Origin of the sequence: Paracoccus niistensis, assembly GCF_042432925.1 — a bacterium.
Classification (GTDB): Bacteria; Pseudomonadota; Alphaproteobacteria; order Rhodobacterales; family Rhodobacteraceae; genus Paracoccus; species Paracoccus niistensis.
In genome coordinates this window covers 1-54,258 of record NZ_JBHLWE010000009.1, presented here as the reverse complement: position 1 = coordinate 54,258, position 54,258 = coordinate 1, and the positions used below count along the sequence as shown (strand labels likewise).

Annotated in this window: 53 protein-coding genes (1 of these 53 only partly in view); 29 read left to right on the top strand and 24 right to left on the bottom strand. The window is 69.5% G+C overall.

The window, feature by feature from the left end:
• The 5 genes in view from ACFFII_RS02850 to ACFFII_RS02830 are tightly spaced (at most 55 nt apart) and all read right to left on the bottom strand, a layout consistent with a single transcriptional unit that may run on beyond the window.
• Positions 1-237 carry the beginning of a glycosyltransferase family 29 protein gene (locus ACFFII_RS02850; RefSeq protein WP_377697388.1) on the bottom strand. It extends 372 nt beyond the left edge of the window, so 237 of the gene's 609 nt are visible here — the first part of the coding sequence; the start codon lies at positions 235-237; the stop codon falls past the left edge of the window.
• Positions 234-1,283: a glycosyltransferase family 4 protein gene (locus tag ACFFII_RS02845; RefSeq protein ID WP_377697387.1), complete on the bottom strand. Its 1,050-nt coding sequence runs from the start codon at positions 1,281-1,283 to the stop codon at positions 234-236. The genes ACFFII_RS02850 and ACFFII_RS02845 overlap by 4 nt, the downstream gene beginning before the upstream one ends.
• Positions 1,276-2,466 (bottom strand): MFS transporter, encoded by a 1,191-nt coding sequence (locus ACFFII_RS02840; protein ID WP_377697386.1) that lies wholly within the window; start codon positions 2,464-2,466, stop codon positions 1,276-1,278. Before ACFFII_RS02840 ends, ACFFII_RS02845 begins: the two co-directional genes overlap by 8 nt.
• A gap of 55 nt (positions 2,467-2,521) precedes the next feature.
• On the bottom strand, positions 2,522-3,442 hold the full coding sequence (locus ACFFII_RS02835; RefSeq protein WP_377697385.1) for a glycosyltransferase family 2 protein: 921 nt from the start codon (positions 3,440-3,442) through the stop codon (positions 2,522-2,524).
• Positions 3,443-3,450: 8 nt separating this feature from the next.
• Positions 3,451-4,695 (bottom strand): MFS transporter, encoded by a 1,245-nt coding sequence (locus ACFFII_RS02830; protein ID WP_377697384.1) that lies wholly within the window; start codon positions 4,693-4,695, stop codon positions 3,451-3,453.
• A gap of 141 nt (positions 4,696-4,836) precedes the next feature.
• On the opposite strand from ACFFII_RS02830, the gene ACFFII_RS02825 reads away from it, so the two are divergent.
• Positions 4,837-5,424, top strand: coding sequence for a glutathione S-transferase family protein (locus tag ACFFII_RS02825; RefSeq protein WP_377697383.1), 588 nt, complete (start codon positions 4,837-4,839; stop codon positions 5,422-5,424).
• Here the strand turns inward: ACFFII_RS02825 and ACFFII_RS02820 are convergent.
• From ACFFII_RS02820 to ACFFII_RS02800, 5 genes are all read right to left on the bottom strand, one after another.
• On the bottom strand, positions 5,400-6,647 hold the full coding sequence (locus ACFFII_RS02820) for a BaiN/RdsA family NAD(P)/FAD-dependent oxidoreductase (protein ID WP_377697381.1): 1,248 nt from the start codon (positions 6,645-6,647) through the stop codon (positions 5,400-5,402). The genes ACFFII_RS02825 and ACFFII_RS02820 overlap by 25 nt on opposite strands.
• Positions 6,644-7,672 carry a DNA polymerase III subunit delta gene (gene holA, locus ACFFII_RS02815; RefSeq protein WP_377697380.1) on the bottom strand — a complete coding sequence of 343 codons (1,029 nt, stop codon included), beginning with the start codon at positions 7,670-7,672 and terminating at the stop codon, positions 6,644-6,646. Before holA ends, ACFFII_RS02820 begins: the two co-directional genes overlap by 4 nt.
• Before the next feature lie 5 nt (positions 7,673-7,677).
• Positions 7,678-8,160, bottom strand: a complete 483-nt coding sequence (gene lptE, locus ACFFII_RS02810) for an LPS assembly lipoprotein LptE (RefSeq protein ID WP_377697379.1) — start codon at positions 8,158-8,160, stop codon at positions 7,678-7,680.
• Positions 8,147-10,687 carry a leucine--tRNA ligase gene (gene leuS, locus ACFFII_RS02805; protein ID WP_377697378.1) on the bottom strand — a complete coding sequence of 847 codons (2,541 nt, stop codon included), beginning with the start codon at positions 10,685-10,687 and terminating at the stop codon, positions 8,147-8,149. Before leuS ends, lptE begins: the two co-directional genes overlap by 14 nt.
• 66 nt (positions 10,688-10,753) lie before the next feature.
• Positions 10,754-11,239 (bottom strand): DUF3576 domain-containing protein, encoded by a 486-nt coding sequence (locus ACFFII_RS02800; protein ID WP_245688875.1) that lies wholly within the window; start codon positions 11,237-11,239, stop codon positions 10,754-10,756.
• A 278-nt stretch (positions 11,240-11,517) separates the two neighbouring features.
• On the opposite strand from ACFFII_RS02800, the gene ACFFII_RS02795 reads away from it, so the two are divergent.
• Both ACFFII_RS02795 and ACFFII_RS02790 read left to right on the top strand, forming a co-directional pair.
• Positions 11,518-12,570, top strand: coding sequence for a porin (locus ACFFII_RS02795; RefSeq protein WP_377697376.1), 1,053 nt, complete (start codon positions 11,518-11,520; stop codon positions 12,568-12,570).
• An 89-nt stretch (positions 12,571-12,659) separates the two neighbouring features.
• On the top strand, positions 12,660-13,346 hold the full coding sequence (locus tag ACFFII_RS02790; protein WP_377697374.1) for a YggS family pyridoxal phosphate-dependent enzyme: 687 nt from the start codon (positions 12,660-12,662) through the stop codon (positions 13,344-13,346).
• A 548-nt stretch (positions 13,347-13,894) separates the two neighbouring features.
• Here ACFFII_RS02790 and ACFFII_RS02785 read toward each other — a convergent pair.
• Both ACFFII_RS02785 and ACFFII_RS02780 read right to left on the bottom strand, forming a co-directional pair.
• Positions 13,895-15,397, bottom strand: a complete 1,503-nt coding sequence (locus ACFFII_RS02785; RefSeq protein WP_377697373.1) for a PAS domain-containing protein — start codon at positions 15,395-15,397, stop codon at positions 13,895-13,897.
• A gap of 158 nt (positions 15,398-15,555) precedes the next feature.
• Positions 15,556-16,902, bottom strand: coding sequence for an ActS/PrrB/RegB family redox-sensitive histidine kinase (locus tag ACFFII_RS02780; RefSeq protein ID WP_377697371.1), 1,347 nt, complete (start codon positions 16,900-16,902; stop codon positions 15,556-15,558).
• Positions 16,903-16,977: 75 nt separating this feature from the next.
• Here ACFFII_RS02780 and ACFFII_RS02775 point away from each other — a divergent pair, with 75 nt between their 5' ends.
• From ACFFII_RS02775 to ACFFII_RS02765, 3 genes are all read left to right on the top strand, one after another.
• Positions 16,978-17,601: an SCO family protein gene (locus ACFFII_RS02775; protein WP_377697370.1), complete on the top strand. Its 624-nt coding sequence runs from the start codon at positions 16,978-16,980 to the stop codon at positions 17,599-17,601.
• Between the two features lie 65 nt (positions 17,602-17,666).
• Complete coding sequence (locus ACFFII_RS02770; protein ID WP_377697368.1) at positions 17,667-18,221, top strand: ActR/PrrA/RegA family redox response regulator transcription factor; 555 nt, start codon at positions 17,667-17,669, stop codon at positions 18,219-18,221.
• 82 nt (positions 18,222-18,303) lie between these two features.
• On the top strand, positions 18,304-18,615 hold the full coding sequence (locus tag ACFFII_RS02765; protein WP_377697367.1) for an H-NS histone family protein: 312 nt from the start codon (positions 18,304-18,306) through the stop codon (positions 18,613-18,615).
• A 19-nt stretch (positions 18,616-18,634) separates the two neighbouring features.
• Here ACFFII_RS02765 and ACFFII_RS02760 read toward each other — a convergent pair whose 3' ends face one another.
• From ACFFII_RS02760 to ACFFII_RS02750, 3 genes are all read right to left on the bottom strand, one after another.
• Positions 18,635-19,231: an HD domain-containing protein gene (locus ACFFII_RS02760; RefSeq protein ID WP_377697366.1), complete on the bottom strand. Its 597-nt coding sequence runs from the start codon at positions 19,229-19,231 to the stop codon at positions 18,635-18,637.
• Positions 19,232-19,307: 76 nt separating this feature from the next.
• Positions 19,308-19,853, bottom strand: a complete 546-nt coding sequence (gene secB, locus ACFFII_RS02755; protein WP_377697365.1) for a protein-export chaperone SecB — start codon at positions 19,851-19,853, stop codon at positions 19,308-19,310.
• Between the two features lie 55 nt (positions 19,854-19,908).
• Positions 19,909-20,415: an FxsA family protein gene (locus ACFFII_RS02750; RefSeq protein WP_377697364.1), complete on the bottom strand. Its 507-nt coding sequence runs from the start codon at positions 20,413-20,415 to the stop codon at positions 19,909-19,911.
• Between the two features lie 100 nt (positions 20,416-20,515).
• Between ACFFII_RS02750 and ACFFII_RS02745 the strand changes: the two genes are divergently transcribed.
• The 11 genes from ACFFII_RS02745 to ACFFII_RS02695 all read left to right on the top strand — a co-directional run bounded on the left by ACFFII_RS02745 (position 20,516) and on the right by ACFFII_RS02695 (position 34,490).
• Entirely contained in the window at positions 20,516-21,157 is a 642-nt protein-coding gene (locus tag ACFFII_RS02745) for a Tim44/TimA family putative adaptor protein (RefSeq protein WP_377697363.1), read from the top strand.
• 1 nt (position 21,158) lies between these two features.
• Positions 21,159-21,788 carry a Smr/MutS family protein gene (locus ACFFII_RS02740; RefSeq protein WP_377697362.1) on the top strand — a complete coding sequence of 210 codons (630 nt, stop codon included), beginning with the start codon at positions 21,159-21,161 and terminating at the stop codon, positions 21,786-21,788.
• Positions 21,789-21,882: 94 nt separating this feature from the next.
• Complete coding sequence (locus tag ACFFII_RS02735; protein WP_377697361.1) at positions 21,883-22,782, top strand: calcium-binding protein; 900 nt, start codon at positions 21,883-21,885, stop codon at positions 22,780-22,782.
• 131 nt (positions 22,783-22,913) lie between these two features.
• Positions 22,914-23,183, top strand: coding sequence for a 30S ribosomal protein S15 (gene rpsO / locus ACFFII_RS02730; RefSeq protein ID WP_090756507.1), 270 nt, complete (start codon positions 22,914-22,916; stop codon positions 23,181-23,183).
• Positions 23,184-23,830: 647 nt separating this feature from the next.
• A complete protein-coding gene (locus ACFFII_RS02725) occupies positions 23,831-24,022 on the top strand; it encodes a hypothetical protein (protein WP_377697360.1) in 192 nt (63 codons plus the stop codon).
• A 255-nt stretch (positions 24,023-24,277) separates the two neighbouring features.
• Positions 24,278-26,425: a polyribonucleotide nucleotidyltransferase gene (gene pnp, locus ACFFII_RS02720; protein WP_377697359.1), complete on the top strand. Its 2,148-nt coding sequence runs from the start codon at positions 24,278-24,280 to the stop codon at positions 26,423-26,425.
• A gap of 230 nt (positions 26,426-26,655) precedes the next feature.
• Positions 26,656-27,807 carry a hypothetical protein gene (locus tag ACFFII_RS02715; RefSeq protein WP_377697358.1) on the top strand — a complete coding sequence of 384 codons (1,152 nt, stop codon included), beginning with the start codon at positions 26,656-26,658 and terminating at the stop codon, positions 27,805-27,807.
• A 100-nt stretch (positions 27,808-27,907) separates the two neighbouring features.
• Positions 27,908-28,828: an ROK family protein gene (locus ACFFII_RS02710; protein WP_377697357.1), complete on the top strand. Its 921-nt coding sequence runs from the start codon at positions 27,908-27,910 to the stop codon at positions 28,826-28,828.
• On the top strand, positions 28,825-29,934 hold the full coding sequence (locus ACFFII_RS02705) for an N-acetylglucosamine-6-phosphate deacetylase (RefSeq protein ID WP_377697356.1): 1,110 nt from the start codon (positions 28,825-28,827) through the stop codon (positions 29,932-29,934). The genes ACFFII_RS02710 and ACFFII_RS02705 overlap by 4 nt, the downstream gene beginning before the upstream one ends.
• 48 nt (positions 29,935-29,982) lie before the next feature.
• The gene (locus ACFFII_RS02700) at positions 29,983-31,368 is read left to right on the top strand and encodes an efflux RND transporter periplasmic adaptor subunit (protein ID WP_377697355.1); all 1,386 of its coding nucleotides are present in this window, start codon (positions 29,983-29,985) and stop codon (positions 31,366-31,368) included.
• On the top strand, positions 31,368-34,490 hold the full coding sequence (locus ACFFII_RS02695) for an efflux RND transporter permease subunit (RefSeq protein WP_377697354.1): 3,123 nt from the start codon (positions 31,368-31,370) through the stop codon (positions 34,488-34,490). Before ACFFII_RS02700 ends, ACFFII_RS02695 begins: the two co-directional genes overlap by 1 nt.
• 49 nt (positions 34,491-34,539) lie before the next feature.
• Here the strand turns inward: ACFFII_RS02695 and ACFFII_RS02690 are convergent, their stop codons facing one another.
• Together ACFFII_RS02690 and ACFFII_RS02685 are read right to left on the bottom strand one after the other, a co-directional pair.
• Positions 34,540-35,484 carry a calcium-binding protein gene (locus ACFFII_RS02690; protein ID WP_377697353.1) on the bottom strand — a complete coding sequence of 315 codons (945 nt, stop codon included), beginning with the start codon at positions 35,482-35,484 and terminating at the stop codon, positions 34,540-34,542.
• Between the two features lie 297 nt (positions 35,485-35,781).
• Entirely contained in the window at positions 35,782-36,804 is a 1,023-nt protein-coding gene (locus ACFFII_RS02685) for an aspartate-semialdehyde dehydrogenase (protein ID WP_377697352.1), read from the bottom strand.
• A 154-nt stretch (positions 36,805-36,958) separates the two neighbouring features.
• Between ACFFII_RS02685 and ACFFII_RS02680 the strand changes: the two genes are divergently transcribed.
• The 5 genes from ACFFII_RS02680 (at position 36,959) to ACFFII_RS02660 (ending at position 42,816) form a co-directional block, all read left to right on the top strand.
• Entirely contained in the window at positions 36,959-38,353 is a 1,395-nt protein-coding gene (locus tag ACFFII_RS02680; RefSeq protein ID WP_377697351.1) for a leucyl aminopeptidase family protein, read from the top strand.
• Positions 38,353-39,183 (top strand): C40 family peptidase, encoded by an 831-nt coding sequence (locus ACFFII_RS02675; protein WP_377697350.1) that lies wholly within the window; start codon positions 38,353-38,355, stop codon positions 39,181-39,183. The genes ACFFII_RS02680 and ACFFII_RS02675 overlap by 1 nt, the downstream gene beginning before the upstream one ends.
• A 59-nt stretch (positions 39,184-39,242) precedes the next feature.
• Positions 39,243-40,304, top strand: a complete 1,062-nt coding sequence (locus tag ACFFII_RS02670) for a saccharopine dehydrogenase (RefSeq protein WP_377697349.1) — start codon at positions 39,243-39,245, stop codon at positions 40,302-40,304.
• Positions 40,301-41,440, top strand: coding sequence for a saccharopine dehydrogenase family protein (locus tag ACFFII_RS02665; protein WP_377697348.1), 1,140 nt, complete (start codon positions 40,301-40,303; stop codon positions 41,438-41,440). Before ACFFII_RS02670 ends, ACFFII_RS02665 begins: the two co-directional genes overlap by 4 nt.
• A gap of 188 nt (positions 41,441-41,628) precedes the next feature.
• The gene (locus ACFFII_RS02660) at positions 41,629-42,816 is read left to right on the top strand and encodes a PQQ-dependent sugar dehydrogenase (RefSeq protein ID WP_377697347.1); all 1,188 of its coding nucleotides are present in this window, start codon (positions 41,629-41,631) and stop codon (positions 42,814-42,816) included.
• 61 nt (positions 42,817-42,877) lie between these two features.
• Here ACFFII_RS02660 and ACFFII_RS02655 read toward each other — a convergent pair whose 3' ends face one another.
• Positions 42,878-43,225 (bottom strand): DUF3775 domain-containing protein, encoded by a 348-nt coding sequence (locus ACFFII_RS02655; protein WP_377697346.1) that lies wholly within the window; start codon positions 43,223-43,225, stop codon positions 42,878-42,880.
• 49 nt (positions 43,226-43,274) lie between these two features.
• Positions 43,275-45,104: a DNA mismatch repair endonuclease MutL gene (gene mutL / locus ACFFII_RS02650; RefSeq protein WP_377697345.1), complete on the bottom strand. Its 1,830-nt coding sequence runs from the start codon at positions 45,102-45,104 to the stop codon at positions 43,275-43,277.
• A gap of 143 nt (positions 45,105-45,247) precedes the next feature.
• On the opposite strand from mutL, the gene ACFFII_RS02645 reads away from it, so the two are divergent.
• A complete protein-coding gene (locus tag ACFFII_RS02645; protein WP_377697344.1) occupies positions 45,248-45,427 on the top strand; it encodes a hypothetical protein in 180 nt (59 codons plus the stop codon).
• Positions 45,428-45,502: 75 nt separating this feature from the next.
• Here ACFFII_RS02645 and ACFFII_RS02640 read toward each other — a convergent pair whose 3' ends face one another.
• From ACFFII_RS02640 to purH, 5 genes are all read right to left on the bottom strand, one after another.
• Positions 45,503-46,804 (bottom strand): M16 family metallopeptidase, encoded by a 1,302-nt coding sequence (locus ACFFII_RS02640; RefSeq protein ID WP_377697343.1) that lies wholly within the window; start codon positions 46,802-46,804, stop codon positions 45,503-45,505.
• Entirely contained in the window at positions 46,801-48,411 is a 1,611-nt protein-coding gene (locus tag ACFFII_RS02635) for a M16 family metallopeptidase (RefSeq protein ID WP_377697342.1), read from the bottom strand. Before ACFFII_RS02635 ends, ACFFII_RS02640 begins: the two co-directional genes overlap by 4 nt.
• 99 nt (positions 48,412-48,510) lie before the next feature.
• Positions 48,511-49,026, bottom strand: a complete 516-nt coding sequence (locus ACFFII_RS02630) for a DUF3035 domain-containing protein (protein WP_377697341.1) — start codon at positions 49,024-49,026, stop codon at positions 48,511-48,513.
• A gap of 32 nt (positions 49,027-49,058) precedes the next feature.
• Positions 49,059-49,646, bottom strand: coding sequence for a signal peptidase II (gene lspA / locus ACFFII_RS02625; RefSeq protein ID WP_377697511.1), 588 nt, complete (start codon positions 49,644-49,646; stop codon positions 49,059-49,061).
• An 86-nt stretch (positions 49,647-49,732) separates the two neighbouring features.
• Positions 49,733-51,316 (bottom strand): bifunctional phosphoribosylaminoimidazolecarboxamide formyltransferase/IMP cyclohydrolase, encoded by a 1,584-nt coding sequence (gene purH, locus ACFFII_RS02620; RefSeq protein ID WP_377697340.1) that lies wholly within the window; start codon positions 51,314-51,316, stop codon positions 49,733-49,735.
• Between the two features lie 116 nt (positions 51,317-51,432).
• On the opposite strand from purH, the gene msrC reads away from it, so the two are divergent.
• From msrC to ACFFII_RS02590, 6 genes are all read left to right on the top strand, one after another.
• Entirely contained in the window at positions 51,433-51,885 is a 453-nt protein-coding gene (msrC, locus tag ACFFII_RS02615; RefSeq protein ID WP_377697339.1) for a free L-methionine (R)-S-oxide reductase MsrC, read from the top strand.
• The gene (locus tag ACFFII_RS02610) at positions 51,866-52,258 is read left to right on the top strand and encodes a GFA family protein (RefSeq protein WP_377697338.1); all 393 of its coding nucleotides are present in this window, start codon (positions 51,866-51,868) and stop codon (positions 52,256-52,258) included. The genes msrC and ACFFII_RS02610 overlap by 20 nt, the downstream gene beginning before the upstream one ends.
• Positions 52,255-52,644, top strand: a complete 390-nt coding sequence (locus tag ACFFII_RS02605; RefSeq protein ID WP_377697337.1) for a GFA family protein — start codon at positions 52,255-52,257, stop codon at positions 52,642-52,644. The genes ACFFII_RS02610 and ACFFII_RS02605 overlap by 4 nt, the downstream gene beginning before the upstream one ends.
• On the top strand, positions 52,641-53,267 hold the full coding sequence (locus ACFFII_RS02600) for a LysE family translocator (protein ID WP_377697336.1): 627 nt from the start codon (positions 52,641-52,643) through the stop codon (positions 53,265-53,267). Before ACFFII_RS02605 ends, ACFFII_RS02600 begins: the two co-directional genes overlap by 4 nt.
• A gap of 9 nt (positions 53,268-53,276) precedes the next feature.
• Positions 53,277-53,924, top strand: a complete 648-nt coding sequence (locus tag ACFFII_RS02595) for an RluA family pseudouridine synthase (RefSeq protein WP_377697335.1) — start codon at positions 53,277-53,279, stop codon at positions 53,922-53,924.
• Positions 53,925-54,039: 115 nt separating this feature from the next.
• Positions 54,040-54,210, top strand: coding sequence for a hypothetical protein (locus tag ACFFII_RS02590; protein WP_377697334.1), 171 nt, complete (start codon positions 54,040-54,042; stop codon positions 54,208-54,210).
• The last annotated feature ends 48 nt before the right edge of the window (positions 54,211-54,258 follow it).

Below are 54,258 nucleotides of genomic sequence, written 5' to 3'. Positions count from 1 at the left end.
GGTGCGCGTCCCATGGCTTTCGGCCGAGGTCATGGGCGCGCGGTTGATCCGCACCACCAGATCGGCCGCGTCGATGGCGGCGCCATGCCGCTGATCCGACAGCGCGCGGGCGTTGCCGACCAGCGCGACCTGCTTGCCTGCGGCGGCGGTCAGCAGTTCGGCCTGTGGCACGGAAAGAGAGGCAATGGCGGCCTCGTTCCGCAGCGCCCGGGCAATGTGAAAGCCCAGCCGGTTCATCGCACCTGATCCAGCAGGCGGCGATAGACGGCGACGATTGCGCGGGCCTCCGACTCGATGGCGTGGTTTTCCTCGACATGGGCGCGGGCGGCGCGGCCTGCGGCCTCGCGGCCCGCGTCGTCGGACAGCCAGCGGTCGAGGGCTGTGGCGAGCGCATCCACATCCTCGCGCGGGACCAGTGTGCCGGTTTCGCCATCGCGGATCAGCGTCTCGTAGGCGCCCACGCGGGCGGCAACGACGGGAACGCCGCTGGCCATCGCCTCGAGCGGGGTCAGCCCGAAGCCCTCCCACCGGGCGGGGGCTGCAAACAGGTCGAGCGCGCGGTAAAGCCGCACGACCTCGCCCCAAGGGATTTCGCCCAGGAAGCGGATGCGGTCCCCCAGACCTGCCGCCTTCGCCTTTGCCATCAGCCCCTCCGCAAAGGTGCGGTTATCCGCCGTGATGCGCCCGCTGAAGACAAGCTGCGCCCGAGGGTGGCGAGGGAAGACGCGCAGCGCGGCCTCGGCCAGCAGGTCCACGCCCTTCTGCGCCCGCACCCGGCCGAAGCAGCCGACCAGCAGCGCGTCCGGGTCCAGCCCCAACTCGCGCCGCAGGGCCGACCGGTTCCCGGCAGGATGAAAGACTTGCGTGTCCACACCGTGCAGGATCACCGCCGCCGGCCGTTCCAGGTAGCTTGCTGCCTGGGGCGAGGTGGCGATCAGCGCGTCCTGCCTTCGGACCAGCCAGCGGGTGAAGCCCGTGTGCCGCCGCTGCGCCGCGCTGGTGAACAAAAGCTGATAGCGGCGGCGCAACAGGTGCCGCAGGATCAGCCCCAGTGCCATTTCCGTGTTCCGCCGCGCGTGCCAGACCCGCCAGCGGTGGCGCGGCAGGGTCGCGGCGCGGATCAGGGAGATATGCGGCAGGTTCGGCGGCAGCCCCGGCCCGGTCGCCACGATCCCGATCATCCGCGCCTGCACGGGGATCAGCCGCACCACCGTCGCCGTCACCCCGGACAACCGGCGCTTGAGGTTCGGGGCCACGACCTCGATCTGTTTCGCGTCAGGCATCGGCGGCCTCGGGCGTTCTGAGGTAAATGACCATGCCGATAACCACCGGCACCAGGAAGAACAGGAACAGCAGCGCATAGGATTGCGCCGGCGCGAACAGCGCGTCGGTTGCGTGGTGGACGGGGCGCGAGGCGAACTGCATCACCCCGACCCCGCCGACCGAGATCATGTTGAGGAAGGTCACGCCGCGCCCGACCAGATGCACCGGCAGAAGCCCGCGCGCATGGGCCATCAGCAGCGCATAGTTGGTCCCGCACATCCCCAGTGCCGCCAGCAGCGCGACCGACAGCCCCAGCGATAACGCGGGCAGCAGGCACAGCCCCGCCAAGGCGCCTATCGCCAGCACATGCCCCGCCGCCGCCGCACGGCGGGCCGAGCGGCACAGCCAGACGAAGCGCCCCGCCAGAAGGTTGCCCGCCACCATGGCGATGCCCATGACCATCGTGGCCTTGCCGATCGCCGCGTCGCCCGCGCCGAAGACGTCGCGCAGGTAGGGCGCGGCCCACAGCCCCCGGATCGCGGCCGAGACGGCATAGCTTCCGGCGATCAGCGGCAGCATCAGCCACAGCACGCGCAGCCGCAGCACGTCCGCGATCCGCCCGCGCGGCGCGCCCGCCGCATGAGCCGGGTCGCGCACCAGCCACATCTGCAGGCCCGCGACAAGCAGCGTGGCGCCTGTCAGCAGCCACAGCGCGTTCCGCCATCCCGCCGAGTGGATCAGCGCGACCAACGGCGCGGTGCCGAGGATGTCCCCCAGCGAGCCGAAGCCCACCACCAGCCCCGTCATGCCCGCGAAGACGGCCGGCGGAAACTCATGCGCGAGGATGTAGTAGGCCGCCATCAGCGCGGGCGCGCAGCCGATCCCGATCAGCGCCATCGCCAGATGCAGGTGCCAGACCTGCGTGGCCAACGCGAAGATCGCGGCGCCGCCGCCTCCGCCAAGGGCCAGCAGGACCGCCGCGGTCCGCTTCGGCCCGATGTTGTCCAGCGCCCAGCCCACGGGAACCTGCACCGCCGCGAAACTGATGAACCACATCCCCGACGAGATGGCGAGATCGCCCGCGCTCGCCCCCAGTTCAGCCTGCAGGGTCGAGCTCAGCACTGCCAGGAAGGCGCGGTAGAACTGGCTGAGGACATAGCCCAGTGTCAGGGCAACCAGGCCGGGGTGCAGGAACAGGCTCATGAAAACTCCGGGCGGGACGGCGCGAGGCTGGGACAGCGGGCGGGCGGTTGCAAGGTCAGACCCGCCCCAGCGCGGCGGCCAGCCACAGCGCGGCCTGCGACAGGTGCCCCTGCCGGTAGAAGCGCCCGCGCCGCAGCGCCTGCAGCCGTGCCAGCGCGTCGGGGCCGTTCAGCGCTGCAAAATCGTCCAGCAAGCGGCAGTTCTCGGGCGTTAGCCGGTCGCGCAGGCGCTGCATCTCGCGCAGGTTCGCGCGGCTCCAGTCCCGGTGGCGGCCCGTGAGCATCCGCTTCACGCTTGCCAGCCGCGCGCCCGCGCCGTCATTCGCGCCCACGACATTCGCGCCATGCTGGCGGTAAAGCAACGAGGGCCAGGGATCGTGGATCACCCGCCCCCCGGCGCCGCTCACCAATTGGTAGAGCCACCAGTCGTGCATCACGACCTTTCCCGCGCCCTGCGCCCCCCCGCGGGCCAGCGTGGCGGCGGCAGGGTTCAGGACGGCCGTGTTCCCCTGCACGAGGTTCTGCACCAGCGCGTGCCGGAACGAGGGGGGGCGGACCGGCAGGCGCGAAAGGCCTAGGGGCCGCAGGGCTTCGTCGCAGATCTGGACCCGGCTGCAATAGAGCGCCGGTTGATCGCCGCAGGATTCCAGGGCGGACAGCGCGCGCGACAGCTTGTCCGCGTGCCAGACGTCGTCCTGGTCGGCCAGCGCCACATAGCCCGGCGCCTCGGGCAGACCAGCCAGCAGCGCCATGAAATTGGCCGCAGCCCCTCGGCGCGGCCCGGCGCGCAGCTCGACGCGCCCCGACCGTTCGCGGGCGAACTCCTGCACAATGTGCGGCCCTGCATCACTCGAGCCGTCGTCGCCGACCACCAGCCTCCAGTCGGCGGTCTGGTCGGCAATGCTCTCCAGTTGCGGGCGCAGGTGGCGCGCGCCCTGGTAAAGCGCCATCAGCACCGTGACCTGCGGCTGGGGCAAACCTTGCCTCAGGCCGGCGTGGCGGCAAGGCTGCGGGAAGGCGCCTCGCGCACCGGCAGGTGGATCAGGGCCGAGAAGGCGCCCACGCCCACGCCGACCCACCACACCATCGTGTAGTCGCCGTAAACGTCATACAGCCGCCCGCCCAGCCAGACGCCCAGGAAGGACCCGATCTGGTGGGACAGGAAGACGAAGCCATACAGCGTCCCCATGTAGCGCAGCCCGTAGATATGGGCGACCAGCCCCGAGGTCAGCGGCACGGTGGCCAGCCACAGCGCGCCCATGGACAGCGAGAAGACCACCACCGTCGCGGGCGTGATCGGCGTCAGGATGAACCAGGCCGAAATCACCGTCCGCAGGGTATAGATCCCGGCCAGCAGGTACTTGCGGGTGTATTTCTTCCCCAGCCAGCCCGACAGGATCGAGCCCGCGATGTTGGCCAGCCCGATCAGCGAGATCGCGACCGCCCCGAGCGCCGAGGTCGTGGTGATCCCCAGCGCCGCAAGGCCGCCGTCAGGCGCGATGGGGCCGCACATCTCGGTGATCATGGCCGGGAAATGCGCGGTGATGAAGCCGAGCTGGTAGCCGCAGGAAAAGAAGCCCGCGAAGATCATCAGGTAGCTCGGGTCGGTGAAGGCGCGGCGCAGCACGGCCCCCATGCTTTCCTCAAGCTCATGCCGCGGCGCGGGCTTGGTGTTGCCCAGCATCGGCAGGAACAGCAGAACCGCTAGGATCAGGACGGCAAAGACCATGAAGACCTGCTGCCAGGGCAGGAACGCCAGCAGCCCCTGCGCCAGGGGCGCCCCCACGACCTGACCCGCCGAGCCCGCGGCCGTGGCGATCCCCAGCGCAAGGCTGCGGTTCTCGTCGCTGCTGGCGCGGCCGATCACCGCCAGCACTACCCCGAAGCCCGTGCCCGCGATGCCGAAGCCCACCGCGATCTCCCACAACTGCATCGCCTCGGGCGTGGTGGCGACGGCCGTCATCAGCAGCCCCAGCGAATAAAGCGCCGCGCCCAGGATGATGGCCCACCGGTCGCCCCAGCGTTCCGCCAAGGCGCCGAACAGCGGCTGGCCGAAGCCCCAGGCGAGGTTCTGGATGGCGATGGCAAGGCTGAACTCGGCCCGAGGCCAGCCGAAGGTGTCGGCCACGGGGATCTGGAACACGCCGAAGCTGGCGCGCAGGGCGAAGTTGATCAGCAGGATCAGGCACCCGCCGATCAGGATCGGGGTGAAGAGGCGGGACTGGGACATGGGCGCTCCTCGGGGACGGGATGCAGATGACACCGCGCCCGACGGGCCGTCAATGGGTCGGCGCAATGGGCCTGCCTTCACGCTTTGCTAACGCCGGCATGGCAGGATGCAGCGCTTGAGGCGTCGGACGGCGAGGAACGGATGTACAAGGTGATCGGCTACGGAGGGACGCGGGCCTTCCGCCTGCTGTGGATGCTGGAGGAACTGCACATCCCTCACCGGCACGACCGGGTCATGCCCTTTACCCAAGCCGCGCGCGATGCCGTGCCGGGCGGGCGCCTGCCCGCGCTGGAACTGCGCGACGGCACGATCCTGCAGGACTCGACGGCGATCCTGTCGTTCCTGGCGGACCGCTACGGCGCATTGACCCATCCGCCCGGCTCGGTCGAGCGGGCGGTGCAGGACGGCTGGACCCACCGCGTGGGCGAACGGATCGACGGCCCGCTGATGAACTGGACGACCTTCATGCAGGGCCACGGACCGCCTCCTGTCCCCGAGGTGCGCGCCTGGGTGGCGGACTGCCTGGCGGAAGGGTTCGCGGCCGTGGCCGAGTCCCTGCCCGACACTTCCTGGCTGACAGGAGAAGAATTCACCATCGCCGACATTGTGCTGGGCCATTGCCTGCACTGGGCCGAGCGCTATCAGGCGATGCCCGAGGATGCGCGGCTGCGGGCCTATCTCGCACGCGTGCGGCGGCGCCCGGCCTATCTGGCGGCCGACAGCTCCTGATCCAGGTGCCGGGCGGCGGCATGTCCCGCATGCCGCCCGGTGGCCATGCAGGTGGTCAGCAGATAGCCGCCCGTCGGCGCCTCCCAGTCCAGCATCTCGCCGACGGCAAAGACGCCCGGACGCGCCTTCAGTTCCAGGTCGGGCGAAAGCGCGCCGGCCGCGATGCCGCCGGCCGAGGAGATGGCCCGTTCAATCGGCATGGGTCCCGCGTGCCTTAAGGGCAGCGCCTTGATCCGGGCAGCCAGAGCGGCTGGGCCCTCGGGCAGCGGACGGCCCCATTCCAGCAGCAGCGCGACCCTGACCGGATCGCCCAAGACCCGCCTCAGCCAGTTGCCGACCGACAGCTTCCCGCGCGGCCGCGCCAGTCGCCCGGCCAGCGCCCCTGCATCCAGGTCAGGCGCCAGATCGACGAAGCCTTCTGCGCCATCCCTCAGCGCCGCCGAGATCTCGTAAACCGCGCCGCCCTCGATCCCCGCCGCCGTCAGCACCCATTCGCCCCGGCTTTCCAGCGCCCCCGCCGACAACCGCGTGCCCTTGACCGCCATACCATGCAGCGGTGCCATCGCCGCCGACCAGTCCACGCGGAACCCCATGTTCGCGGGCCTGAACGGTGCGACCGCCACGCCCTGATCACGAAGCCAAGGCACCCAGGCAGCATCCGAGCCCAGCCGTGGCCAGCTTGCCCCGCCCAAGGCCAGAACCGTAGCACCCGCCCTGAGAACACACGGCCCCTCGGGCGTGTCGAAGGTCAACCCCTCGGCTTCGAATCCCCGCCACCGCCAGCGCAGCCGCAGCTCGGCCCCTTGCGAAGCCAACCGCCCCAACCAGGCCCGCAGCAGGGGCGAGGCCTTCATGCCGACCGGGAACACCCGTCCGGTCGAGCCCGCGAACAGTTCGATCCTCAAGCCCTGCGCCCAGTTCATCACCTCCGCCGGGCCGAAGCCCGCGACGATGGCCTTCAGCTCTTCTTCGCCGAAATATCCCGGGGGAGCGTCCCGGAGGGACGCGGGGGCAGCGCCCCTCGCCACCCGTGCCGCGAACAGTTCGGCCGGCTCGTCCTTGGTCAGGTTCAGCCCCGACTTTCCCGCCATCAGGAACTTCCGCGCCGGCGAGGGCATGGCCTCCGCGATGACCACCCGGTGCCCGGCTGCGCCCAGAACCTCGGCCGCCATCAGCCCGGCGGGTCCTGCGCCGATCACCAGCGCCGGGACGTCCTCGGTCACCGTCGCCCCCTTGGCATCATCGCCAGCCGGATCAGCGCGCGTTCCATCACCGCCATGGCCGGCGCGCGCGAGGACGAGCGGAGCGTCAGGTCCGTGTCGATCAGCAGATGCAGCGCCTCCTCCAGCGCGCGCATCCCCCAGGCCTGCGCCTGCCGCGCCATGCGGTCGCGGCGCGGCCCGAAGACCGGGGGCCGCAGCCGCCCGATTCCTGCAGCCGCCCCGCCGGGGTCGGAGGCGGCCGCGTGCAGCGCCCGGAAATGGCGCAGCGCCGCGATGCAGATCGTGACGGGCAGGATGCCCTGCGTCTCGACCCGCCGCATCAGCGCGCCCAAGCTGTCCGAGCGGCCCTCGGCCACCGCCTCGACCAACTCGTCCACGTCGGTCTCGACGGTCGCAGGGGCCAGTGCGGCGATCTCGTCGGGGGTCAGGGGGCTGTCATCGCCGTATTTGTAAAGCCCGATCTTCTCGACCGTCTGGCGGAAGTCGCCGGGATCGAGCGCGCGCGCGAGCGCCGTCAGGTCGCGCATGGCGGCAGGTGGCACGGCGCGCAGCCCGGCTTCGGCCAGCCAGCGCGAAATTTCCTCCTCGCCCGGCGGATCGTCGTAGATAGGAGCCACCACAGCCGCCTTGTGCGGCTCGAACAGCTTGCGCAGCGCCGACGTCTTGCCCAGGCTCCCGGCTGTCACGACGATCACTGCGTCGCCATGAGCCCAGGCGTCCAGCGCCGCGGCAATGGCGGGGGCAGCGGCGTCGTTCGCCTCCTCGACCAGCACCACGCGGGGGCCAGGAAAGAAGCCCACGGCCTTGATCTCGTCCATGAGCGCGGCCGCGTCCCGGCGCAGGTCGCCGCCGGCAAGGCGCGTCAGGCGCATCTCGGCTTCGGCATCGGGGCCGGTCAGGGCCGCCACGGCCTCGGCCCGCTTCAGGGCCACGCGCATCGCGTCCTGCCCGTAGATCAGCAGCGCGGGCCGGGTCGGGTCGGGGCGCGCGAGATAGCGCGCGATCTCGGCGCCCTTGAGGATCATGGGGGTCAGGGCACCGTGGCCAGCAGCCGCGTCACCACCTGGTCGGCCAGCATCACGGCCAGCCGGCCCCGTGCGTCCTGTTCGGCCGCGTTGGTGGCGATCACCGTGCCCTCGGTCGAGTAGCTGGAAAAGTTGCTGACCTCGCCCTGCGCGACCACCGTGCCGCTCGCGGCCTCGGTCAGCCTGTAGGTGGCGGTGCCGTTCAGCGAATAGCGGGTCGTCACCTCGTCGGGCGTGATCGCCTGCCCGACCGAGGCGATCTGCAGCCGGTAGCCGAGGTCGTAGCGGACCACCTGCTCGGGGCCGAGCCGTTCCGTCAGGCGGCGCAGGAAGGCATAGTCGTCGGCGGTCTGCGGATCCGCGACACGGACCTGTCCCTGCAGCCGCGTACCCGCGCCCCCCGGCCCATGGACCGGCTGGAACCCGCAGGCGGCCAGCGCCAGCGCGGCCAGCAGCGCGGCCAGCAGCGCGGCCCTACGCGACCACATTGACGATCCGTCCCGGCACGACGATCAGCTTCTTCGGCGGCTGGCCGTTCAGGAACTTCTGCACCGTCTCGTCGGCCAGCACGGCCTGCTCGACCTCGACCTGGGCCATGTCGGCGGGCACGGTGATCTCGCCCCGGCGCTTGCCGTTGATCTGGATCGGCAGCGTGACCTGATTGCTGACCAGCAGGTTCGGGTCCGCCTTGGGCCAGGGCGCATCGACCAGCAGCCCCTGGCCACCCGTCAGCGCCCAGACATCCTCGGCCAGGTGCGGGACCATCGGCCCCATCAGCGCCGCCATGATCCGCAGGACGGCCCGGCGGGGCTCGCCCGAGGCGGAGGACTTCGACACCGCATTCGCCAGTTCGTAAAGCTTGGCCACCGCCTTGTTGAAGGCAAAGCCCTCGATGGCACGGGTCACCTCGTCGATGGCGCGATGGGCGGCGCGCAGGAGGTCGGCGTCCTCGCGGTCCTCGCTGCCCTTGTCCTCGGCCAGCCGGTGGACGCGAGACAGGAACTTGGCCGCAGCCTCGGCCCCGGCCGAGGTCCATTCCACGTCGCGCTCGGGCGGGCTGTCGGACAGCATGAACCAGCGCGCGGTGTCGGCCCCGAAGCCCTGCACGATGTTCACCGGGTCCACGACGTTCTTCTTGGACTTGGACATCTTGGCCGAGGGGATGATCTCGACCGGGGTGCCGTCCGAAAGCTTTCCGTCACTCACGTCCTCGGGCAGGTGATAGACCGGCCGGCCGCGCTCGTCGCGGGTCAGGTAGATCTCGTGCGTGACCATGCCCTGCGTGAACAGCGCGTCGAACGGCTCCTTCGCCGTCTCGGGCAGGTGCCCCGTCTTCACCATCGCACGGGCGAAGAAGCGGGAATAGAGCAGGTGCAGGATCGCGTGCTCGATGCCGCCGATATACTGGTCCACGTTCATCCAGTAGTCGGCGTCGGCCCGGTCGGTGGGCGTGGCCGCATGGGGCGCGGTGAAGCGTGCGTAATACCAGGACGAGTCGACAAATGTGTCCATGGTGTCGGTTTCGCGCCGGGCAGCAGCGCCGCATTTCGGGCAGGTCGCGCGCGCCCAGGCCGGATGGCGGTCCAGCGGGTTGCCGGGACGGTCGAAGCTGACGTCGCGCGGCAGCAGAACCGGCAGGTTCTTCTTGGCCTCGGGCACGGTGCCGCAGCTTTCGCAATGGACCACCGGGATCGGGCAGCCCCAGTAGCGCTGGCGCGAAATGCCCCAGTCGCGCAGGCGGAACTTGGTCACGCCCTCGCCATAGCCCTGCGCTTTGGCATGCTGGATGGCGGCGTCCACGGCGGCCTCTCCGGCCTGGTCGCGGCTGCCCGAGAATCCGCGGACATAGGTGACGGTCTCGGATTTCAGGGGCACATAGGGCTCGTCGGCCACCAGCGCGTCGGCTTCGGCTTCGGTCATGCCGGGCTTGCCGAAGGTCGCCCGGATCGGCAGCCCGTATTTGCAGGCGAAGTCATGGTCGCGCTGGTCATGCGCGGGCGAGCCGAAGATCGCCCCCGTGCCGTAGTCCATCAGCACGAAGTTCGCGATCCAGACCGGCAATTCCCAGTTCGGGTCCAGCGGATGGCGCACGCGGATGCCGGTGTCGATGCCGACCTTCTCGGCCTTCTCCAGCGCCTCCTCGGAGGTGCCGACCTTGCGGGCCTCGGCGGCGAAGGCGTCCAGCCGTTCGTCGCTCGCCTCAAGCGCCTTTGCCAGCGGATGATCCGGCGAAAGCGCCACGAAGGACGCCCCCATCAGCGTGTCGGGACGGGTGGTATAGACCTCGATCCGGTCGAAGCCCTCGGGCGCGTCCACCGTGTCGAAGCGGAACTGCAAGCCCCGCGAGCGCCCGATCCAGTTGGCCTGCATCAGCCGGACCTTCTCGGGCCAGCCCTTCAGCGTCTCCAGCGCCTCCAGCAGTTCCTCGGAGTAATCCGAGATGCGGAAGAACCATTGCGTCAGTTCCCGCCGTTCCACCGGCGCGTTCGAGCGCCAGCCCTTGCCGTCGATGACCTGCTCGTTGGCCAGAACCGTCATGTCCACCGGGTCCCAGTTGACCACGGCGTTCTTGCGATAGATCAGCCCGGCGTCGAGGAAATCGAGGAACAGCGCCTGCTGCTGGGCGACATAGTCGTCGTCGCAGGTGGCGAACTCGCGGCTCCAGTCGATCGACAGGCCCAAGGGCTTCAGCTGGTCGCGCATGGTGGCGATGTTGCCATAGGTCCAGTCGCGCGGATGGCCGCCCTGTTCCATCGCGGCGTTTTCCGCGGGCATCCCGAAGGCGTCCCAGCCCATCGGGTGCAGCACGCTGAACCCCTGCGCGCGCTTGTAGCGCGCCACCACGTCGCCCATCGTGTAGTTGCGGACATGCCCCATGTGGATGCGTCCCGAGGGATAGGGGAACATCTCAAGAACGTAATACTTGGGCCGCTCGTCCCGGACGGCGCGGAAGCTGCCGGCCTTTTCCCACGCCTCTTGCCAGCGCTTTTCGCTATGGGCGGGATCATAGGGCATGGCGGGACTCCGGGCGGTGAAATGGCCCGGCGGGTTTAGCCCTGCAAGGGGGACAGGTCCAGCGGCTTACAATTGCCCATCGCGGACGCGCAACTGCCGGGCGCGGGTCAGGATGGCGTCCTCGACCGCCCGCACCGTGTCGGGTGCGACGGCCGCGCCGCCCGCCCCCTGCAGCGACACCTTGAGGCTGCGCGCGTCAAGCGCCGGGTCCGACACCTTGATGGTGGCGCGATAGGCTCGCCCCCCGCCCGGCGGCGTGCCGTAGCCCGTGACGATCACGCCGGTGAAGGGATCGACCGTCTGGATGGGCAGGAAGTCCAGCACCTCGAGGCTCGCGTTCCACAGGTAGCGGTTCACGGCGACCATGCGCTGGGGATCGCCGCTGTTGGAAAACAGGTCCCAGATCGTGGAGCGGCGCGGCTGGGCGGCCTCGCGCGCCTCGTGCTGCGAGGCGGGAAGCCCGCCTTGGCCGCAGGCCGCAAGCGCGCAAAGCGACAGGACCGCGGCAAGGCGCATCGGATGGCGGATCGTCAGGGCGGCGCGAATGGTCATGGCAGGATCATCCCGAAGGCCCCGGCGTCAGGGCGTTGGGGCAGGCATAGCTTGTTTGCCCGCGGGACGACAAGCGCCCCTGCAGAAGACGTCCCGCAAGCAGGCCGGACAGGGGCGACGCCCTGCCGCAACGGACTGTGGCGCTTGTGCATCACGGTCTCGTCAAGTCGCAATGGCCCGGGCCAATTCGTTGCAATGTGGACCTTAAAGCGCGAGACCTGAAGCACACCCATTCTGCTCAATCGGATTGGGGACAGAGAGAGACAAGAGGGAAAGCCATGAAAAAGCTTCTGATCGCCACCAGCGCGCTGGTTGCCCTGACGGGTGCCGCGTCCGCTGAGGTCGCCCTGACCGGCGACGGCCGCATGGGTCTGGTGTGGGACGGTGAAAACGCGCAGTTCTCCAGCCGCGTCCGCGCCAAGTTCAATCTGTCGGGCGAAACCGACTCGGGTCTGTCGTTCGGTGGTTCGTTCCGCGTCGACCAGGAAAACTATCGCGCGGATCCGGAAGGCCGCTCGGCCGCGCACGGGACCGCCGGCTCGGTCTATGTCTCGGGCACCTTCGGCAAGCTGTCGATGGGCGACGTCGTCTCGGCTGCTGAAGCCGCGATCGGCGACCTGACCGAACTGGGCTACACCAGCGGCGAATTCGCGTCGAACCCGGAAGAAATCGACTTCCTGACCGGCGACGGCGAGAACGAAGAGCAGGGCCCGACCGCTCTGTACGAATACACCTTTAGCGGCGTGAACCTGTTCGCGTCGATGACCGACGGCTCGCGTCGCGACTGCTCGGCCAGCAACGTCATCGTCGGCGACCTCGAGTGCTATGACTTCGACGAAGACGACAGCACCGACGTCGCCTTCTCGCTGGCCGCCGGTTACGAGTTCGGCGCCTACAACGTCGCCCTGGCCTACTCGGAAAACGGTGACGGCCGCGAGATCGTCGTCGGTGGTACCGCCGCGATCAACGAGTTCAAGATCAAGGGCTTCTACGCCGACTACGACGATCGCGACCTCGCCCAGCTGGGTGACTTCGAATACGACTTCGACGACGACGAAAGCACCTTCGAAGTCGACTATGACCGCGCCTACGGTCTGTCGGTCGAGTACGCGATGGCCAACGGCGTCGGCATCCAGGGTCTGTGGATCCGCCGCGAAGTCGAGATCCTTGAAGGCTTCGGCGACGCAGCGGAAGACACCTACGACGCCTATGGCATCGGTGCGTCCTACGACCTGGGCGCTGGCGCGACCCTGGCCGGCGCGGTCATCAAGAATGAGCTGTTCGCCGACAACGAGACCCGCGCCGACGTGGGTATCAAGTTCCAGTTCTGATCCCTTCGATCAGGCTTGAAACGGATCGAGCGGGCCTTGTGCCCGCTCTTTTCATTTGCGATTCGCCGAACGTGAAAGGACGGCATGCCATGAGCCTTGACGAGATCCGGCAACGTATCGAGGCAGCGGCCCGAGCGGCAGGCCGCGACCCTGCAGACGTGACGCTGATCGCGGTCAGCAAGCTGCAGCCCAACACGCGGGTGATCGCCGCGCTGGAGGCAGGCCAGCGCGTGTTCGGCGAGAATTACGTGCAGGAGGCGCAGCGGAAATGGCCTGCGCTGCGCGAGGGCCGCGCGGGGGTCGAGCTGCACCTGATCGGCCCGCTGCAGTCCAACAAGGCGCGCGCCGCGGTCGAATTGTTCGATGCGATCCACAGTCTGGACCGCCCCTCGCTGGCGCAGCGGCTGGCGCGCAGCGTGCAGGACCTGGGACGCGCACCCCGGATGTTCGTGCAGGTCAACACCGGGGACGAGCCCCAGAAGGCGGGCATCCCGCCTGCCGAGGCGGACGGCTTCATCGCGCTCTGCCGCAGCCTCGATCTGCCGGTCGCAGGCTGCATGTGCATCCCGCCGGAGGGGGAAGACCCGCTGCCGCATTTCCGTCTGCTGCGCATGATCGCCGAACGGAACGGCCTGAACGGCCTGTCCATGGGCATGAGCGCGGATTTCGAGACCGCCATCGCCGAGGGTGCGACCCATGTGCGGGTGGGCAGCGCGATCTTCGGCGAACGACCCAAGCGGCAAGCGGAAGACGCGGACCCTGCGTCCTCGGACTAGGAGCTCCGGCAAGGGTGCCATGGTTGCCAAGGCAGGCCTGGGCCGCCAGCGCCCCTTCTGGCCTGATGCCCGATATTCTCGACCGGAAGGATGCAGCCGCGTCTTCCGGTCCAGCATGCAAGGGCTCGCAACTCGAAGAACGGCGTCCCGTCTTCCAATGCGGAACCGTCCGGGACCAGGGCCTACCCTTGTGGAGCGTTCCCTATGTCGGACGCGCTGTCCTGTTCCGCAGATATGGTTCGAGACCTTGAGGCAAGGCGCCGGAACGCTGAGCCGGATGCCCAAGGGGAACTGGTCGTGTCGCAGGCTGTCGCATGCCAAAGTCGGCGGCATGGCCGTTGATTACCCACTCGTGTCATATCTGAGGCACGCCAGAGACGTAATCCCAGGAACACAACACAGGCGGGATTGCAGCCGCAGTGTCCGGACCGGCAGGACGACTTTGGTTCACTTTCCGGCAGCCGTTCACCCGTCATTGCGGAACGCATGAACTGCCGCCAAACCCGCGCGCCCGGTCTGACCGGCAAGCCTCGGGTAGACAGAATTCCTCAGGCCGCTCCTGCCGTCGCCCGAGTTGCCGCGCTGCCCGAAGGCTCCCGCCCTGCAGGCGAAACCGCTCCGTCCGTGGTCAGCGTGGCCGTCATCGAGGGGGCGAACTGCACCATCCGGCGGCCCGCCGACAAGGGGCGCACCCGCCAGGACAGGATCGAGCGGTCGGGTCCCGCGATTGCGCCCTGCAGGGGAGCGTCGCCCCGGTCCGAGGCGAGCGCGCGACGCAGGCTCTGGTAGCCGGGGCTGTCCACCGCGATGCGCCGCCACAGGTCCAGGTAACCGCGCAGGCTTTCGGCGGCCCTGGCGCCCCAGATCGCCTCGAAGGCGCGGTTCGCGCTGAGCACGCGGCCGTCCGAATCGAAGATGGCGACCGCCGCGTCGATCCCGTCCAGGATCTCGGCGCCAAGGGACAGTTCCGCCTTGAAGCGGCGCGTCATGGCGATCTCGCCCGTGATGTCCTCGAACAGGAAGGCGATGGCTCCGTCGGGATGGGGACGCCCGGTCACCCGATAGGTCTGTCCGCCCGGCAGCGACCAGATCTCGACATGGCGGCCCGAGGCGGCCTCGGCCTCCAGCGTGGCGATGGTGTTGCGCCAGCTGGCATAATCCTTGGGCTCGGGCACCATGCGCAGCTCGCGTAAGCCATCCAGCAGCGCGTGCAGGGTGGGGCGGGCGGTCAGAAAGCCGATGGACAGGCCCGTGAGGTCCATCAGGGCCGGGTTGAACAGTTGAAGTCGCCGGTCACGGTCGAAGATCGCAAGCCCCGTCGGCAGGTCGGCGAAGGTCTTGGTCAGCGTCTGGACGAATTCGCGCAGGCTGCGCTCCGCCCGCACGGCGCTGTCGGCGGGCACCGCGAAGATCGTGCGGTGCCCCTCGCCCGGCTGCAGGTGACAGTCGAACCAGCGCAGCTGCTCGTCGCCCTCGATCTGGGCGCGGGTCGTGCCCTCGGCTTCGGGCGGCAGGGCGATCAGGCGCGGCAGGGGCCAGCGCGTTTCGTCCGTCAGCTGCGCCTCGACCGCGCAGAGATAGGCAGCATTCGCCCACACCACGGCGCCTGCGTCATTCTCGCGCCAGATCAGCACCGGGGCATGATCGACCGAATCCCGCAGGATCGACAGCTCATCTTCCAGCGCGGCAAGGGAGTGGGCGTTGACGGTGATCCCGGCATGTTCAAGCCGCGGGTCCACGACCTCGATCCGGACAAGCCCGCTGCCCAGGTCGTGCAGGTCCAGGCGCAGGCCGGAAAGGCCCCCCTGCGCCGCCAGCGTGGCTGTGCCGTCCTGCGCCGCCAGTTCCAGAAGGCGCTGAGGTTCATCGAACCGCTGGGAAAGCCAGGTCCAGAGCCGCGTCCATTCCCCTTCACCCCGAAGGGCCTCGATCAGCGCCTTGGCCGGGCCGGTTGCGTCGATCAGGCGGCGGTCGCGGAACAGGAAGGCGACCGGCTCGGCGGCGGGGCGCGCCGCAGGGGTCCGGGGTGCGCCCCGTCCATGCCTGTCCACTGCGCCAGGGCGAGCCCGGCCAGGACCGAGACCACCCCTGCCGCAAGGGCCAGCCCCACCGTGATGCCATCCGTCATGCGCCGCCCACCGCGTCCTGTCCGGCGAGCGTGATAGCAGCCTGCGCCTTAAGAAATGGTTAAGCGGCAACCATGCCGCGATCAATCCGCGATTGCGGGGTTGGGTCCAAGAGCGGCGCGATCATCGGCCATGATCGCCGCGTCGGGCCAGGTCACGCGAGCGACCGCGCCGTCTCCGTTGAAGAAGGCGACCGTGCCGCCGCTGCGTTCCAGCAGCGTCCGCGCGATGAAGAGGCCGAGTCCCATCCCCTCGTAGGGGCCAGAGGACGACCCGGCCTTCCGGGTGGACAGATAGGGCTCGCCCAACCGGCCCAGCAAATGGGGCGGATAGCCCGGACCGTCATCCCGGATCTCCACGACGATCCGGCCGTGCTCGTGGCTGGCGTGGACCTCGACATTGGCCGAGGCGAAATCGACCGCGTTCTGGATGAGGTTGCGCAAGGCGTGGATCAGCCCCGCGTCGCGCCGGATGACCAGGGCGCCCGCCGCGCCAAGCTCCATTCCGATCCGGGCGCCGCGCTGGCGGTGGGGCGCCGCGGCCTCGTCCAGCACATCGGCGAGGGGCGCCGAATGCAGCAGCAGGTCGTCCTTGCCGGCCGAGCCCATGCTGCGCAGGATGTCACGGCAGCGATCAACCGATCGGCGCAATTCGGCCAGATCCTCGGCAATCTCGGGGCGGTCCGCGAACTCGTCGGCGAGTTCGCCCGCGATCAGCTTGATGGTGGCAAGGGGCGTGCCCATCTCGTGCGCGGCCGCCGCGACGACCCCGCCGAGGTGCTGCAGCCGCTGCTCGCGCGCGAGCCCCATCTGCGTCGCGGCCAGCGCGTCCGCCGTCGCCCGCAGATCCGACGAGACGCGCCAGACACAGAGGGCGAAGAAAGCACCGCCGATGAACAGTTCCAGCACGCGCCCGACATACAGCGCGACCTCAGGGGGCAGGGGCCCGGGCAGGAAGGTCAGCGGCACGCCCGCGCCCGTCATCACCACCAGCATCGCCGCCGTGGTGGCCGCCAGCACAAGGATGTGGCGCAGCGGCAGCACCGTCGCGCCGATGGTCAGGGGCGACAGCACGAACAGCGCGAAGGGGTTGCCGATGCCGCCGGTCAGGGTCAGCAGCGCCCCCGTCTGCAGCGTGTCGAAGCCCAGCTGCGCCAGCGCATGCCGGTCATCCGTGCGCTGCACCCTTGTCCCCAGGAGCAGGTTCATCGCCACCGCTGCCGCCATCACCAGCGCCACGGGGGCCAGAGGGAAGCGCGCCCCCACGGCCCAGGCGCCCACAACCGCCGCGGCCTGTCCCACAAGCGCGATCCAGCGGGCGGCGATCAGCGTGCGCGGGCGTACGGGCCCTGGACGAAGGCGGCCCTGCAGGAGCCTTGCTCCATTTGTGGCGGGCAGAGGGTCGTGGCGCGTGGAAAACTTCGGTGGCATGATGCGGGCCTTGCCTCGTTGGCGTGACGGTTGATAGCCACGGGCGCCGAACGCGGCAACGAAGAGGATGGACGCATGACCGACCGCCGATTGATGATGCTGGGGCTTCTTGCCACCGTGCTGGTGCTGCTGACGGGATGGCTGTGGCTGCGTCCCGCCTCGGGCGATCCCTTTGCAGGCTGCCGCCGCTCGGTCGTGGCGGGCGGGGCCGGGTCGCTGGGCGGCAGCTTCACCCTGACGGACGAAACCGGCGCACGGGTGACGGACGCGCAGGTCTTCGACCGGCCGTCGATCTTCTACATGGGTTATACCTATTGCCCGGATGTCTGTCCCATGGATGCCGCGCGCAATGCCGCTGCCGTGGACATCCTGGCCGAGCAGGGCATGTCGGTGAAGCCCGTCTTCCTGTCGGTCGATCCCGCGCGCGACACGCCCGAAAGATTGCGCGAGTTCACCGACGCCATGCATCCCGAAATGCTGGGCATTACCGGATCGCCCGAAGAGGTGACGACAGTCAGCCAGGCCTGGCGCGGCTATTTCCGGTTGAACGATGCCGAGGACAAGGAAAACTATCTGGTTGATCACACCACACAGAGTTTTCTGGTCCTTCCGGGACATGGAACGGTCGAGTTCTTTACGCGCGACACCAGCCCGGAACAGATGGCCGAACAGATCGCCTGTTTTGTCGACGCGGCGTGATATGCGGCTGATACAAATCGCGCAATTCCACCATCGATGATCCTGATCAAGAAAACGAGATCGACATGAACGCAGAAAATGCCGCCCGCATTGTCGAGGACCCCAGCCTGCTTCTGGTCGATGATGACGAGATTTTCGTGACGCGGCTTTCCCGCGCGATGGAGCGCCGGGGCTTCCAGCCCCGCATTGCCACCAGCGTGGCCGCCGCGCGCGAGATGGTGGCCCAGGCCGCCCCCGCCTATGCTGTGGTCGATCTGCGGCTTGAGGATGGCAGCGGACTAGATGTTGTGGATGCCCTGCGGTCACGCCGAGAGAACTGCCGCATCGTGGTGCTGACGGGCTATGGCGCGATCGCCACGGCCGTCGCTGCCGTCAAGATGGGCGCCGCGGATTACCTGTCGAAGCCCGCCGATGCCGACGAGGTGATGAATGCCCTGCTGGCGCAGGCAAACGCATTGCCGCCGCCGCCCGAAAATCCGATGTCGGCCGATCGCGTCCGCTGGGAACATATCCAGCGTGTCTTCGAACAATGCGACAGGAATGTCAGCGAAACGGCACGCCGCCTGCATATGCATCGGCGCACGCTGCAGCGCATTCTCGCCAAGCGAAGCCCGCGCTGAAATTTTCGGGTTGCGGCTTCCCGAAGGATTTGCCATTCGGTCGTTCCATTTCGCGCGAAAGGAATGAGCATTGGAAATAGACATGGACTCGATGTCGCTGGATGATCTGCGCGACCTGCGCAACCAGATTGATCGGGCGATCAGCTCCTACGAAACCCGCCGCCGCAAGGAGGCAATGGCCGCGCTGGAGCGGACCGCCAAGGAGCTGGGGTTCAACCTGAATGAGCTGACCGGCGCCTCGTCCCGCGGCCGTCGTGGCGGTTCGGGCGAAGGCCAGGCCAAATACGCCCATCCCGAAAATCCCAGCCAGACCTGGTCCGGCCGGGGCCGTCGCCCGCGCTGGGTGACCGAGCAGATCGAATCCGGCAAGTCGCTGGAAGACCTGCGGGCCTGACGTCCCCTTCGCGGGGGTCTCAGCCGTCCAGGCGCGCCATCAGCGCGGCGAAACGATCAAGGAAGGCTGCGCGCGTCTCGGTCGGCGGGCGCAGCCGGATGGCCAGCCCCCCGGTGCTCGCACCCGGAGGCAGCGGAAACAGGCGGTCCGCCTCGGCGGGGCTGAAGCCGGCGATCTCGACTGCCTCGAGACGGGCGGACAGCCGGTCGGCCTGCTTGATCTGCACCTTCACCAGTCGCGGAATTACCGCCGGAAGCCCGAAGCGGCGATGCACCGCCGCGGCGATCCGGGCGTCCATCTCGCGGTAGCCCGGCCCCAGCGCCGCCTTGACCGGCGAGATCATGTCGCCGATCACGTATTCCGGCGCGTCATGCAGCAGCGCCGCCAGTTGCCATTGCGGCGCGATGCCCGGGTCCGTGCGGCTCACGATCTCCTCGACCAGCAGCGAATGCTCGGCCACCGTATAGGCCCAGTCTCCGCGCGTCTGCCCGTTCCAGCGGGCGACGAAGGCCAGCCCATGGGCGATATCCTCGATCTCGATGTCCAGCGGCGTGGGGTCCAGCAGGTCCAGCCTGCGGCCCGACAGCATCCGCTGCCATGCCCTTGCACGCGCCATCAGCAAGGACCCCCGAGGATGAGAAAGGGCCGCCCAAGGCAGGGCGGCCCATGAAACGTGTCAGGGCGCATCGCCGTCAGGACAGCGGCTGGCCTTGCGGGCGCTCGGCCCCCGACTGCGCGCGGCGTGCGGCTTCCTGCCGGTACAATGCGACGAAGTCGATCGGGTCCAGGTTGAAGGGCGGGAAGCCGCCGTCGCGGGTCACATCCGACAGGATGCGGCGCACGAAGGGGAACAGCATCCGGGGGCATTCGATCATCAGGAAGGGGTGCATCTGCTCTTCCGGCACGCCCTCGATGTGGAAGACGCCGGCATAGTCCAGCTCGCACAGGAACAGCTTGGCCTGGTCCGCGCTGTTCTGCGAGGTGACGCGGTACTTGCAGATCACCTCGTACTGGTGATCGGCCTGGCGCTTGCGGGCGTCGAGGCTGACCTGCACCTGGATCTCGGGCGAAACCTCGCCGCCGATGCCCTTCTGGGCGACGATGTTCTCGAAGGACAGGTCGCGGGTGAACTGGGCCAGGATGTTCAGGCGGACGCCGGGCTGGGCCGCGGGTTGCGGCTGGGCCGGCTGCGCGCCCGATGCGCCGCCCGGGGCGCCGTTGGTGGTCTCATCGCTCATCTTGCGTCCTCGCGTCAGCGGTTCGTCCGCCTGTTAGCACCGGGTCGACCGCCGCTCAATGCTGCGTCCAGCCAGATGGACGACGCGGCCCGCGCGGCGGCAGCGAGGGGGGCAGGTCGTCGAGGCTTTCCTCCACCTCCACATATTCCGCGTCGATCACCGTGGCGCGGCCGGGGGGCGTGCCGTGGCGGCCGGTGCCGAAGCCCGCCGTCGTCACCCGGACCCGGCGGCCCAGGGTGCGCAGCAGCAGGCTGCGCACCGGCGGGATCAGCAGCAGGATCCCCAGCGCATCGGTGAAGAAGCCCGGCAGCACCAGCAGCCCCCCGCCCAGCATGATCAGCGCGCCATGGGCGATGGGCTGGCCCGGGTCGCGGAACTCGTGCACCGCGCGCTGCAGGTCGGCCATCGCGGCCGCGCCCTGCCGGCGCATCACCCAGATGCCGATGACCGCCGAGGCCAGCACCCACAGGATCGTCGCACCCACCCCGATCTCTCCGCCGATCTGGACGAACAGCGCGATCTCGAGGATCGGCAGCAGGACGAAGGGGACCAGAAACCACATGTTCAACCTCGCGCATGGGCCGCAACTGGACTTGGCGGCCCTCGGCACCTACATAATCGAGCGATCCTTCCAGACCAGACCCTTGGGGCCAAAGCGCAGAATGTCCAATACGATGCTTCAGATCGTCGTGCTTGCGGCCATCGCCGTCTTTCTCATCATGCGCCTGCGCAACGTCCTGGGCACCCGCGAGGGCTTCGAGCGGCCGCCCCAGCCCGTGCAGGCCGCGCGTCCCGCGCCCGTGGCCGTGCCTGCCGAGGAAAGCGACGTGCTGGACCATGCCGAGGCCGGAACGCCCGCCGCCGAGGCGCTGAGCGCGATGCAGCGGGCCGAGCCCTCCTTTGCGGTCGGCCCCTTCCTGTCGGGTGCGCGCCAGGCCTACGAGATGATCCTGACCGCCTTCGAACGGGGCGACCTGTCCGAAGTCCGCCCGTTCCTGGCGCCCCCCGTGGCCGAGGCCTTCGACGCCGTGATCGCGCAGCGCCAGGCTCAGGGCATCCGCACCGAGGTGCAGTATCTCGGCACCCGCGAGACCGCCCTGCAGGGCGCAAGCTTCGATCCCCAGACCGGCACGGGCGAGATTTCCGTCCGTTTCGTGGGCGAGTTGATCGCCGTCCATCGCGACGCGGGGGGCAACGTGGTCGAGGGCGATCCCAAGGCCGCGCGCAAGCAGCGCGACGTTTGGACCTTTGCACGCCGGATGGGTCAGGACGACCCGAACTGGCAGCTCGTCGCAACCGCCTGACATGGCCCGCCGCGGCCGGGGCGGCTTGTCCGAGGATGACAAGGCCTTGTGGGCGCAGGTTGCCCGCAGCGTGAGCCCCATGGCCGCAGCCGAGCGGCGGCGCCTCGCCGCACCCCCGGCCGAGCCGCCCCTCGTCCCAACGCCGTCCCCCGCACCCGTCTACGTCCCGCGCCTTGCGCTGCCCGAGGACTTCGGCCTCGGCCGCAAGGCCGCGCCTGCGCGGGTGCATGTGGCGCATCTGCCTTCGCCCGCCGAACGGCTTGCGGCGCAGCCCCTGCGGATGGATGCCAAGACCCATCGCTCGCTGGTGCGGGGCAAGCTGCGGCCGGACGCCCGGATCGACCTGCATGGCATGACCCTGGCGGTGGCCAAGGCCGAGCTCACGGGTTTCATCCTGCGGGCGCAGGCGGCGGGCCACAGGCTGGTCCTGGTGATCACCGGCAAGGGTAAGGGCGACCAGGGGCCGCTGCCTGTCCGTTCGGGCGCGCTGCGCCACGAGGTGCCCCATTGGCTGCACATGGCCCCGGTGGCCCAGGCAGTGCTGCAGGTCGTTCCCGCCCATGTCCGCCATGGCGGCGGCGGCGCCTATTACGTCTACCTGCGCCGTCCGCGCGGAGCAGGCGCGCCTTAACCCTTTAGCAACCTTTCGGATGCGAGAGCGGGTGGTTTCGCGCTAGGGCGGGGACAGGCGGCGCCTGCGCCGCGATGGACCCCGGGGGCATGTGATGCTCGTGCTGCTCAGCCTTGCCAGCGTGATGATGCTGGCGCTTGTCATCGACCCCTCCTCCGATGACGGAGAGGAGGATGACGAAGACTTCCTGTCCCCCGACGATCCCGACGCCCCGGCGTCCGAGGAACCCGACGACGAGACCGTTCCGCCGCTCATCGGGACCGACTCGGACGAGTGGCTGGAGGGCCTGCACCAGGATGACCGGATCGACGGAGCCGGGGGGAACGATGACATCCGGGCGGGGGGCGGCGACGACCATGTCTCGGGGGGCGATGGCGACGACGTGATCTACGGCGACTACACGCTGGAGGATTTCGGCGACGACACGCTGCTGGGCGGTGCGGGCCGCGACATGCTGGTGGGTGACGGCGGCCAGGACGTGCTGGACGGCGGGACAGGCGACGACACGCTGTTCGGGGGCGAGGGCGACGACCTGGTCGGGGGCGGAGAAGGCAGCGACTGGCTGGCGGGCGGGGCAGGGAACGACACGCTGCAGGCTGGCGCGGGCGCGGACGACCTGTCGGGCGACGAGGGCGACGACCTGCTGGTCGCGGTTGACCGCGACGGCGAACGCGACTGGCTGCATGGGGGCGAGGGCAACGACACGCTGGTCGGGGCCTCGGACGACTGGCTGGAAGGCGGCGCGGACCGCGACCTGTTCACGCTGCCCGCGGAAGCCATCGCCGGCCAGGCGCCCGCGACGATTGCCGATTTCGACGCGGCCGAGGACCGGCTGGAACTGGTGCTGCCCGAGGCTGATGTGGCTTCGGCCGAGGTCACGCTCGACCTGCAGCCCGATGGCACGGGGCTCGTGCTTCTGAACGGGCAGCCGGTGGCCCATGTGCTGAACGCCGCCGGGCTCGATGCTGCCCGGATCGGGCTGCGCACGGGCTGAGCAGACTTTCCTTCCGCCGCCCTTTCCCCTATACGCCCCCGATCCGCCCGGCGATTCGGGCGGAGCCTCCACGGGCCTGTGCTGGACGACATCCCGGCCTGCGCCATCACCCTTCACATCAGGAGACCCCGATGTCGATCACCGTCGAAGAAAAAGCCCGCGTCATGGGCGAATACGCCACCAAAGCCGGCGACACCGGCTCGCCCGAAGTGCAGGTGGCCATCCTCAGCTCGCGCATTGCCACGCTGACCGAGCATTTCAAGACCCACAAGAAGGACAACCACTCGCGTCGTGGCCTTCTGAAGCTGGTCGCGCAGCGCCGCAAGCTGCTGGATTATCTGAAGAAGAAGGACGAGGCGCGTTACACCGACCTGATCGCGCGCCTAGGCCTGCGCCGCTGAGCCCGAGGGGCGCACATTCGCCGCGCCCTTCCGCGAACTACATCACGCCCGTGGCGAAAGCTGCGGGCGTTTTCCTTTTCGAGTCTGGGGCTCGTGGTTAACGATCCATTAAAATCCTTCGTTTCCATTTCTGGATTCCCTTTCGCCCTTTCGTGATCCTTTGCCTGTAGTCGGACAAAGGATTGATCATGCCTATCAACGTGAATGCGGGCCTTCCCGGTGCAATCATCGGCCTGCTCGCACTTCTCAGGAATCAGGGGCGGCAGAGCGGCACGCCTGCTTCCGAGGCCCAAACCGCCCCTGCCGCTTCCACCGCGCAGGCCGCATCGGCGCCGCAGCGTCCCGCAGCCGTGCCGGACAGCAGCGACAGCGCCGTCAGGTTCGATTTCTCGGTTTCGCCGGTGCAAGCGGCGCCTGCCGCGCCGGCTCCCGGCGAAACGACGTCCGTGACGGCCGGCCCGCCTGCGGGTTATGTGCCTGCGGCCGCTCCGCCCCCTGCGGTGGCAGACAGCACGCCTGCCGCCGCCAGAAGCCTGCCAGCCGGCGCGGCGGCAGGCGCAGCGACGACAGGTTTCGGGGCAGCCGGAACCGGGCAGAGAAACGTTCCTGCCGCGGCTTCGCCTGAACCGGCGCGACTGCCCTCGCCCGTGGCTCCGGACGACGAGGCCATGGCGCGGGCCTGGGCGGTCAGGTCCCTTGCGCGCGAAAACACCCTGAGCATGATCGAGCGGATCGCCCGCATGGCCGAGCCGCCCGAAAAGGCGAAGGCTCCGGCCGAAAGCGACAGCCCCGGCCGCGTAGCCCAACCGGCCGAGCCGAAGACCCTGGCCCGCGCTTGATCCCGCGTCGGTGCACTTGCGGGCGGCGGTCTCAAGGGCCGCCGCTCGTCCCGTTCCTGATCGATGATCTCCGTCCCTTGTCAGCATGCGGGCGACGACCAATATGCTTTTCACGAGACCGGTTTTCCTGTAAGGCCGGTCAATCTGCGACGTGAGGCCCGCCCCCGGCCGCATGCGAAGGATTGGGGGAGGCGGCAATGGGGCCGCCATATGACACGGGCGGCCGGAGGGCCGGTGCGCCCCCGAGGAAACTGCATGTTCGACGAAGTGAAGAAATCGATCCAGTGGGGCCGTGAAACGCTGACGCTGGAAACGGGCAAGGTTGCCCGCCAGGCTGACGGCTCGGTCATCGCCACGCTGGGCGAGACCTCGGTGATGGCCAACGTCACCTTCGCCAAGGAGCCGAAGCCCGGTCAGGACTTCTTCCCCCTGACCGTCCACTACCAGGAAAAATACTATGCCGCCGGCAAGATCCCGGGCGGCTTCTTCAAGCGCGAGGCGCGGCCGACCGAAAAGGAAACGCTGACCGCCCGCCTGATCGACCGCCCCTGCCGCCCGCTGTTCGCGCCGGGCTTCAAGAACGAAGTCCTGGTGATGTGCACGGTGCTGAGCCACGACCTGGTCAACGACCCCGACATCGTGGCGATGATCGCGGCTTCGGCCGCGCTGACGATCTCGGGCGTGCCCTTCATGGGCCCGATCGGCGCCGCGCGCGTGGGCTTTGCCAATGGCGAATACGTCCTGAACCCGGACGTGGCCGACATGGACAACCTGCGGAACAATCCCGAACAGCGTCTGGACCTGGTCGTCGCCGGGACCAAGGACGCCGTGATGATGGTCGAATCGGAAGCCTATGAGCTGACCGAGGAAGAGATGCTGGGCGCCGTCAAGTTCGGCCACGAGCAGATGCAGCCCGTCATCGACCTGATCATCGATCTGGCCGAGGACGCGGCAAAAGAGCCCTTCGACTTCCAGTCGCCCGATTATTCCGAGCTTTACCAGCGCGTGAAGTCGCTGGGCGAGGAAGGGATGCGCGCGGCTTATGCGATTATCGACAAGTCCGACCGCCGCGACGCCATTCAGGCCGTGCGCGAGACGATCGTGGCTGGCCTGAATGAAGCGGAACTGGCCGACCCGAACCTGGGCTCGGCGCTGAAGAAGCTGGAATCGGGCATCCTGCGCGGCGACATCATCCGCGGCGGCGCCCGGATCGACGGCCGCGACAACCGTACCGTCCGCCCGATCGTCTCGGAAGTCGGCATCCTGCCGCGCACCCACGGCTCGGCGCTGTTCACCCGCGGTGAAACCCAGGCGCTGGTCGTGACCACGCTGGGCACCGGCGACGACGAGCAGATCATCGACGCGCTGCACGGCAACTCGCGGTCCAACTTCCTGCTGCACTACAACTTCCCGCCCTACTCGGTCGGCGAGGTTGGCCGCGTGGGGTCGCCCGGCCGTCGCGAGATCGGCCACGGCAAGCTCGCATGGCGCGCGCTGCAGGCAGTGCTGCCGGCGGCGACCGATTTCCCCTACACGATCCGCGTCGTGTCCGAGATCACCGAGTCGAACGGCTCGTCGTCCATGGCCTCGGTCTGCGGCGGCTCTCTGTCGATGATGGACGCGGGCGTGCCGCTGAAGGCGCCGGTCGCGGGCGTGGCCATGGGCCTCGTGCTTGAGGACGGCGACAACTGGGCCGTGCTGACCGACATCCTCGGCGACGAGGATCACTTGGGCGACATGGACTTCAAGGTCGCGGGCACCGAGAACGGCATCACCTCGCTGCAGATGGACATCAAGGTCCAGGGGATCACCCCTGCGATCATGGAACAGGCGCTGGCGCAGGCGAAAGACGGCCGCCTGCACATCCTGTCCCAGATGTCGAAGGCCCTGACCGAAGGCCGCCGCGAGTTCTCGGCCCATGCCCCGCGCATCGAGACGATGACCATCCCGACCGACAAGATCCGCGAAGTGATCGGCTCGGGCGGCAAGGTCATCCGCGAGATCGTGGAAACCAGCGGAGCCAAGGTCGACATCAACGACGACGGCACCATCAAGATCGCCTCGGCCAACGCCGATTCGATCAAGAAGGCCTATGACATGATCTATTCGATCGTGGCCGAGCCCGAGGAAGGCAAGATCTACACCGGCAAGGTCGTCAAGCTGGTGGATTTCGGTGCCTTCGTGAACTTCTTCGGCAAGCGCGACGGTCTGGTCCATGTCAGCCAGATCTCGGGCAAGCGCCTGCAGCACCCGAACGAGGTGCTGAAGGAAGGCCAGGAGGTCAAGGTCAAGCTGCTGGGCTTCGACGACCGCGGCAAGGTCCGCTTGGGCATGAAGATGGTCGACCAGGAAACCGGCGAGGAGATCACCGAGCCGAAGAAGGAAGACGCCCAGGCCGAGTGATCCCCGGCTTGTGACACCCGAAGGCCCCGGTAATTGCCGGGGCCTTTTTCATGCGCGGGATTTCCTTTCCCCCCTTTGCGAATGGCCTGGAAAAGCGCGCCAATGGAATTACGGCCTTTGTCGATTAACCATCTTCGCCTATCATCGCGGCAGGGCCGGAGATGCGCGCCAGACTGGGACCGTTCGCGTCATTTCCCGCTTGTCGGTTGTGTGCATGTTGCAGGTATCTCGTGTCAAAGATCACCATCCGTGCGGATCAGAAGCGCCTTGGCCAGGGCGTGCGAAGATTTCTGATCGTCGAATCCGAAACCCCGCTGCGCAGGCTGCGGCATGATCGGATCTTTTTCGATATTCCCGAGGGAATCACGGCCCGTCCGACGCTGCTGGACTGCCATGTCGCGCCCGCGCTGATGCTGGCGATGGCCGAGGGCCGGGATCTTTTTGTCCAGGGCCCGGTCTCGCGCCGGATGATCCAGAACGCTTATGAATTCGTCGAAGCCTGGACCAGCTGGCGCCCGGCGCTGTTCTCGCGCATCGGAATCGAGGCCGAGAGCATCGTGGACCACGTGGACACTCGCCCGCCCCGTGCGATCCAGGCCTTCAGCGGCGGCCTGGATGCCCTTTACACCACCTGGTACCACAGGATCGGCGGGCCTGAACCGGCGCGCAAGCCCCTGCAGGCGGGGCTGCTGGTGCAGGGCTTCGACATCTCTCCCCGTGACGACCGCGGCATGCAGATCATCTACGACCAGGGACGCACGATCCTGGACACGGTCGATGTGCGCCTGTTCCGCATGAAGACCAACCTGAAGAACGCGCTCCGCATCGATTGGGAGATGTTCCACGGCGCGGCCATCGCCTGCGCGCTGATGCAGTTTTCCGATGAATTCAACCAGGGCCTGATCGGCAGCAGCGGTCCCTATGATGCGCTGGAAATCCCCTGGGGCTCGAACCCGATCACCGATCCGCTGACGGGCGGCGCCGCCATGACGATCCATCACGATGGATGCGGGCGGTCGCGCAACGACAAGATCGACGCCATCGCGGGCTGGCCGGTGGCGGCCGACAACCTGCGCGTCTGCTGGCGCAATCCCGATCCCTCGCAGAACTGCGGCACCTGCGAGAAATGCATCCGCACGGCGCTGGGATTCCTGGCCAATGGCCATGCGATTCCGAAAAGCCTCAAGGCCGAGATTTCCGTGGCCGACATCCTGTGCTGTCCGACCAGCAACAAGGTGCAGCTGGATCGTTTCCGCCAGCTTCGGGATCTCGCGATCCGGAATGGCGTGACCGGCGCCTGGGTCGAGGCGATCGGCGCCAAGCTGCAGGCCAGGAGCCCCGCCCGGCAGAAGAAGGTGCCCGTCCTTCCGCGCGCCGCCTGACCCGCCGGAACAGCGCGTCCCTTCGGGGGCGCACGCGGGGTGTTTGGCAAGCCGTCCTGCACGCGCTAGGAACCCTGGAGAAACAGGGCGCGAGGGGTTCATGATCTGCGCGGGGCTGGACATCGGTGGAACGAAGATCGAGGCGCGGCTGTTCGACGCCGCGCTGAACGCGACCCATTCGCACCGGGTGCCGACGCCCCGCGACAGCGCGGATGCCTTCTTCTCGGCGCTGGGGGAACAGGTTGCCTGGCTGCGGGACCGCGCGGGCGGCGACCTGCCCATCGGCATCGCCATGACCGGCGTGGTCGAGCCCGACACGGGCCTTGCCCAGACCGCGAACCTGCCCATCAGCGGCCAGCACATGGCCGAGCGCCTGACCGCCGTCGCGGGCCGCCCCTTGCCAGTGATGAACGACTCGATGGCCTTGGCCTTTTCCGAGGCGAACGGCGGCGCGGCCGATGGGACGGCGGCGGTCGTCGGGCTGATCTTCGGGACCGGCGTCGCCGCGGGCATCTGCGTCAATGGCCGCCCCGCCGCGCGTTACGGCGGCATCGCGGTCGAGCTGGGCCATTGCGGGATGCCCGGCCGGGCGCTCGACCGCCATGGTCTCGGCCAGTGGCGCTGCGGCTGCGGGCGGGACGGCTGCATCGAGGCCTACATTCCCGGGCCGGGCCTGATCCGCCTGGCCGCCCACATGGGCCTGGGCGAGATCGCGCCCCCGGAACTGGCCGCCCGCGCCGCAGCCGGGGATGCGCAGGCCGAGGCGGTGCTGGCCACCTGGGCCGACCTGTCCGCCGAGGCGCTGGAAATCCTGCAGATGACGATCGACCCGCAGATCGTGGTGCTGGGGGGCGGCCTGTCGCAGATGCCGGGCTTCGTGGATCGGCTTGAGGCGGCGCTGCCCGCCCGCCTGATCCCCGGCACGCCGCGCCCGATCCTGCGGCTTGCCCGCCATGGGGATGCGAGTGGCGTGCGCGGCGCCGCCCTGCTGGCGCGGATGACGGCGGCGGAACAGCCTTGAACCTCCTGGTTGCGCCCGACCTGACCTGGTTCCGGGGCAGGCTGCAGGAGGGGCTGGGGGTCCGGCTACGGGACGGACGCGTGGCCTCGGTCGGGCCGCTGGGAACCGATACGCCCGACCTGCGGGTGCACCTGCTGATGCCGGGCGCGACCGACCTGCAGGTGAACGGGGGCGGGGGCGTGCTGTTCAACGCCGACCCCTCGCTCGAGGGGATCGCCGCAATCCGGGCGGCGCATCGCGGACTAGGCACCCATGCAATCCTGCCCACGGTCATCACCGACGCGCCCGAGGTTCTGGAAGCCGCCGCCGCTGCCGTGATCGCCGCCTGGGGAACCACCGGCATCGCGGGCATTCATATCGAGGGCCCGCATATCGCGCCGGAGCGGCGGGGCACCCATGACGCGCGCCACATCCGGCCGCTGGACAGCCGCACCCTAGCCGTGCTGGAGCGCCTGCGCGCGGCGGGCATTCCGGTTCTGCTGACGCTGGCGCCGGAACGCGCCGACCCGGCGCTGCTGGCGCGGGCGGCAGGCCTGGGTGTCGTGCTGTCGGCAGGCCATTCCTCGGCCACGGCCGAGCAGGCGCAGGCGGCCTTTGCCCATGGCGTCACGATGGTCACGCATCTCTTCAACGCCATGCCGCCCCTGCACCACCGAGATCCGGGGCTTGCCGCCGCCGCGATCCTGTCGGACGCCTGGATCGGGCTGATCCCGGACGGCATCCATGTGAACTGGGCCATGCTGCGGCTGGCCCTGGCCGCCCGCCCCCGGCCCGACCGTTGCTTCATCGTCTCGGACGCCATGCCCACGGTCGGCGGCCCCGACGCCTTCACGCTTTACGGCCGGCGGATCGAGGTCCGCGACAGACGGCTCGTGAATGCCGAGGGCGCGCTGGCGGGTGCGCATGTGGACATGCTGACCGGCATGGCACGGCTGCACCTTCAGGGTGGCGTTCCCCTGGAAAGCTGCATCGCCATGGCGATGGACACACCGCGCGCGGCCATGGGTCTTCCCCCGCTGGAGGTCGCGCCGGGAACCTCTGCCGGCAGCCTTGCGGTGCTGGACGAAGCCTTGGGCTTCGCCGGCTGGCTCGACCGCCTGACGTAACGGATTCGTGCCCTTGCCGGACTGCGGGACGGCTGCAATGCTGGCGCCATGACCCTCCGACTGCACTTGCCCTTGTGGAAACTCCACGCCGGACGGGCCGCGGCGGTCGCGGCGCTGGCCGCGCTGACGCTGATGCTGGCCGACCCGGGCCTGGCCCAGGCACCCCCCGGTCCCGGAGGGCCCGGCCCCCAGGGTGCGCGCGAAGTGGGCGTGATGCGGCTGGAACGCCAGACGGTGCCCGTCACCGTCACGCTGCCGGGCCGCGCCGTGGCCTATCAGGAAACCGCCATCCGCCCCCAGGTCGGGGGCGAGATCGTCGAGATCGCATATCAGCCCGGCGTCCGCGTGACGGCCGGGACCGTGCTGTTCCGCCTGGACGACGACCAGCTTGCGGCGACGCTGTCGGCCGCCGAGGCCGCCGTCACCAGCGCCGAGGCCGCCGTCCAGGGCGCCACAGCGACCGTCGGCCGCTATGACCGCCTGCAGGGCACGGGCGTCAGCCAGGCCGAACTGGAAACCGCCCAGGTCGCGCTTGCCAATGCCCGCGCCAGCCTGTCGGCGGCCGAGGCCGAGCGGGCGCTGGCGCAACTGGCTGTGGACCGGACCGCCATCCGCAGCCCCATCGACGGCATTCCCGACATCGCCAATGTCTCGATCGGCGATCTCGTCACCGCCAACCAGGCCGAGGCGCTGACCACGGTCACGCAGCTCGACCCGATCTATGTCGATGTCTCGCAGTCCCGCGCCAGCGTGCTGCGCAACCGCGAACGCCGCTCGGCGGGCATCCTGATGCGCCCCGAGGCGGCAGAGGCCCGGCTGATCCTGGAAACCGGGCAGGCCTATTCCGAATCCGGCCAGATCGTTGCGCCGGGGCGGCAGGTGTCCTCGACCACCGGCACCGTGCCTTATCGCTGGCAGTTCCCCAACCCCCAGCGGCTGATCCTGCCGGGGCAGTTCGTGCGTGTTCAGGTAACCATCGGCGCGGTCGAGGGCGTGCTGGTGCCCCAGGGCCCCACCCGGCGCTCGGCCACGGGCGAGCTGACCGCCTTCGTCGCGAGGGAGGGGCGCGCCGAGCAGGCGGTGCTGACCGAGGCCGGCACCCACGAAAGCAACTGGATCGTGACCGAGGGCGTCCAGGCTGGCGACCTGCTGATCCTGGACGGGCTGACCAACCTCGAAGACGGGGACGAGATCACCACCTTGGCCGTGACCATCGACGCCGATGGCGTGGTGCGCGAGCTTTCCGGCGCCGAGGAACTGGCGGCAGGCGATCCTGCGCCGGCCGGTCCCGGCAGCGCGGCCCGCCCCGGCGTCGAAGTCGCGGCAGACGAACCCCGGACGCCGCCGCCAATGGCCGCGCAGGCCGCTGCGGTCGAGCTTCCCTCGGCGGCGGGCCCCGCTCGCGGCCCCGCTGCGTCCACGGCCGCGAACTGATGGCGCAGTTCTTCATCCATCGCCCGGTCTTTGCCTGGGTGCTGGCGATCGTGACCATGCTGGCGGGCCTCTGGGGCGTCCTGAACCTGCCCGTCTCGCAATATCCCGACATCGCGCCCACGACCGTCCGCATCTCGGCCAGCTATCCGGGCGCCACCGCCGAGGCGGTGCAGAACTCGGTCACGACGCCGATCGAGGATTCACTGACGGGGCTGGAGGGGCTTCTTTACTTCGAGTCCTCCTCGTTCCGGGGGCGTTCCTCGCTGACCCTGACCTTCGACGACAGCGTTGACCCGACGGATGCGCTGAACGACGTGCAGTCGCGGGTGCGCAGCGTCGAATCGCGCCTGCCCTCGGCGGTGCAGAACGATGGCGTGTCTGTCACGCGCTCGACCTCGTCGATCCTGATGGTCGGGGCGCTGGTTTCGGCCGGCAACGACTATTCCACGGTGGAACTGGGCAACCTGCTGGAGGAGGTGGTCGAGGGTCCCGTCAAGCGTGTCCCCGGCGTGGGCGGCATTGACATCTTCGGGTCGGGCTATGCCATGCGGATCTGGCTCGATCCGCTGCGGCTCGCGCAATACCAGCTGACGCCTTCGGACATCACGGCGGCAGTGGCGGAACAGAACTCGACCGTCTCGGTGGGCTCGCTGGGCAGCCAGCCCGCGGTGCCGGGCCAGCAGTTCACCGCGACCATCACCGCGCAAAGCCAGCTGACCTCGGTCGAGGATTTCCAGCGCATCCTTCTGCGCACGGGCGAGGACGGCGCCTCGGTGTGGCTGGGCGACGTGGCCGAGATCGAGATCGGCCAGCAGGCCTACGGCGCAAACAGCCGCTTCAACGGCGCGAACGCGGCGGGCTTCGGGGTCAACCTGGAAACCGGGGCCAATGCCGTGGACACCGCAGCAGGCGTGCGCGCGGTGCTGGACTCGCTGCAGCCGGCGCTGCCGGACGGGGTCGAGCTGCGCGTGGCCTATGACACCTCGCCCTTCGTGGAACGCTCGATCGAGAAGGTCTGGCACACACTCTTCGAGGCGATCGCGCTGGTCATCGCCGTGATCCTGATCTTCCTGCAAAGCTGGCGGGCGACGATCATCCCGGTGGTCGTGGTGCCGGTCGTGCTGCTGGGGACCTTCGCGGTCCTGTTCGCGCTGGGCTACACGATCAACACGCTGACCATGTTCGCCATGGTGCTGGCGATCGGCCTGCTGGTGGACGACGCCATCGTGGTCGTGGAAAACGTGGAACGCATCATGCGCGAGGACGGGCTTGACCCCGTTCGCGCGACCGAGGTCGGGATGCGCCAGATCACCGGCGCGCTGATCGGCATCGCGGTGGTCCTGTCGGCGGTCTTCCTGCCAATGGCCTTCATGGCCGGCTCGACCGGGGTGGTCTACCGTCAGTTCTCGGTCACGATCATCACCGCGATGATGCTGTCGTTGGCCGCGGCCCTGATCCTGACGCCCGCACAGACCGCCTCGATGCTGCGCCCTCATCACGGGCCGCCGCGATTTGCGCCCGCGCGCTGGTTCAACCGCGGCTTCGACCGGGCGACCGAAGGCTATACGCGCGTCGTTGCCCGCACCGTGCGCCACCCGATGCTGGTGCTACTGGTGCTTGCGCTGATTTCGGCCGGGGTCTGGCAGCTTTTCAAGCGCATGAATTCGACCTTCCTGCCGACCGAGGATCAGGGCGTGCTGATGGCCCAGATCAACCTGTCAGAGGGTTCCACCACCCAGCAGACGCTGGCCGTGGTCGAGGAGATCGAAAGCTACCTGCTGAACGAGGAGCCGGCCGTCGCCTCGACCTTCGGGGCGCTGGGCTTCGGCTTTTCCGGCACGGGGCAGGGGCGGGCCACGCTGTTTGTCCGGCTCAAGGATTTCGACGAACGGCCAGACCCCGAGCTGTCCGCCTCGGCCCTCGTGCAGCGCGCGACCCAGCGCTTCGCCAACCACCGCGCCGGACGGATCAACTTCGTCCAGCCGCCGCCCATCCAGGGCCTGGGCAACAGCGCGGGCTTCCAGATGTACCTGATCGACCAGTCGGCCCAGGGCACCGCCGCCCTGCGCGAAGCCGCGCAGGCGCTGGAAGAAGCCGGGAACGCCCATCCGCAACTGGTCAACGTCCGCGCCCAGGGGGACGAGGACGACGCGGCCCTGCGACTGGACATCGACCCCCAGCGGGCCGAGGCGGCGGGGCTCAGCCTGTCCGAGGTCAACGGGATGCTGGCCACGATCTTCTCGGGGCGCGAGGTCAACGACTTCGCCATGGGCGCCACGCTGCGCCCCGTGATCGTGCAGGCGGGTGCCGAGTTCCGCATGCAGCCCGAGGATCTCGAGGACTGGTATGCCCGCAATTCATCGGGCGAGATGGTGCCCTTCAGCGCCTTCATGTCCACCCGCTGGGTGCCCGTGGCCCCGCGCCTGTCGCGCTTCGAGGGCACCGACGCGATCTCGCTTTCAGGCAGCGAGGCCGAGGGTGCGACCTCGGGGCAGGCTATGGCCGCGATGGCCGACCTGGTCCGGCAGATGCCCGGCGGCTACGGTGTGGCCTGGACGGGCCTCAGCTATCAGGAACAGCAGGCGGGCAACCAGGCGCCCTTCCTTTACGCCTTGTCGGCGCTGGTGGTGTTCCTGTGCCTGGCCGCGCTTTACGAAAGCTGGACGGTGCCCTTCTCGGTCATGCTTGCCGTCCCGGTCGGGGTCCTGGGCGCAGTGCTGGCTGCGCTGATCTTCGGGCAGTCGAACGACGTCTATTTCAAGGTGGGGATCCTGACGACCATCGGCCTTGCTGCCAAGAACGCCATCCTGATCGTGGAATTCGCCCGCGATCTGGAAGTCAGCGGTCGCTCGACCGCCGAGGCGGCGGTCGAGGCCGCCAAGCTGCGGCTGCGGCCGATCCTGATGACCTCGCTGGCCTTCATCCTGGGCGTGCTGCCGCTGGCCATCGCCACGGGGGCGGGGGCGGCCGCGCAGAACTCGATCGGGATCGGGGTCATGGGCGGCATGATCTCTGCCACCTTCCTGGGGATCTTCATGATTCCTGGCCTTTACGTGGCCGTCCGCCGCCTGACCGGCAACCGGCCCCTGGCCGCGCCGCAGGGCCAGCCTGCGAGCGCATGAAAAAAGGGGCCGCGCGACGGCGGCCCCTTTCCCGGTTCTCATCCTATGGTCACAGGATGAATTCGTCCGAACTGTAGTCGTAGGCCCGGATCGCGCCATCCGCGATGATCAGCTGGAAATCCGCCAGCCCGTCGTTGTTGACATGCGCCGACAGGATCGTGTTCGTCCCCTGCTCGCTGAGCACCACGGTCCCCGCCGCGCGCGAGGCGCTGAAGACGAAGGTCTGGTTGCCGGCCAGGTTCAGGTTGGCATCGATCCCCGACAGGTCGATCCGGTCGCCGCCCGCGACGCCCACGCCCTCGAAGGCCAGGGCCCCATCGGCCGCCGCGATCACGTCATAGCCGAAGCGTGCGTTCGAGTCGGTGTGGCTGTTGAAGACGAAGCGGTCCGCCCCGGTGCCGCCGTAAAGATCGTCCGCCCCGGTGCTGCCGAACAGCACGTCATTGCCGGCCTGTCCCCGCAGCACGTCGTCGCCCGCCTGTCCCTGCAGCACGTCGGCCCCGGCGCCGCCCAGCAGCAGGTCGTTGCCCGCCCCGCCGATCAGGTTGTCATGACCACCCGCGCCGTTGATCGTGTCGTTCCCGGCCATGCCGTTGATGGCGTCATTGGCCGAGGTCCCGGTCACGCTGTCGGCGGCGTTGGTCGCGTAGCCCGCCGAAACGGTCAGCACATAGCTGCCGGTCGCGTTGCTGCCCTGCTCTCCCACGACCAGCGTATAGGTCGAGGTCCCGCCCGCGCCGATCTTGAAGGTCAGTTGCGCGTCCCTGTTCGTGCCCGGCGACACGTCGTCGTTGAACAGCAGCCGGTTCCCGGACGAGTCGTAAAGGGCGAGGTTCGGGTCGGCCAGCGTGCCGTTCCCGCTGGAAGTGCCCTTGGCCGCGACCGAATAGGTCAGGCCGCTGATGAAGGTCGTGTTGAAGCTGTCGTATTCGCCAATGGGCGAGATTGCCCCCGACCTCGAGGTTCCGGTCCCGATGATGCCGTTGTAAGCCATCCTGATCTCCCAAGCCTTGCGCCGATCGCGCCTGCTGCATCCTAGGGCCGGGGGCGGTCACCTGCGCATCACCTTGCGGCGTGCCGCGCGTGACCGCCCCGCGAGCCATGCTGCGGCCAACGCAGGCCGGGCCGAGCCTGTTCGCTCACGAGGTCGTGCGTCGGCGGAAAGCCGCGACGAGGCGTGGTTCAGGCAGGAATGAGAAGGAGGCGCGTCCCGCGCGCCGGCAGGGCAGCCCTCGTCAGAGGGCCACGTAGGGTCCGCAAGCGGCCGCGCCGGCCGCTTGCGGCGGGCCGGTCAGGCCTTCTTCAGGACGCGATTGCCCAGCAGTTCGGCGATCTGGACGGCGTTCAGCGCCGCGCCCTTGCGAAGGTTGTCGCTGACGCACCACAGGTTCAGGCCGTTTTCCACCGTCTGGTCCTGGCGGATGCGGCTGATGTAGGTCGCGTCCTCGCCCGCGGATTCGACCGGGGTGACGTAGCCGCCGGGTTCGCGCTTGTCGATCACCAGCACGCCCGGCGCTTCGCGCAGGATGTCGCGGGCCTCGTCCTCGTCGAGGAAGTCCTCGAACTCGATGTTGATCGATTCGGAATGGCCGACGAAGACCGGGACGCGCACGCAGGTCGCGGTGACCTTCACGGACGGGTCGAGGATCTTCTTGGTTTCCGCGACCATCTTCCATTCCTCCTTGGTCTGGCCGTCTTCCATGAAGACGTCGATCTGGGGAATGACGTTGAAGGCGATCTGGCGCTGGAACTTCTTGGGCTCGACCTCCTGCCCCGGGACATACATCCCCTTGGTCTGGGACCAGAGCTCGTCCATGCCTTCCTTGCCCGCGCCGCTGACCGACTGGTAGGTCGAGACGACCACCCGCTTGATCCGCGCCCGGTCGTGCAGCGGCTTCAACGCCACCACCATCTGCGCGGTCGAGCAGTTGGGGTTCGCGATGATCATCTTGTTGCGGTAATCCTCGATCGCGTCGGCGTTCACCTCGGGCACGATCAGCGGGATCTGCGGGTCGTAGCGGTAAAGCGACGAGTTGTCGATCACCACGCAGCCCTGGCTGGCGGCGATGGGGGCGTATTTCTTCGTCGCGTCCGAGCCGATGGCGAACAGCGCCATGTCGTAGCCGGTGAAGTCGAAGCCCTCGATGTCCTTGGTCTTGAGTGTCTTGTCGCCGAAGCTGACCTCGGTGCCGAGGCTCCGGCGCGAGGCCAGAGCCACCACCTCATCGGCAGGAAACTGGCGCTCGGCCAGGATGCTCAGCATTTCGCGGCCCACGTTCCCCGTGGCCCCCGCGACGACGACCTTGTAGCCCATCGACGTCCCTTTCACGAACAAGACGGCGGGCCATAGCCGAAAACCCCGGCGAAGTGAAGGCTGGACCGCTGCAATGGGTATCTGGGTCAGGAAGAGCTTGCCGGTCTTTCCTTCCGCCCCGGATCGCCGCAGAAACTGTGCCGCAGGACAGGAGATGCCGATGACCGAGCCCGAGTTCGCCCCCGCCAATGCCGAAAGCCGCCCGCTGTGGCTGGTCGCCCAGGGCGACGATGGGCCGCTCTGGCCCAAGGGGGTGGAGACCGCCTTCGCGCAGGCTTCGAGTTTCACCGCGAAGCCGGGCCAGATCTGCCTGCTGCCGGGCGCCGACGGAGTCGTGGGCGCGCTGTTCGGGGTCGGCAAGCCCGCTACGCCCGCCGACCGCCCGGCGCGCGAGCGGTTCACGCTGGCCCGCGCCGCCGAAGGCCTGCCCGAGGGCGCATGGCATCTGGAGGGCGTTCCGGACAGCTACGACGCCACGCATGGCGCGCTCGGCTGGCTGTTCGCGCAATACCGCTTTGACCGCTACAAGAAGGCCGAACCGCCCAAGGCGCGGCTGGTCTGCCCCGAGGGCGTGGACCGCGAAGCCGTGATCGCCATGGCCGCCGGCGAATACCTCGCGCGCGATCTCATCAACACGCCCGCCTCCGACATGGGCCCGGCCGATCTGGAGGCGGCCGCCCGTGACCTCGCCGCACGCCACGGCGCCTCGGTCGAGGTGATCGAAGGCGAGGCGCTGGCCGAGGGCTTTCCCATGATCCACGCCGTCGGCCGCGCGGCAGGAGAGGGCCGCGCGCCGCGGCTGATCGACCTGCGCTTTCCGGGCGAGGGGCCTGCGGTCACGCTGGTTGGCAAGGGGGTGTGCTTCGACACCGGGGGGCTCGACATCAAGCCCTCGGCCTCCATGCTGATCATGAAGAAGGACATGGGCGGGGCCGCGAACGTGCTGGGCCTGGCCGAGACGCTGGCGCGGCTGGGCCGCGCGGGCGGGCTGCGGGTGCTGGTCCCGGCGGTGGAAAATGCGGTCGCGGGCGACAGCTTCCGCCCCGGCGACGTGCTGACCAGCCGCAAGGGCCTGACGGTCGAGGTCAACAACACCGACGCCGAGGGCCGCCTGATCCTCGCTGACGCGCTGGCCTATGCCGCCGAGGACAGTCCGCGCCTGCTGGTGTCCATGGCGACGCTGACGGGGGCCGCGCGGGTGGCGCTCGGCCCGGACCTGCCGCCCTTCTTCTGCGACGACGAGGCCGTGGCCGAGGCGCTGTTCCAGGCAGGCCGCGACCATGCCGACCCGATCTGGCGGATGCCCTTCTGGGAGCCTTACGAGTCCATGATCGAGCCCGCCGTCGCCGACCTCGACAACGCGCCGGGTGGAGGCTTCGCGGGGGCAATCACCGCTGCGCTGTTCCTGCGCCGCTTCACCGAAGGCGCGGGGGCCTACGCGCATTTCGACATCTACGGCTGGCAGCCCGCGGCCGCGCCGGGGCGGCCCAAGGGCGGCGTGGGGCAGGGGATGCGCGCGATCCTGCACGCCCTGCCGAAGATCGCCTGATGGACCGCCGCCTGACCCCCGCCACGGATCGCGTGGCCCTGCGCGGATCGGGGATCGCGCGGGAGGCGCTGACTGATGGCCGCCCGATGCGGCTGGCCGCGTCTGTGGCCGACCTGCTGCGCGCGCCAGGCGGGGCAAGGGACCGCCAGCTTCTGCAAGGCGCCGATGTCACGCTGATCGACGAGCGCGACGGCTGGGGCTTCGTGCAGGCGGCGGCGGACGGCTATTGCGGCTGGGTGGCGCTGTCCGCCCTGACCGGGGTAAGGCCCGTCATCACCCATCGTGCGACCGCTGCGGCCACGCATCTTTATCCCGCGCCCGACTTCAAGCAGCCCGAGCGGACCAGCCTGCCGATGGGGGCGCGTCTTGCCGTCACCGGCATCGACGGCCGCTTCGCCCGGCTCGCCGAGGGGTTCTTCGTGCCCGCCCAGCACATCTCGGACACGCCTGCCGAGGACCCGACCGAGGTCGCGCTGCGCCTGATCGGCACGCCCTACCTGTGGGGAGGGAACAGCCGTTGGGGGATTGACTGCTCGGGGCTGGCGCAGGCGGCGCTGCACGGGGCGGGGATCGCCTGCCCCGGCGACAGCGACCTGCAGCGCGAGGCCTTCCCTGAAACCAGCATGATCCAGCGCGGCGACCTGCTGTTCTGGCCGGGCCACGTCGCGATGGCGCTGGACGCGGCCACCATGATCCACGCGACTGCCTGGACCATGTCCGTCATCACCGAGGACATCTCGGCCGCCATCGCCCGCATCGACGCGGCCGGCGACGGCCCCTTCCTCGGCGCGCGCCGTCCGCGTCTGGACGACCGCATCGCCTTTCCGTAACTGTCGCGCAGCATTGGCGAATGGCCCGCCGCGGGCCGGCGGCGGAAGGAGGGGGTCTGATGGTGCATCTCTGGGTCCGGGCGGAAAGCCGCCCCAACGAGGACAGGGTCGGCATCACCCCGGAAGGCGTGCGCGACCTGATCCGCCGCGGCTTCCGCGTCACCGTCGAGGACAGCCCCCGCCGCGTGATCCCGACCGCCGACTATCGCGCCGCCGGAGCCTCGATCGCGCCCGAAGGCTCGTGGCCCGAGGCGCCTCTGGACGCCATCGTCTTCGGCCTCAAGGAACTGCCCGAGGACGGCACGCCTCTGATGCACCGGCACATCATGTTCGGCCATGCCTTCAAGGGCCAGCCGTCGGGCGAGGTGCTGCTGCGCCGTTTCCGCGAAGGCGGGGGGCGGCTTTACGATCTCGAATACCTGCTGGACGACAATGGCCGCAGGCTCGCGGCCTTCGGCTACTGGGCGGGCTATGCGGGCGCGGCGGTCACGCTGAAGGCCTGGGCCGCGCAGCACCGGGGCGAGACCTGCCCGGCCGTCGGCACCTACCCCGACAAGGACGCGCTTGCCACCGAACTGCGGGCGGAACTCGACGGCACCGGCCTGCCCCGCCCCCGCGCCATCGTCATCGGCGCGAAGGGGCGGGTGGGAACGGGCGCGGCGGACCTGTGCGCCGAGGTCGGCGTGCGCGTCACGAAATGGGACATGGCGGAAACCGCGCATGGCGGCCCCTTCCCGGAGATCCTGCTGCACGAGGTCTTCCTCAACTGCATCCTCGCGCAGCCCGGCTGCCCGGTCTTCGTTCCCGAAAGCGCCGTGAACCCCGGCCGCGCCCTGACCGCGATCGGCGACATCGCCTGCGACCCGACCAGCGCGTTCAACCCGGTCCGCGTCTATGACCGCACCACGACCTGGGACGCCCCGGTGCTGCGCGTGGCCGAGCACCCGCCGCTCGACGTCATGGCCATCGACAACCTGCCCTCGATGCTGCCACGGGAATCGAGCCTCGACTATGCCGCGCAGCTGCTGCCGGTGCTGCGGGCGCTCGATGCCATCGAGACCGGCCCCTGGGGCCGGGCCGCCGACATTTATGACACCCATCTGAAAGGGCTTGCGCCATGACGATCCACTGGGTCGGAACCGGTCTTTCCGCCGTCCCCGGCCTGCGACGGCTGCTGCAGGGGCAGACGCCCGTCGCCGTCTGGAACCGCACGGTCGAGAAGGCCCGCGAGGCCGTGGGCGACCTGACGGGCGACATCCGGGAATATTCGCCCGAGGCATTGGCCGCCGCCGTCCAGCCCGGCGACGTGGTCGTGTCGATGCTGCCGGCCGACCAGCACCCGCCGCTGGCACGCATGTGCATCGAGAAAAAGGCGCATTTCGTCAGCTCCTCCTACATCTCGCCCGAGATGGCGGCGCTGGAGCAGGCGGCGATGGACGCGGGCGTGGCGCTGGTGAACGAGGTCGGGCTGGACCCCGGCATCGACCACCTCATGGCGCATGAGCTGGTCGCTGACTATCGCCCGCTCGCCCAGCCCGGCGACGAGATCAGCTTCACCAGCTATTGCGGCGGCATCCCGAAGCACCCGAACCCCCTCCGCTACAAGTTCTCCTGGTCGCCCTTGGGCGTGCTGCGCGCCCTGCGCTCGCCCTCGCTGTCGATCCGCGACGGGGCGGACCGCCGGGTGGACCGCCCCTGGCACGCCATCGAGCCCTATGACGCGCCCCTGCCCGTGCCTGAGCGCTTCGAGGTCTATCCCAACCGCGACTCCACCGCCTTTGTCGGGCAGTACGGTTTCGACCCGGACTGGAAACTGCACGATTTCGTGCGCGGCACCATCCGGCTGAAGGGCTGGGCCGAGGCTTGGGCCCCCGTCTTCACCGAGGTCGAGGGCCTGTCGGGTCCCGAGGGCGATGCCCGCCTGCGCGAGATGGCCGACGAGTTCTGGTCCCGGCACGCCTATGCCGAGGGCGAACCCGACCGCGTCGTGCTGTTCGTCCGCCTGGGCGCGAGCCGAGACGGCCAGCCGGTCTTCGACAAGGAATGGGTGCTGGACGCGCAGGGGAACGACAAGGGCACGGCCATGGCGCAGCTCGTGTCGATCCCCGTGGCCATGGCGGTTGAATCCGTACTGGCCGGCGCCTTCCCGCCCGGCGTCCACGCCGCTCCGGATGACCCGGAACTCGTGGATCGCTGGCTGGCCGAGGTGGGCGGCATCGCCGATCACATGGCCAAGGTGGATCACCTGGAAGCCTGACGGCAACCCCGGGCCGTGCTTCAGGCCGGCGCGGCCCAAGGCTCCTCTTCTTCGCGCAAATATCCCGGGGGAGGCCGAAGGCCGGGGGCAGCGCCCCCTTGGCGGCGGCCGCCTTCACGCTTCGGTCAACCGCCGGAACGTTTTCCTGCGGCTTCCGTTCCTTCACGCATATGCCAAGGGAGTCGCCGATGCCGTTCCTCCGCTCGACCGCGGCCTTTGCCGCCCTGATCCTTGCCCCGCTGGCCGCCTGTGCCCAAGGCTTCAACAGCGCCCCTCCGAACGCATCCGGCCAGACGCCCGCCTTCGAGGGCCAGACCCGCGCACCTGCTCTGGCTGACGACATCGGCCTGGAAACGACCGTCATCGCGGACGGGCTGGAACATCCCTGGGGCATGGCGCAACTGCCCGACGGTGGCTGGCTGGTGACCGAGCGGCCCGGGCGGCTGCGGATCGTCTCTGCCCAGGGCGGCCTTTCCGATCCCATCGGGGGCCTGCCCGAGATTTCGGCGGGTGGGCAGGGTGGCCTTCTGGACGTGGCGATCGCCCCGGACTTCGCCGAAAGCCGCAGGCTCTGGTTCAGCTATGCGGCGCCTGCCGAAGGGGGCAACCACACGGCCGTTGCGACGGCCACGCTGTCGGCGGACAACGCGACGCTGGAAGATGTCCGGCAGATCTTCGCGCAGGTGCCCGTCTACGACGGCGACAAGCACTTCGGCAGCCGGGTGGTGCCGGACGGGCAGGGCAACCTGTTCGTGACCCTGGGCGAACGCTCGGACGTGCCGATCCGTGACACGGCGCAGCGGGATGACAACCACCTGGGCAAGATCGTCCGCATCGACGCCCTGACCGGAGCGCCCGCGCCTGGCAATCCCGCGATGGGCCTGCCCGAGACCTATGCCAAGGGATTGCGCAACGTGCAGGCGGCGGCGCTGGACGGCAGCGGGCAGCTCTGGACGATCGAGCACGGGCCGAAGGGCGGGGACGAGCTGAACCGGATCGAAGCCGGCAGGAACTACGGCTGGCCGGTCATCACCTATGGCGTGGACTACTCGGGGGCGCCCATCAACGAAGGCATCACTGCGCGCGAAGGGATGGAGCAGCCGGTCTATTACTGGGACCCGGTGATCGCGCCCGCGGGGCTGGCCTTCTACAAGGGCGAGATGTTCCCCGAATGGGATGGGCACCTGCTGACCGGCGCTCTGCAGGGCGACCATGGCCTTGTCCGGCTGCAGCTGGAAGGCAACCGCATTGCAGGCGAGGCGCGCCATCTGGAAGGCATCGGCCGCGTGCGGGACGTGGAACTGGCCCCGGACGGCTCGATCCTGCTGCTGACCGACAAGGACAATGGCGAGCTGGTGCGGGTCACCCGGCAGTAAGCCCCGTCAGGCGCAGCCTTTCAGGCGGGGGCGGGGTGCATCCCCGCCCTTCACGGGGCCTTCAGCCCCGCAGCAGGTCGTCCTCTTCCTCGCCGGGGGTCAGGCCAAGTGCCTCCATCCCGGCTTCCAGGTAATCGGCCAGGTGCGGCTCGCCCATCAGATAGTCTTCGGTGGGCGTCGTCTTTTCCGCCTTCGCAGTCGAGATCGCCTCTTCAATGTCATCCGCGTCAAAGGTGCCGCGGCCGATCCACATCACCGCGGTCAGTTCCGCCTGCTCGTCCTCGGTCAGGTCGGCGATGAAGTCCCGCAGCTCGAAGGCGTTCCGCCCGCCGCGGCCGTCCGGCCCGTGGTCATAGTCGCGGGCGCGAAGGATGACAAAGGCGATCTTGTCGGCGCCGAGTTCCAGCATGGCACTTCCCCTTTTCCCCGGTTCTCGCGCGCAGGCCGGGCGGCGTCAATCAGCGCCCGAACAGCCGCTCGATATCCGAAAGCTTCAGCTCCACCCAGGTCGGACGGCCGTGGTTGCACTGGCCCGACCGTGGCGTCCGCTCCATCTCGCGCAGAAGCGCGTTCATCTCGTCCCCCGTCAGGCTGCGGCCCGAGCGCACCGAGCCGTGGCAGGCCATGGAGGACAGCACCGCGTCCAGACGCCCCTGCAGCCGGTCCGAGGTTCCGTGCTCGGCCAGATCGTCGGCGATGTCGCGCAGCAGCGCCGCCGGGTTGGCCTGCCCCAGCGCGGCGGGCAGTTCCCGCACCGCAACGCAGCCCGGGCCGAAGGGCTCGATGACCAAGCCCAGCCGGTCCAGCTCGCCGGCCGCCGCCAGCACCCGCTCGGCCTCCGCGCCAAGCTCCACGATGGCCGGGATCAGCAGCGCCTGGCTGGGCACGCGCGCCTGCGCGGCCTGCGCCTTGAGCCGTTCGTAGACCAGCCGCTCGTGGGCCGCGTGCTGGTCCACGATTACGATGCCGTCGCGGCTTTGCGCCACGATCCAGTTCCCGTGAAGCTGCGCCCGTGCCGCGCCGAGCGGAGCGTCGGGTGCCTCGGCCTCCGGCTCGACCCGCGCGGCGGCCGGGAAGACAGGGCCGGAGGTTTCCGCGAAGCCCTGCGGTGCCGTGGGGACCGGCGCCAGCGGCGCCTGGGCTGCGTGGGCCGCCGCGACCGCCGCAGGTGACGGCGCCTGGCTGTGCCAGAAGCTCGGCGCCTGTTCCGTCCGCATCGCAGCGAGCGTAGCCGCTCCGCCTGTAGAGGACGAGCGATGCCCTGCCCCGGCCAGTGCATGGCGCAGCGCGGCGACCACCAGCCCGCGCGCGGCGTCGGGCTCGCGGAAGCGGACCTCGGCCTTGGCGGGATGGACGTTCACGTCCACGCCCTGCGGATCGCAGGCGACGAACAGCACCGCCGCCGGGTGCCGGCCCGAGGGCAGCACGTCGAAATAGCCCGCCCGCAGCGCCCCGGTCAGCAGCTTGTCGCGGACAGGGCGCGTGTTGACGAAGAGATGCTGCGCCACTGCCGCGCCGCGCGAATAGGTCGGCAGCGCGGCAAGGCCAGTCAGGCGCAGCCCGTCGCGCTCGGCCTCCAGCGGGATGGCGTTCTCGATGAACTCGCGCCCCATGACCCGGCCGATGCGGGCCGAAAGGGCGTCGAACAGATCCCCCTGCTCGGCATCGGCGCGGAACAGCACGCGGCCCTCGTCCTCCTCGGTCAGGGTGAAGGCTACCGAGGGCTCGGCCATGGCGAGGCGGCGGACCACCTCGGCGATGGCCTGCGTCTCGGCCCGGTCGCTCCGCAGGAAGCGCAGCCGGGCGGGCGTGGCGAAGAAGAGGTCGCGCAGTTCCACGGCCGTGCCGCGGTTGGCGGCGGCAGGGCGCGGCGGTTCTATCCGCCCTCCCGAAACGGCGATGCGCGCGGCCTCGTGCCCGGCCGCGCGGCTGGTGATGGCCAGGCGGCCCACGGCCCCGAGGCTCGGCAACGCCTCGCCCCGGAAGCCGAAGGAGCGGATGTCCAGAAGGTCCGAGCCGTCGATCTTCGAGGTCGCGTGACGGGCCAGCGCCAGCGGCAGGTCCTCGGCCGTCATGCCGCAGCCGTCGTCGGTGACCCGGATCAGCCGCTTGCCGCCGCCCGCGATGGCGATGGCGATCCGGGTCGCACCTGCGTCCAGCGCGTTCTCGACCAGTTCCTTCACGGCCGAGGCGGGACGTTCCACCACCTCGCCTGCCGCGATGCGGTTGGCGGCGGATTCGTCGAGCTGCCGGATCACCGGCCGGATGTCGGGGTCGTGGCGCGTCATGGGTCCCGATCTAGCATGAACAGGGCGGTACGGGATAGATTTCCGCGCCATCTTGCGGGTTTGCGCAAATCGGAAGGGAACCGGGGGCGTCCGTTGCGTCGTTGTCAAGTGCAGCAGACCTTCACAATTCGCAGGAGATCATCATGAAGAAGACGGCAGCAATCCTGATCTGCAGCCTGACGCTGGCCGTGGCCGGCTGCGGCGACAACATGACCGAACGCGCGGCGACCGGCGCGGGCGCGGGCGCGGTCGTGGGCGGCCCGGTGGGCGCGGCCGCAGGCGCGGTTCTGGGCGGCACCGGCGCGGTTCAGGTCAATCCCTGATCCGAAGGCCCGCAGGGCCGATGGCAAGGGCGCAGGACGGGGAAACCCTCCTGCGCCCTTTCTCATGAACGGCGCTCAGATCCCCTCGGGGCGGCCGACCAGGACAAATTCCAGCTTGCCGGGGTCCAGCACCTCGCGGGCGACGCGCTGGACGTCGGCGGCCGTCACGGCCTCGATCTTCTGGTTGCGCGTGTTGACGTAGTCGCGCGGCATTCCCATCAGCTGCATTCCCGACAGGATGCCCGCGATCCGGCGGTTGCCGTCGAAGCGCAGGGGATATTCGCCCGTCAGGTAGGTCTTGGCGTCGCGAAGTTCCTGTTCGGTCACGCCCTCGCGCATCGCGCCCCAGACCTCGCGCACCAGCGCCACGGCCTCGCCCGTGCGGTCGTTGGCGGTGGCCATGCCGCCTGCCCAGGTCTCGCCCAGCACCATGTTCGACAGGCCCGTGCCCACCCCATAGGTCAGGCCGCGCTTTTCGCGGATTTCCTCCATCAGGCGCGAGGAAAAACCGCCGCCGCCGAGGATATGGTTCAGCACAAAGGCCGCGAAATAATCGGGATGGTCCATCGGCAGGCCGGGCTGGGCGAAGCTGACCACGGTCTGCGGGCTGTCCCAGTCGATCACCTCGGTCGCACCGGTCAGCCTGAGCTCGGCTTCCGGCGGCAGGGGGGCCGTGGCCTCGGCCGGAAGGCCGCCCAGGATGCGGTCGATCAGCAGCCCCAGGGCTTCGGCGTCGATGTCGCCCGCCGCCGAGACCAGCACCCGGTCGCGGGCCAGCACCCGGTCCTTGGCCGCGAGCAGGTCGTCGCGGGTCAGGCCCGCCACCGATTGCTCGGTCCCGCTGATGACCGAGCCATAGGGGTGGTCGCCCCACATCCGCCGCGCCATCTCCTTCGAGGCGATCGCCTGCGGGTCGCTGTCCTGCGCGCGGATCGAGGACTGGACCTGCGCGCGCACCCGCTCGATCGCGTCGGCGTCGAAGCGGGGGCGGGTCAGCGCGTCGGCCAGCAGGTCCGCGGCTTGGTCGCGGTTTTCCGTCAGCGCGCGGAAGCTGACGCTGACCGCGTCGTCCGAGACGTCGAAGCCGGCCGAGGCGGCAAGCTCCTCCATCCCTTGCGCGAAGGCCACGGCGTCGCGGTCGCCTGCGCCTTCCTCCAGCAGCGCCGTCATCAGGTTGATCGCGCCGCGCTTGTCCGGCGCATCGACCGAGGCGCCGCCCCGGAAGGCGATTTCCAGCGCCACGAAGGGGATCGAGTCGTCCTCGACCAGCCAGGCGTTGATGCCGCCGGGCGAGGTGACCTCCTGGATGTCGATGGCGCGGGCGGGCAGCGCCGCAAGAAGCGAAAGCGCGATGGCGGAAAGGAAGCTGCGGATCATCGGGTCTGCTCCGGTGCCGGGGATTGCGCGGGATCGCTCACGGGCGCCGCAGGGGCGGGCGAGGCCGGGGCCGGTTGCGCGGGATGCGGCGTGTCGGCGGGAACAGGCGCGGCACTGGCGGGCGCGTCCAGGGCCACGGGCGGGGTGCCCAGTTCCTCCGGCGAGTCCGCCAGGGCCGCACCCGCATCGACCACGGCCGGGGCAGGGCCACCCACCGCCGCGCCCGGCACTGCGACGGGGTCAGCGTCCGTTTCAACTGCTGCCTGCACCGTGCCCACTTCCCCGGGCGGGGCGGGCTTCAGCAGGCTCGTGACGCCGGCCCGGCCGCCCAGGGCCAGTCCGGCTGCGGCGCGGACATCCTCGACCGTCACCTCGGCGAGGATGTCGGGCCAGTCGTTCACATCCTCGACCGTCAGGCCGACGGCGAGGCCCTGGCCATAGTCATAGGCCCGCCCGTGCGCCGAGTCGCGTTCATAGATGCGGGCGGCGCGCAGCTGCGTCTTGACGCGCTCCAGATGCGCAGGATCGGGCCCCTGAGCCAGGAAGTCGCGGATCGCCCCGTCCAGAGCGGCCTCGGCCGCCGCGTCGTCGGTGCCTGGCGCATAGGCCATCGTCACCGCGAAGGTCGTCGGATCGACGCTGAGCCCGTCATACCAGGCACCCACCCCCAGGGCCTGCCCCGTCAGCACCAGCCGCTGGCCCAGGAACGAGGTCTGGGGCGAGCCGCCCAGCAGCTCGGCCAGCACGCTGAGCGCGGCGGCGGTCTTCTGGTCGCCCCGGTTGCGTTCGGGCACGATCACGCTGCGCGTCAGGACGGGCTGGGGCACGCGCGGGTCGGTCATGGTCATGCGCCGCTCGGCCCGCTGCTCGGGCTCCTGCGGGCGGGCGTCACGGGGGGCCTCGGGCTTGGGCGGGATCGGGCCGTAGTGCTTTTCGGCCAGGGCGCGGACCGCGTCCGCCGTCACGTCGCCCGCCACGACCAGCACGGCCACGTTCGGGGCGTAATGGTCGTCATACCATTTCAGCGCATCCTCGCGGGTCAGCGCCTCCATCTCCTGCCGCCAGCCGATCACGGGGCGGCCGTAGGGGTGGTTGTAGAACTGGACGGCCGAGCGTTCCTCGGAAAACAGCGCACGGGGGTCGCTGTCGGTGCGCTGGGCGCGTTCTTCCAGCACGACCTGCCGCTCGGCCTGCCAGTCGTCCTCGCCGATCCGCAGGTTCGCCATGCGGTCGGCCTCCATTCCCATGACCAGGTCCAGCCGGTCCGAGGCGATGCGCTGGAAATAGGTGGTGAAGTCGTAGGAGGTGAAGGCGTTGTCCATGCCGCCGTTGGCCGTCACCGTCTTCGACAGCTCGCCCGCGTCCAGCTTGTCGGTGCCCTTGAACATCAGGTGTTCCAAGTAATGCGCCAGTCCCGACTTGCCCGGCACCTCGTCGGCCGAGCCGATCCGGTACCACAGCATCTGGACCACGACCGGGGCGCGGTGATCTTCGATCACCACCGCCTCGAGCCCGTTGTCGAGCGTGAAATGGCTGACGCCGGGGGGCATCTCGGCCAGCGCCGGGGTAGCGGCGGTGGCCAGCAGGAAGGCGAGGGTGCGGCGCATGGTCGGGCGGCCTCCGGGCTTGCGGGTGCAGGCCGCAGGTTGGTCGCAGAAAGGCCCGCGCGCAAGCGGGGCCCCGGTCAAGCGGTGGTGAGCGGGACTTTACCGGTCCGAGGCGGTGGGGGGCGCGGCCGGAACCTGCGCGCCTGCGCGGCGCCAGCGGTCCTGCTCGGCCCAGCTGTCCAGCGTCTGCGGCTCGTAGGCGCGCTGGTAGACGTTGACGCGGCCCAGGACCTCGAGCGGGCGGCGGCCGCGGCGGGCGCGCACGGCCTGGTCCTCGGCGGCCACCACCTGGCGCACGCCGGGAGTCACGCCCGCGCGGCCTGCATAGGTGACCAGCGCCCCGTCACCCGCGCCGATACCCTGCTGGGCCAGGTGGCCCGGATTGCCCCCCAGGGCGGCAATGGCGTCGCCCGCCGGGTTCGGGTCGGTGATGTTGGCGCCGCCCGGCGTGGGCGCGGGCAGCTGCGCGAGGTCCGGCGGCAGTTCCAGCGGCCGGGTGGGGACGATGGCGAATTCCTCGGGGCCGTCGTCCGAACCGGACAGGTTCATCAGCCGTCCGTCGTTGCCGCAAGCCGCAAGGGCCAGCACGGAAAGGGTCAGCAGAAAGGCCCGCATGGCACCACCCAAGGAAAAGCGTCGCGGCTCTTCTAGCGCGTCTTGCGCTTGCCGTCACGGCTCTTGTCCGAGGTTTCCTCGGGCGCGGCCGGACCCGGCTGGAAGACCAGTCCCAACGCGCCCGCGAAGATCGCGATATCGGCCACGTTGAAGCTGTAAGGGTTGCGCCAGCCCGGCAGCGACATGTTCAGGAAGTCCGCGACCGCGCCGTAGGCCATCCGGTCGATGACATTGCCCACCGCGCCCCCGATCAGCAGCCCGGCGGCGACCTGCGCCAGCCGCCCCGGACGCGCACGGAAAAGCCAGACCGCGACCCAGGCGCAGATCACCATGGCCACAGCGATCAGCACCCAGCGCATCACCTCGACGTCCGAGGACAGTAGCCCGAAGTTCACCCCCTGGTTCCAGGCCATGCGCAGGTTCAGCCAGGGGTCGATCACGTCGATTGCCTGCACCTCGGGAAGGTTCAGCGCATGGACCACGATCCATTTCGTCAGCTGGTCCAGCGCCAGGATCACCAGCGCCGTACCCGCCGCCCACCAGAGGCTGGTCGGTCGCGGCGCGGGAGCAGGCGGCGCCGGGGGCTTGCGGCGGCGCTTGGGAGCGCTGCCGGCCGGCACCGCAGCCGAGGGCACGGCGTCACCGGCGGGCGCCGCGATCTTGCGGCGCGGCTTCTTCGGCTTGGGGGCTTCGGCGTCGTCGCTCATCAGTGGCGGAAGTGCCGCTGTCCGGTGAAGACCATGGCAAGACCAAGGCGGTCGGCCGCCGCGATCACTTCCTCGTCGCGCATGGACCCGCCCGGCTGGATCACCGCGCGGGCACCTGCCGCGGCCAGGGCCTCGATGCCGTCCGCGAAGGGGAAGAAGGCGTCCGAGGCCACCGCCGCGCCCTCGGTCAGGGGCGCGGAAAGGCCCAGCGCCTCGGCCATGTCCTCGGACTTGCGCCGCCCGATGCGGGTCGAATCGACCCGGCTCATCTGCCCCGCGCCGATGCCCACGGTGGCGCGGTCACGCGCATAGACGATGGCGTTCGACTTGACGTGCTTGGCGACGGTCCAGGCGAACATGAGGTCCGCAAGCTCGGCCTCGCTCGGCTGGCGCTGGGTCACGACCCGCAGGTCGGCGGCGGTCACATGGCCGTTGTCGCGGGTCTGGACCAGGAAGCCGCCCGCGACCTGCCGGAAGGTCAGCCCGCCCGCCTGCGCGTCGGGCAGGCCGCCGGTCGTCAGCAGGCGCAGGTTCTTCTTGGCCGCGAAGATCCCGCGCGCCTCGTCGGAGGCGTCAGGGGCGATGACGACCTCGGTGAAGATCTCGGTGATGGCGCGTGCGGTCGCCGCGTCCAGCCGCCCGTTCAGCGCGATGATGCCGCCGAAGGCCGAGGTGCGGTCGCAGTCGAAGGCGCGGCGGTAGGCTGCCTCGAGCGTCTCGGCACGGGCCACGCCGCAGGGGTTGGCGTGCTTGATGATGGCGACGGCGGGGCCTTCGGTGAACTCGGCCACGAGTTCAAAGGCCGCGTCGGTGTCGTTAATGTTGTTGTAGGACAGCTCCTTGCCCTGCCACTGGCGGGCGGTCGCCACGCCGGGGCGATTTGATCCGTCGGTGTAGAAGGCGGCCGTTTGGTGCGGGTTCTCGCCATAGCGCAGGCTTTGCGCCAGCGTCCCGGCGAAGGCGCGGCGGCGCGGGGTGGCCTCGTCGATGGCGCCCGCCATCCAGGTCGAGACAGCGGCATCATAGGCGGCGGTGCGGGCATAGGCTGCCTGCGCCATCCGCTTGCGGAAGGGCAGGGTGGTGGCGCCCCCGTTGGCGTCCAGTTCCGCCAGAACCGCGTTATAATCCTGCACGTCCACGACCGTCGTCACGAAGGCGTGGTTCTTGGCCGCCGCGCGGATCATCGCCGGGCCGCCGATGTCGATGTTCTCGATGCAGTCGTCGTAAGGGGCACCCTTCGCCACCGTTTCCTCGAAGGGGTAGAGGTTCACCACCAGCAGGTCGATCGGGGCGATCCCATGCGCCTCCATGCTGGCGCGGTGCTCGGGGTTGTCGCGCAGCGCCAGCAACCCGCCGTGGACCGCCGGATGCAGCGTCTTGACGCGGCCGTCCATCATCTCGGGGAAGCCGGTGACCTCGGCCACGTCGCGGACCTCGAGCCCCGCGTCGCGCAGCGCCTTGGCGGTGCCACCGGTGGAGAGCAGCTCGACCCCGCGGGTCGCAAGAGCTTTAGCGAAGTCGACAAGCCCCTCCTTGTCCGAGACGGAAATCAGCGCGCGGCGCAGGTCGATGCGGTCGGTCATGGGGACGGGCCTTCGATGGCAAGCCGGGGAATCGCGCCGTCCCTAGCGCCATGGGCGCGGACAGTCCAGCGCGCCGCCCCTTTTCCGCCGAAGGGCGCGGCTGTAGCGTGGCGCGCATGACAGATTACACCGAGCTTTCCGCCCGCATCCGTGTCCTGACCGAGGGCGAAACCGACGAGGTCGCGCTGATGGCTACCGTCGCCTGCGAGTTGCACCATGCCGACGACCGCTTCGACTGGACCGGCTTCTACCGCGTGACCGGGCCTGAAACCCTGAAGATCGGCCCCTATCAGGGCGGCCACGGCTGCCTGGTGATCCCCTTCGCGCGCGGGGTCTGCGGGGCCGCCGCCCGCACCCGGCAGACGCAGCTTGTCCCCGACGTCGAGGCCTTTCCGGGGCATATCGCCTGTTCCTCCTCGACCCGGTCCGAGATCGTGGTGCCGGTGATCGGCGCGAATGACCGCCTGATCGGCGTGCTGGATATAGACAGCGACCGGCCGGACGCGTTCACTGAGGCCGATGCCGAGGCGCTGGAAGGGATGATGCGCGATGTCTTCGGAAGGCTCTAAGATCAGCGGCGCTTGCCTGTGCGGCGCCGTCAGCTTCACGGGTCGGCTGACCGCCGAGCCGGTCGGCGCCTGCCATTGTTCTCAGTGCCGCCGGTGGAGCGGCCATTTCTGGGCCGGCGCCGAGTTGCGCGACCCTGCCATCAGCGGCGAGTCCCTGCGCTGGTTCCGGTCGTCCGAGGAGGCCGAGCGCGGCTTCTGCGCGGCCTGCGGCTCGTCGCTGTTCTGGCGCGAGGTCGGCTCTCGCCGCACGGTCGTTTCGGCGGGGGCGATCACGCCGCCCACGGGTCTGCGGCTGGAGGGGCATATCTACGTGGCCGACAAGGGCGACTATTACGACATCGCGGACGGTCTGCCCCAGCAGGCGCAATCATGACGGTGCGCCATGCCCGCTGCCTCTGCGGCGCCGTCCGGGTGACGATCCGGGGCGATCTGGACGACATCGCCGCCTGCCATTGCAGCCAGTGCCGCCGCTGGTCCGGCCATGTCTGGGCCGCCGTTCCCGTCCCCGACGACCGGCTTGAGATCGAGGGCGAGGAGCATGTCCGCTGGTTCAAGTCCTCGGACAAGGCCGAGCGCGGCTTCTGCGATACCTGCGGCAGTTCCATGTTCTGGCGCGGCTTTGGGCGCGGCGAGACCGACGTGGCGGTGGGCTGCCTCGAGCCGCCCACGGGCCTGCACCTGCAGCGCCACATCTGGACGGGCAGCAAGGGCGACTATTACGAGATCGCGGACGGCGTGCCGCAGGAAGAACGGCAATGATCTGGGACACGCTGGGGAACATCCCATTGGCCCAACTGCTGGCCTTCGTCTCGGGCGGGCTGGTGCTGAACGCGGCGCCCGGTCAGGACGTGTTCTTCGCCACCGCCTCGGGTGTGCAGGGCGGGCCGAGGGCCGGGGCGCTGGCAGGACTGGGCGTCGGCATCGGCGTGCTGTTCCACGTGGCGATGACGACGCTGGGCCTCGGCGCGGTGATCGCCGCGCATCCGGGGGCGCTGGCGGCGATCAAGTGGATCGGGGCGGGCTACCTGCTGTATCTGGCGTGGAAGGCTTGGACCGCGCCCGCGCCGGACCCCTCGGCGCGGCCGGTGGTGCGCTCGCGCGACGTGATCCGGCGGGGCATCCTATCCAACGTCCTGAACCCCAAGCCGGTGCTGTTCCTGCTGGCCTTCCTGCCGCAGTTCACCAGCCCCGCCTATGGACCCGTCTGGCAGCAATTGCTGGGGCTGGGCCTGATCTTCGCCTTCACCGGCACATTGATAACAATGGCTTACGGGATCGCGGCGGGCTGGCTGGGGATGCGGCTGGCGGGGCGGCTCGGCATCCTCAACCGCATCGCGGCGGTGATGTTCGCCGGGCTGGCGGTGCGGCTGGTCGCCCGCTAAGCCGGGGGCATGAGCTTCGTCTACCAGCCCACCGCCGAGCAGCCCCGCCTGATCCACCACGACGACCAGATCCTCGTGGTGGAAAAGCCCGCGGGCCTGCTGTCCGTGCCGGGGCGGGGGGAGGACCGGGCCGACTGCCTCATCAACCGGCTGCGGGTCGCCTTCCCCACAGTGCTGCTGGTGCACCGGCTGGACCTCGACACCTCGGGGATCATGGTCTTCGGCCTGACGCCCCACGCACAGAAGCACCTCGGCCAGCAGTTCGAGAAGCGGCAGGTTAAAAAGGCTTACGTTGCAAGGCTCTGGGGCCGGCTCGAGCCGAAGGAGGGGCGGGTGGACCTGCCCTTGATCGTGGACTGGCCGAACCGCCCGCGGCAGAAGGTGGACCATGCCGAGGGCCGCCCGGCGCAGACCGACTGGCGGGTGATCCGCGCCTCGGACGCCGAGACCCGCGTCCGGCTTTATCCGCTGACCGGGCGCAGCCACCAGCTGCGGGTGCACATGGCGAGCCTCGGGCATCCGATCCTGGGCGACCCGCTTTACGCCGAGGGGCCCGCCGCCGACCACCCGCGGCTGATGCTGCATGCCGAATCGCTGCGGCTGCGGCACCCCGACAGCAACGCGACGATGAGCTTCTCGGCCCCGCCGCCGTTCTGATTTGGTTCCGCTGCACAGGTCATGCACGACCGATGCACGGGTGATGCACATCCGGTGCGGACGGGACCGTTTCGGCGCCCTGCGGCGTTCGGCCCCCAAACACGGAGTTCGACCCATGCGCATCCGCACCATCGCCACGGGGCTTGCCGCCCTTGCTGCCCTGTCCGCCGCCTCGCGCGCGGTCATGACCCGCGTGCCCCGCGGCATCGAGCCCGTCTCGGGCTTCGACGCCCGGCTCTACATGGGCCGGTGGTACGAGATCGCCCGCCTGTGGTCTGCCCCCTGAAAAGTGGTCCTCCCTGAAGTAGCTTTCGAGCCAGATGGAGGACGAAGG

Excerpts from the sequence above, each read along its gene's own strand:
- ACFFII_RS02740 (WP_377697362.1), top strand. The coding sequence starts at position 21,159 with ATGGCCCGCCGCGGCCGGGGCGGCTTGTCCGAGGATGACAAGGCCTTG.
- ACFFII_RS02700 (WP_377697355.1), top strand. The coding sequence starts at position 29,983 with ATGACCCTCCGACTGCACTTGCCCTTGTGGAAACTCCACGCCGGACGG.
- ACFFII_RS02770 (WP_377697368.1), top strand. The coding sequence starts at position 17,667 with ATGAACGCAGAAAATGCCGCCCGCATTGTCGAGGACCCCAGCCTGCTT.
- ACFFII_RS02750 (WP_377697364.1), bottom strand. The coding sequence starts at position 20,415 with ATGTGGTTTCTGGTCCCCTTCGTCCTGCTGCCGATCCTCGAGATCGCG.
- leuS (WP_377697378.1), bottom strand. The coding sequence starts at position 10,687 with ATGCCCTATGATCCCGCCCATAGCGAAAAGCGCTGGCAAGAGGCGTGG.
- ACFFII_RS02600 (WP_377697336.1), top strand. The coding sequence starts at position 52,641 with ATGATCTGGGACACGCTGGGGAACATCCCATTGGCCCAACTGCTGGCC.
- msrC (WP_377697339.1), top strand. The coding sequence starts at position 51,433 with ATGACAGATTACACCGAGCTTTCCGCCCGCATCCGTGTCCTGACCGAG.
- pnp (WP_377697359.1), top strand. The coding sequence starts at position 24,278 with ATGTTCGACGAAGTGAAGAAATCGATCCAGTGGGGCCGTGAAACGCTG.
- ACFFII_RS02610 (WP_377697338.1), top strand. The coding sequence starts at position 51,866 with ATGTCTTCGGAAGGCTCTAAGATCAGCGGCGCTTGCCTGTGCGGCGCC.
- ACFFII_RS02675 (WP_377697350.1), top strand. The coding sequence starts at position 38,353 with ATGGACCGCCGCCTGACCCCCGCCACGGATCGCGTGGCCCTGCGCGGA.
- ACFFII_RS02710 (WP_377697357.1), top strand. The coding sequence starts at position 27,908 with ATGATCTGCGCGGGGCTGGACATCGGTGGAACGAAGATCGAGGCGCGG.
- ACFFII_RS02760 (WP_377697366.1), bottom strand. The coding sequence starts at position 19,231 with ATGGCGCGTGCAAGGGCATGGCAGCGGATGCTGTCGGGCCGCAGGCTG.
- ACFFII_RS02745 (WP_377697363.1), top strand. The coding sequence starts at position 20,516 with ATGTCCAATACGATGCTTCAGATCGTCGTGCTTGCGGCCATCGCCGTC.
- ACFFII_RS02680 (WP_377697351.1), top strand. The coding sequence starts at position 36,959 with ATGCCGATGACCGAGCCCGAGTTCGCCCCCGCCAATGCCGAAAGCCGC.
- ACFFII_RS02595 (WP_377697335.1), top strand. The coding sequence starts at position 53,277 with ATGAGCTTCGTCTACCAGCCCACCGCCGAGCAGCCCCGCCTGATCCAC.
- ACFFII_RS02845 (WP_377697387.1), bottom strand. The coding sequence starts at position 1,283 with ATGCCTGACGCGAAACAGATCGAGGTCGTGGCCCCGAACCTCAAGCGC.
- ACFFII_RS02605 (WP_377697337.1), top strand. The coding sequence starts at position 52,255 with ATGACGGTGCGCCATGCCCGCTGCCTCTGCGGCGCCGTCCGGGTGACG.
- mutL (WP_377697345.1), bottom strand. The coding sequence starts at position 45,104 with ATGACGCGCCACGACCCCGACATCCGGCCGGTGATCCGGCAGCTCGAC.
- ACFFII_RS02665 (WP_377697348.1), top strand. The coding sequence starts at position 40,301 with ATGACGATCCACTGGGTCGGAACCGGTCTTTCCGCCGTCCCCGGCCTG.
- ACFFII_RS02655 (WP_377697346.1), bottom strand. The coding sequence starts at position 43,225 with ATGCTGGAACTCGGCGCCGACAAGATCGCCTTTGTCATCCTTCGCGCC.
- ACFFII_RS02795 (WP_377697376.1), top strand. The coding sequence starts at position 11,518 with ATGAAAAAGCTTCTGATCGCCACCAGCGCGCTGGTTGCCCTGACGGGT.
- ACFFII_RS02635 (WP_377697342.1), bottom strand. The coding sequence starts at position 48,411 with ATGCGCCGCACCCTCGCCTTCCTGCTGGCCACCGCCGCTACCCCGGCG.
- ACFFII_RS02825 (WP_377697383.1), top strand. The coding sequence starts at position 4,837 with ATGTACAAGGTGATCGGCTACGGAGGGACGCGGGCCTTCCGCCTGCTG.
- ACFFII_RS02765 (WP_377697367.1), top strand. The coding sequence starts at position 18,304 with ATGGACTCGATGTCGCTGGATGATCTGCGCGACCTGCGCAACCAGATT.
- ACFFII_RS02800 (WP_245688875.1), bottom strand. The coding sequence starts at position 11,239 with ATGACCATTCGCGCCGCCCTGACGATCCGCCATCCGATGCGCCTTGCC.
- ACFFII_RS02775 (WP_377697370.1), top strand. The coding sequence starts at position 16,978 with ATGACCGACCGCCGATTGATGATGCTGGGGCTTCTTGCCACCGTGCTG.
- ACFFII_RS02690 (WP_377697353.1), bottom strand. The coding sequence starts at position 35,484 with ATGGCTTACAACGGCATCATCGGGACCGGAACCTCGAGGTCGGGGGCA.
- purH (WP_377697340.1), bottom strand. The coding sequence starts at position 51,316 with ATGACCGACCGCATCGACCTGCGCCGCGCGCTGATTTCCGTCTCGGAC.
- secB (WP_377697365.1), bottom strand. The coding sequence starts at position 19,853 with ATGAGCGATGAGACCACCAACGGCGCCCCGGGCGGCGCATCGGGCGCG.
- holA (WP_377697380.1), bottom strand. The coding sequence starts at position 7,672 with ATGATCCTCAAGGGCGCCGAGATCGCGCGCTATCTCGCGCGCCCCGAC.
- ACFFII_RS02640 (WP_377697343.1), bottom strand. The coding sequence starts at position 46,804 with ATGATCCGCAGCTTCCTTTCCGCCATCGCGCTTTCGCTTCTTGCGGCG.
- ACFFII_RS02670 (WP_377697349.1), top strand. The coding sequence starts at position 39,243 with ATGGTGCATCTCTGGGTCCGGGCGGAAAGCCGCCCCAACGAGGACAGG.
- ACFFII_RS02590 (WP_377697334.1), top strand. The coding sequence starts at position 54,040 with ATGCGCATCCGCACCATCGCCACGGGGCTTGCCGCCCTTGCTGCCCTG.
- ACFFII_RS02790 (WP_377697374.1), top strand. The coding sequence starts at position 12,660 with ATGAGCCTTGACGAGATCCGGCAACGTATCGAGGCAGCGGCCCGAGCG.
- ACFFII_RS02685 (WP_377697352.1), bottom strand. The coding sequence starts at position 36,804 with ATGGGCTACAAGGTCGTCGTCGCGGGGGCCACGGGGAACGTGGGCCGC.
- ACFFII_RS02735 (WP_377697361.1), top strand. The coding sequence starts at position 21,883 with ATGCTCGTGCTGCTCAGCCTTGCCAGCGTGATGATGCTGGCGCTTGTC.
- ACFFII_RS02645 (WP_377697344.1), top strand. The coding sequence starts at position 45,248 with ATGAAGAAGACGGCAGCAATCCTGATCTGCAGCCTGACGCTGGCCGTG.
- ACFFII_RS02695 (WP_377697354.1), top strand. The coding sequence starts at position 31,368 with ATGGCGCAGTTCTTCATCCATCGCCCGGTCTTTGCCTGGGTGCTGGCG.
- ACFFII_RS02780 (WP_377697371.1), bottom strand. The coding sequence starts at position 16,902 with ATGCCACCGAAGTTTTCCACGCGCCACGACCCTCTGCCCGCCACAAAT.
- ACFFII_RS02630 (WP_377697341.1), bottom strand. The coding sequence starts at position 49,026 with ATGCGGGCCTTTCTGCTGACCCTTTCCGTGCTGGCCCTTGCGGCTTGC.
- rpsO (WP_090756507.1), top strand. The coding sequence starts at position 22,914 with ATGTCGATCACCGTCGAAGAAAAAGCCCGCGTCATGGGCGAATACGCC.
- ACFFII_RS02840 (WP_377697386.1), bottom strand. The coding sequence starts at position 2,466 with ATGAGCCTGTTCCTGCACCCCGGCCTGGTTGCCCTGACACTGGGCTAT.
- lptE (WP_377697379.1), bottom strand. The coding sequence starts at position 8,160 with ATGTGGTCGCGTAGGGCCGCGCTGCTGGCCGCGCTGCTGGCCGCGCTG.
- ACFFII_RS02660 (WP_377697347.1), top strand. The coding sequence starts at position 41,629 with ATGCCGTTCCTCCGCTCGACCGCGGCCTTTGCCGCCCTGATCCTTGCC.
- ACFFII_RS02830 (WP_377697384.1), bottom strand. The coding sequence starts at position 4,695 with ATGTCCCAGTCCCGCCTCTTCACCCCGATCCTGATCGGCGGGTGCCTG.